Below are 57671 nucleotides of genomic sequence, written 5' to 3' on the forward strand. Positions count from 1 at the left end.
CGACGGAACCGGCAGCGCCCACACCATCGGCGAGGACGTCATCGCCGCCTCCGCCACCCGCCCCGCCGCGGAACCCGCCGTCCCCGTCGGCCCCGGCGACGACCTCGGCATCCGCCACACCGGCGGCACCACCGGCATCCCCAAGGGCATCCTCAGCCTCCACGGCCCCTACCGCAGCGTCTTCGACATCCCCTTCGGCGACGCCCGCCCCGACGGCGAGCAGGCCCGCTTCCTCGCCGCCACCTCCCTCGCCCACCTCGCCGGCCTCCTCAGCGACCTGACCCTCCACCACGGCGGATCCGTCGTCCTCCAGCGCTCCTTCGACCCCGGCGACGTCCTCGCCGCCATCGAACGCGAACGCATCACCGACCTGTGGGTGCTGCCCCCGCTGCTCTACCGGCTGCTCGACCACCCCGCCCTCGCCGACACCGACCTGTCCAGCCTGCGCCGCGTCTCCTACGGCGGCTGCGCCTCCTCCCCGAGCCGCATCCGCGAGGCCCTCAAGGCCTTCGGGCCCGTCCTGGTCAGCGGCTACGGCATGTCCGAGGCCCAGAACATCGCGATCCTGGGCCCGCACGAGCACGACCGCACCGGTCACGGCGGCCAGATCCCGGTGGGCCGCCCCCTGCCCGGCGTCGAGGTGCAGATCCGCGCCGCCGACGGCACCGTGCTGCCCGCCGGCGGGCGGGGCGGGATCCACGTCCGCTCGGCGACGATCATGGCCGGCTACTGGAAGCGCCCCGACCTCACCGCCCGGGTCCTGCGCGACGGCTGGCTCGACACCGGCGACATCGGCTACCTCGATGCCGACGGCTACCTCTACCTGGCCGACCGCCTCAAGGACCTCATCATCGTCGTCGGCGGCCACGTCCACCCCACCGAGGTCGAGGAAGTCCTCCTCACCCACCCCGCCATCGCCCAGTGCGCCGTCTACGGCGTGCGCGACGACCAGCAGGCCGAACACGTCCACGCCGCCGTCGTCCCCGCCCCCGGGCAGCGGCCGACCCTGGAGGACGTGCGCGCCTTCGTCACCGCCCACAAGGGCCGCATCTACGCCCCCGAAGCCCTCCACCTCCTCGACGCCATCCCGCTCACCGCCGTCGGCAAGCCCGACAAGAAGCGCCTGCGCGAGGCCCTCACCCGCTGAAGCCGCCCGCCGAAGCCGCCCGCCGAACCCGATCGAGAGGAAGCCCCGTGCCCGACCAGCCCGCCCACGCCCCGCGCGGCAGAACCGCGGCCGCAGCCGCCGCCGGACTGGTCGCCGGCCTCCTCCTCGCCGGCATACCCCTGCTGCTCACCGGCAGCGGCGGCGACGGCGACGCCCCCGCCACCGCCGCGGCCTTCGGCGGCCTGGGCGAAACCCTGCACGCCCCCGACCGCCTGCCCGGCGGCTTCACCCCGCTCACCGCCGGGGCCGACGCGAAACTCGCCGAGAACGCCGCCGCCGACGAGGCCGGTGGCACCCGCACCCTCTCCCAGGCCTACGGCGGCGCCGCGGCCGCCGTGCGCCAGTACGCCGACGACGGGATGCGCGACTTCCTCGTCCTGGAGGCCGTCCGCGCCGCCAGCCCCAAGCCCTACACCCCCTACGCCGACCCGGCCCCGCTCGGCCAGGCCAAGCCCAACAGCGAGGTCGTCACCATCGGCCAGGTCTCCTGCCTGGTCTTCTACCAGCCCGTCCTGACCGGCGAGCAGGTCACCCCGGACAAGACCAACGTCCAACTGTGCGAACGGACTTCGGCCCACCTGACGGTACGGCTGCGCTTCGCCGGCGCCCAGCAGCTGCAGCACGACACCGACCAGGCCGCACACCTGACCGACCAGGCCTGGTCCACCTTCCCCTGACCCGCCGCCACCCCGGCCCCAGCGCCCTGGGACCTCGCCCCGCACCCGGATCCGGCGTCCGACTTCCCTCGGACATCCGGGCGTTCGGGCGTTCGGCGACCCCTGTGCGGGGCGGCCGGTCCCGACGGCGAGTGGGGCGTCACCTCCCTGCTCCGCACCGACCGCGACGGCGCGCCCTGCGGCCTCCCCGACCGGCGCGCCAGGAGCGACGACGCCGTCTGCGAGCCGGTCCACGGCGAGGACGGGTTCCGGGGCCGGGCACCACCCCGCCTTCCCCCACCCCCGGCGCGACGACGCGAGCGCCGAGGCCTTCGCCGCGCACGGCTACGGCACGCCCGAACGCCCGGTCGGCGTGAACGCCGCCGGGGAGCACCGACCCGACGGGACGCTGCGCCCGGCGCTGGAGGACCTGTGGGCGCGGGCGCGGTGATCGCCGCCCTGCGGGAGCCGGGCTGCGGGCCGCTGTCACCGGAGGCGGCGGTGGCCGGCGCGGCGTTCGCGGGGTGCACGGACGTGGGGGTGCGGACGTGGGGGTGCGGACGTGGGGGGTGCGGGGGAGCGCGTCGGGCCGGGAGCCGGCGGAGGGCGGCTTCGCGCTCAGGGGCGGGTGAAGGCGAGGACGTCCGCCAGGGGCGGGTCGTATCCGTCGGTGGTGTCGACGGTCAGGTGTGGGGCGGGCAGGGAGAGCGGGGTGAAGTCGTCCAGCAGGTTGCCCGGTCCGGGTGGGGCGGCGAGCAGGTCGCGGTCGGCGTGGGCGGCGCGGTGGCGGTCGGTGGCCAGGCGGGCGGCGATCCGCTGGCGGGCCACCGCCGGGTCCACCCGGCAGTGCACGACGCGCAGTTCGGTGTGGGCGGCCAGCGGGGCCAGGCCGGGGCGCCAGAGCCGGTCCTGGTAGGCGGCCTCGGCCACCGCGCTCACCCCGGCGTCCACCAGCACGCCGAGCACGGCGAAGAACGCGTCGTGCACCGCCCGGTCGGGGGCGGGCGTGCGGGTGCCGGCGTGCAGCAGGCCCTGCTTCAGCTCGTCCCGGACGACGGCCGGGCAGCCGATGGCCCGGGCCAGGGCGTGCGCCAGGGTGGTCTTGCCGCTGCCCGGTCCGCCGCTCACCACGATCAGCACCGCTCGTCTCCCGTCCAACGCGCCCGTGGGCCCAGCCTGTTGGCAACTTCGTGCCCGAAACCTCCGGTGTCCCGGGTTCGTTGTGCCCGGTGGACGGACCAGTCGGCCCGGGCGGCGCGCTGCCGCACGGGCCCGTACGGAACGGAGGGGACCAGCATGGCCCAGCCTGGAGACGCGGTGCGCGCCGGCAGCCCGGACTCGGCGCTCGACCGGGTGGCCGACTTCTACGGCGCCTACATCGACGCCGTCTCCGACGGCACCGACGACCTGTCGGAGCGGCTGCGCGCCCACTACCTCACCGAGGACTTCCGCCGGCGGCTGGCGGCCTGGGAGGAGGCCAACCACGCCGATGGCGTGCTGCGCGCCCAGGACGTGCCGACCGCCTGGGAGGTGCGCTACCACGACTCGGGCGCCGGGCACCTGTTCACCACGGTCACGCTGACCTGGGGCACCGGGCCCGACGCCGGCCGCACCCGGCTGGCGGTGCAGAGCGACCTGGGCACCGAGCTGGTCTCCGGCATCGAGGACGCCCCCGCCGCGTAGGACGGGGGGCGGCCGCCGCCCGGGCCGGGTTCAGGCCAGGGCGGCGGCCAGGCGCTGCGGCAGGCTCTCGTACGGCAGGCAGCCGACCACGGGCAGGCGGTGGGCGCGGGCCTGGGCGGCGAGCCAGTGGGAGTAGCGGGCGCTGACGGCGGCGCGGGCCGGCTGGGGGCCGCAGTCCGGCTCGCGGTGGGCGTAGTTGGCGCCGATGCGCTCCGGGTCGCCCTCGTGCAGGAACACCGCGCGCAGGCGCCGGCCGTGCGCGGCGGCCTCGGCGGCGGCGCGGGCGGCGGCCCGGGGGCTGAGGTAGTCGCCCTCGACGACGGCGGGCACCTCCACGCTCAGCCGGTTGCGCACGACGCCGAGCAGGGCCTCGTCCAGGGCGTGGGCGGTGGCGATCTGCAGGTCCAGGACGCGGTCGGCGCCCAGGGTCCGCTCCGGGTCGTGGTGGCCGGCGAAGTGGTGCAGCCCGGGGTGGGTGGCCGCGGTGGTGGCGGCCTGGAGGGCGGCGACGACGTCGTCGAACTCCACCACGAACGCGCCGTGCCGCTCGGCGAGGCGGGCGGCGGCGCGGCTCTTGCCGACGCCGGAGGCGCCGCCGATCAGCAGGACGTCCCAGGAGCGGTGGTCGGTGTGCATACGGTCACACTAGGGGAGGCGGGTAAGCGGTCGCGGGGGCCGGTGGGCTCTGTGGGGTGGGGCGGGCGCCTGGGAGTGGCGCCTGCCGGCCAGGCCCCCGGCGCCGGAAGCCGGTCCACGGTCTGGTCCCGCCCGCCCGCCCGCCCGCCCGTGGTCCGGGTCCGGTACGGGCGGGCGGGGGCCGGCCGGGAGCGGCCGGGAGCGGCCGGGGTCGGGGTCGGGGCCGGTCAGGGCCGGTTGCCGGTGGCGCGGCGCAGGGCCCAGGGGAGGACGAACCACAGGGTGGCGAAGGTCAGGGCGACGACGCCGGTGATCGCGACGGCCACCGCGGCGCCGAGGACGACGTCGAGGACCAGCAGGACGGCGCCGCTCAGGGCGCAGGCCAGGAGCAGCAGGCCGTACTGGGCGATGCGGGCGGAGACGTGGACGATGCGGGCCTTGTCGGGGTGGCGGTAGAGGCCGTGGTGCAGGGCGACGGGGGTGGCCAGGACGGCGGCGGCGATGACGGTCAGCAGCAGGGTGGTGACGTAGATGTCCTGCTGGGGGTCGGAGAGTTCGGCGAAGCGCGGGGTGAAGGCGACGCCGAGCAGGAACGCGAAGACGATCTGCACGCCGGTCTGCAGCACCCGTAGTTCCTGCAGCAGTTCCACCAGGCGCCGGTCGGCCCGCACCTGCGGGTTCTCCCAGCCCGGGGGCGGGGGTGCGGGCTGGGGCCGGTCGGCGGGGCCGGGCGGGGGAGGCGGGGGAGGGGGGCTGCTGCTCATGCGTCACATTGTCCGCGCGCGCCGCCGGCGGCCGGCGGGGGCGCGGAAACCGGCGTCGGCGTCGCGCCGCGCGGCGGGCTCGCTCCCGTGGGCGCGCCGCCCCCGTCCAGGCGCTGCTGCCAGGCGGTGAGCAGGGTCTGCAGGGCGGCGGCCTCGCTCGGCTCCAGGTGGGCGAGCAGGCGGTGCTCGTTGCGGATGTGGGCGGTGAACGCCTCGTCGATCAGGCGCAGTCCGGCCTCGGTGAGGGCGACCACGCGCCCGCGCCGGTCGTCCTCGGCGGGGCGGCGGGTGACCAGGCCGGCCCGCTCCAGGCGGTCGACGCGCTTGGTCATCGCGCCGGTGGTGACCATGGTGTGGGCGGCGAGTTCGCCGGGGGCCCGCTCGTAGGGGGCGCCGGCCCGGCGCAGGGCGGCGAGCACGTCGAACTCGCCCTCGCTCAGGCCGTAGCGCTCGAAGACGAGGGTGAGTTCGGCGGTCAGGCGCGCGGCGAGGCGGTGCAGGCGCCCGATCACGGCCAGCGGGGAGACGTCGAGGTCGGGGCGCTCGCGGCGCCACCGGGCCTGGATCAGCGTGACGTGGTCCGCATCGTCCTGGTGCTCCATGGCCTCATCCTACCCGGATCGCTTCCATGGAAGCTATATTGTCTTCCATGGAAGCCAATGCCCGGTGGGTGCTGCTGACCGCCCTCGCCCCACTCGCCTGGGGCGCCAACTACTGGGTCACCCACGCCTACCTGCCCGCCGACCGCCCCCTGTGGGGCGCCACCCTGCGCGCCCTGCCCGCCGGACTGCTCCTCCTCGCCCTCGCCCGCCGCCGCCCCCACGGCCCCTGGTGGTGGCGCAGCGCCCTGCTCGGACTCCTCAACACCGCCGTCTTCTTCGTCCTGCTCTACCTCGCCTCCCAACTCCTGCCCACCAGCACCGCCGCCACCGTCATGGCCGCCTCCCCGCTGGCCATGCTGCTCACCGCCTGGGCCCTGGCCGGCCAGCACCCGCACCGCGCCCACCTGGCCGGCGCGGTGGTGGGCCTGGCCGGAGTGGCCCTCACCGTGCTCGGCGGCGCCGGCACACCCGGCTGGGCCGCACTGGCCGCCTCGGCCGGCGCCATGCTGGTCTCCTCCGTCGGCTACGTCCTCGCCGCCCGCTGGCGCGAGGGCGCCGATCCGCTGGCCGCCACCGCCTGGCAGCTGACCGCCGGCGGCCTGCTCCTGCTGCCGCCGGCCGCCGTCGCCGAGGGCCCGCCCCCGCCGCTGCACGGCCCCACCCTGCTCGCCTTCGGCTACGTCACCCTGGTGGCCACCGCCCTCGCCTTCGCCTGCTGGTTCGCCGGACTGCGCCACCTGCCGGCCGGCACCGTCGGCCTGCTGGGACTGCTCAACCCGCTGGCCGGGGTGCTGCTGGGCACCGCGCTGGACGGCGACGAACTGGGCGTGCGCCAGGGAGCGGGACTGGCACTGGTGGCCGCCGGGATCCTGCTCGGCCGGCCCCGCACCCGCACCCGGGCCACGGCGCCGGCCGCGCCCGAACCCGCCGGCTTGCCGCAGCGGCACGGCACGTGATCGGATGACGCGCAGCATCGCGTGCCGGTGGCGGACCGCGCCAGGCATGGAGGTGCGCAACCGAAGGGACCGCCCACCGTGGCCTCCCCCGTCGACGGCGGCCGAACCGCCGCCCTCAGTCTCCAACTCTCCCAGGCCCACCACGAACTGCGCCGCCGCCTGGCCAACGTCCGCGCCGGCCTGGGCCGCCGGACCCTGCCCGACGACGCCCTGCTCACCCACTGCCTCGCCTTCTGCACCACCCTGACCAACCATCACCAGGGCGAGGACCAAGGCCTGTTCGCCGCCCTCGTGCGGGAACGCCCCGACCTGGCACCGACCGTCGCCAAACTCGTCGAGGACCACGGCCTCATCACCCGCATCCTCGCCCGGGTCCGCGAACTCGCCGAACAGGCCGTACGAGCCGAACAGGCCGTACGAGCCGAACACGCCGTACGGGCCGCGGCCGGACCCGGCACCGACCTGGCGGCGATCGGCCGCGAACTCGACGGCCTGGCCGCCATCATGGAGTCCCACTTCGGCTACGAGGAACGCGCCATCGGCGCCGCCCTGGACACCGCCCTGGACGCCACCGCGCCCACCCGGGACGGCTGGCGCGACGCGGTGCTGCGCTTCCGGGCGCCGTAAAACCCCTCGCCGCCCGCACCCGCTCTCCCTAGACTCGCCCCGCAGCCGCGCCCCGATCGCGCGGCCGGCCACGACGACGGCAAGGGGAGAGGGGGTGCGGCGGCCATGCCGAAGCACAGTGCCGCCACCCCCTCTCCCGCCTCGCGGTACGAGGTGATCCTGGTGTCCCCGCCCTACCGGTGCCCGCTGCGCGGCCGGCACCGGGGCAGTGCCGCTTCCTGAAGACGCCCGCACGGATCCCGTACGGCCCCCTTCCCGCCACCGACCTGACGATGCATCAGCTCACGGCGACGGCACTGTGCCAATCGCGCGTCCACCCGTAGCACCGCCTCGAAAGGCACCCGGGCCATGCGCACCGACACCACCACCAGCACTGCCGCCGCCACCAGCGCCGCCGCCATCGCCGCCGTCCGCAACCTCGGCATCCTCGCCCACGTCGACGCCGGCAAGACCACCGTCACCGAACGGATCCTCTACCTCACCGGCACCACCCACAAGCGCGGCGAAGTCCACGACGGCACCACCGTCACCGACTTCGACCCCCAGGAACGCGACCGCGGCATCACCATCTTCGCCGCCGCCGTCAGCTGCGCCTGGGACGGACACCGGATCAACCTCATCGACACCCCCGGCCACGTCGACTTCGCCGACGAGGTCGAACGCAGCCTGCGCGTCCTGGACGGCGCCGTCGCCGTGTTCGACGCGGTCGCCGGCGTCGAGCCGCAGAGCGAGTCGGTGTGGCGCCAGGCCGAGCGCCACGGCGTGCCCCGCATCGCGTTCGTCAACAAACTCGACCGCGCCGGCGCCGACCTGGACGCCGCCCTCGCCTCCATCCGCGAACGCCTGCACCCCCACCCGCTCGCCGTCCACCTGCCCATCGGCGCCGAGGACGCCTTCACCGGCGTCGTCGACCTCGTCCACCGGCGCGCCCTGACCTGGGACCACCACGGCACCCTCACCCAGGGCCCGGTCCCCGAGCACCTCGCCGCCGAGGCCGCCGAGCGCCGCCACGCCCTGGACGAAGCGGTGGCCGAACTGAACCCCGAAGCCCTGGAGGAGTACTGCACCCACGGCGCCCTCGACCCCGCCACCCTCACCGCCGCCCTGCGCGAACTCACCCGCACCGGCGAGGCGGTGGTGGTGCTGGCCGGCTCCGCCTACCGCAACCGCGGCATCGAACCCCTGCTGGACGCCGCCGTCGCCTACCTGCCCTCACCCCTGGACACCCCGCCCGTGACCGCCGCCGACCACCACCAGCAGCGCCACGCCGACCCCGAACAGCCCCTGACCGCCCTCGCGTTCAAGGTGACCGCGGCCCCCACCGGCCGCCTCACCTACCTGCGCCTGTACGCCGGCACCCTGCGCAAGGGCGACACCCTGCTCGACGCCGGCACCGGACGCACCGAACGCATCGCCCGCATCCTGCGCGTGCAGGCCGACCGCCACACCGAGACCGACCACGCCCTGGCCGGCGACATCGTCGCCGTCATCGGCCCCAAGAACGCCCGCGTCGGCGCCACCCTGTGCGACCCCGACCACCCGATCCGCCTGGAGGCACCCGTGAGCGCCGAACCCGTCGTCACCGTCGCCGTCGAAGCCCGCCGCACCGAGGACACCGACAAGCTCACCGCCGCCCTGGCCCGCCTCACCGAGGAGGACCCGTCCCTGCGCCTGGCCACCGACCCCGAGACCGGCCAGCGCACCCTGTCCGGCCTGGGCGAACTCCACCTGGAGGTCGCGGTGGAGAAGGTCCGCCGCGACGCCGGGATCCAGGCCGTCGTCGGCCGCCCCCAGGTCGCGCTGCGCGAGGCCCTGGTCGAGGGCCTCACCGGCTTCACCTACCGGCACGCCAAACAGGACGGCGGCGCGGGCCAGTTCGCCCACATCGTCCTCGACCTGGCACCCGCCCCGGACGGCTTCGCGTTCACCTCCACCGTCACCGGCGCACGGGTGCCGCGCGAGTACGTCCAGGCCGTGGAGGCCGGCTGCCGCGACGCCCTCACCGAGGGCCCGCTCGGCGGCCACCCCGTCACCGGCCTCGCCGTCACCCTCACCGACGGCCTCACCCACCCCAAGGACTCCTCCGACCTCGCCTTCCGCACCGCCGCCCGCCTGGGCCTGCGCCAGGCACTGCGCGTAGCCCGGCTCCACCTGCTGGAACCGCTCGCGCAGACGAGCGTCACCGTGCCCCAGGACGCGCTCGGCACCGTCCTGGGCGACCTCGCCGCCCGCCGCGCCACCGTCCAGGGCACCCGCACCGGCCCGGGCGGCACGGCCGAGGTCAGCGCACTGGTGCCACTGGCCGAACTCTTCGGCTACGCGGCCCGCCTGCGCAGCCGCACCCAGGGCCGCGGCACCTTCACCACCCGCCCGGCCGGCTACGCCCCGGCCCCGGCGACGGCCCCGGCGACGGCCCCGGGGACGGCCCCGGGGACGGCGACGGCCTCGACGTCCGGTGTGACGGCCGGCTGAGGCGCGGCCCGGTCCGGCCCTCCCCGCCACGGGGGAGGGCCGGACCCCGCTCCGCCGACCGCCCCGCGCGCCGCGGTGACGGACACCCGGGGCGCACCTGAACCTCGAACTCCCCGACCTGCGCGACCACCTGGGACCGCCCGGGACCCGCAGGCCCGGCCCCGCCGACGACGGCGGGGCCGGTCACAGCACACCGGCCTCCGCCGCCGCCCACGCCGAGGGGTACAGCGGGCGCCAGCCCAGGTCCCGGCGGGCGGCCGCGGTCGACACCTGGCCCTCCCACGGGTCGAACGCCTCCGCGCCCTGGCCCGAACCGCCCGGGTGGGTGCAGCCGTTGAGCAGGTGCAGGTCCCAGGCCGTCAGCGGGGCGTCGTCGCAGACGTTGTAGGTGCGGCCCTCGATGCCCGGGGTCACCACCGTGCGCCACAGCGCCTGCGCCACGTCCGCGTGGTGCACCACCGCCAGCCGCTGGTGGGCCGGCCAGGACGCCGCCCAGTGCAGCGACTGCGCCAGGTGCGGATCTCCCTGCCCGTACACGAACGCCAACCGGGCCACCACCAGCGGCAGTTCACCGCCCAGCTCGCGCAGCCCCGCCTCGGCCTGCGCCTTGGACCGCGCGTACACGCCCCAGGCCGGGTGCGGCGCCGGCTCGTCCCGCTCCACGGCCGGGCGGCCCAGTCCCCGGCCGTACACCAGGTTGGTGCTGGTGTGCACGAACCTGGCCACCCCGGCCTGCGCCGCCTCCCGCCCCAGCGCGACGGCCGCGTCCCGGTTCACCGCCCACGCCTGCTCGTCCGGCACCCCGCGCAGCGCCGCCGCCACGTTCACCACCACCTCGGCGCCCTCCAACGCCCGTGCCCGGTCGGCCGGTTCGCACAGGTCGCCGACCACCACCTCCACCCCGTCCAGGCCCACCTGCCGCGCCTTCGCCGCGTCCCGCACCAGCACCCGCACCGTGCCGCCCTCGGCCCCGGCCCAGCGCACCAGCCGCGGCACCAGCCGCCGCCCCACCGAACCGGTCGCCCCCGTCACCAGGATCCTCGCCATGTCCCCATCCCCTTCCGGGAGTCCCGCTCTCTCCGACACCCACCACCCTGCCCCGGTGGAAGCGGCGGCGGCAGAGACCCGCCGAACCAGGGATCCCCGATCCCCGGCTGGGGCAGCGCGCTCTCACCCCGGGGGCTGCACGACGACCTGCTCGCCCTCTCCCTCCGGCTCCTCGAAGTGGGCCAGGTAGCGGTCCAGCAGCGCCCGGTCCACGGTGACGCAGTCGGCGCCGTCCTCGCCGTTGCGCCGATCCAGGCGGCGCTCCAACGTCACCCGGTCGGCCTTGAGATGGACCAGCTCCCAGCGGCAGCCGTGGCCCTCGACCAGCGCCTTGTAGTCATCGCGGGCGGCGCGGCTCCAGAAGCTGTAGTCCACCACCACATCGCGCCCGGCCCGCATCAGCTCGACCAGCTCCCGCCGCTGCTCGCGGCGGACCTCCTCCTTGAGCCGGTCGTACGCCCCGGCCGCCAGCACCAGGCCGGCGTCACGCCGCCCGAGCCGCTGCCAGACCACCTCGTCGATCGAGAGCCGGACGTAGCCGCGCCGCACCAGCCCCATCGCGTAGGTGGTCTTGCCCGCCCCCGGGGGGCCGCACATCAGCACCACGGTGCCCAATCGCTGTGTCATCGGCCAAGGTTAGGGCCGCCCGCACCCGGCGGTCACCGCTCCCCGGGCCTCGGCGCGCCCCCGTCACCGCTCCCCGCCCGCCCGCGCCGCCGTGCGCCGCGGCGCCTCGCCCGGTTGGCGGGGTCGCGGGGAGCCTGCCGGCCCGGGGGAAAGGCCGGTGCGTCGACGAGGGCCGGCGCCTAGCCTGCGGGGGTGAACCTTTCGCACCTCGGAGTGCCGACCGGGCCGATGACCCGCGTCCACGGCGGCTTCGCCAACCGGATGTACCGGCTCGACACCGACCAAGGATCGTTCGCGGTCAAGGAGTTGAACCTCGCCGACCGCCGCTCGCCCTACCGCGTCGAGGACGTGTTCAGGTTCGAGCGGGCGGCCTTCGCCGCCGGCATCCCGATGCCGGAGCCGATCTCGGCCGGCCACGACACGCTGGTCCACCGATGGGTCGAGGGCGAAGAGGTGCCGGAAGCACCGGTGCCGGAGGCGTACGCGTTCGAGATCGGTGAGATCCTCGCGCGCATCCACGCCCTCGACATCGCGTGGACCCCCGGGCCGAGCGAGGAACCGACGCCACGGGACTGGCCCCAGCTCGCCGCGCGGGCGGCGGCCACCGGACAGCCGTGGGCCGACGAACTCGCCTCCCACGTCGAGACGTTCCTCGCGATCGCCCACCTCGTCGACACCTGCGAACGGCCGGGCCCCCTCGTACTGACCCACCAGGACATCCAGCCGTGGAACCTGCTCGCCCGAGAAGGCCGGCCGGTGCTGCTCGACTGGGAGCTCTCCGGGATGCTCGACCTGTCCGGCGAGCTCGGCTCGACCGCGCTGAGCATTGCCAAGGGGCCGGGCTTCGACACCATCGAGCCAGCCGTCTTCCGCGCGGTCCTCGACGGCTACGCCGCGGGCGGCGCAGCGCTGCCGCCGCCGGGCCCGAGCTGGTTCGTGTTCATGATCGGCGGCTGGCTGGGGCACACGAGGTGGAACATCCTCCGCTGCCTCGCCGGTGTCGAGGCGAGCACCGGCCCCGACCTCGCGCTCTCGCACGAGTCCGCGCGCAACGGCCTGCGCGGACTCCCCGACCTGTTCGGCCGGCTTCCGCACCTCCAGGCGCTCCTGGTGTGACAGCCACCGGCGCGGTGCCGCCCGGCGTGACGCGCCCGCAGCGGACGCACACCTGGATTGTCGTTCAGCCACAGGGCTGCTTCCCGGTGCTGCCGGCGGCGCTGGGCGGACGGTACGCCGCACCAGGGCGGACTTCGCCCGGTACGGCACGATCTTCCGAACGACACAGGCGTCCTCGATTCCGGGCCGGGCCGGGCCGGAATCGGTCATCGGGAAGGCGGTCGGCATCGCCCATCGGAGGCAGCCTCTCTCTGTCGGAAGCGTCCGGCTCGGGCGGCACCGACGACAGGTTGGCCTGATGGCTCCGCAGACACGGACACCCCGGTTGATCACGTGCGGCGGCAAGCATGCCACCAGCTGCCCGCCACCGGTACTACAGGCGACGGGTGGGGCAGACCCCCACGGCCGGATCCGGGGCGAAGGCCGCCTGATGCGGCACTGACCGGCTAGGCGGCGCGCAGGATCAGGTGGCCGCGGCGGAAGCGTTCGCCGTCGCCGGGGACGCGGAGCAGGCGGGCGGTCTCGGTGAAGCCCGCCGCGCCCGCGATCTCGGCCAGGGTGTCGACGGGCCAGCGGTAGGCGGTGGTCACCTTGTGGTCGAAGGGGGCGACCGGCTCGCCCTCGGATTCGAAGAAGGCCAGCAGCGCGTACCCGCCCGGGGCCAGGACCCGGCGGAACTCGGCCAGGTAGGCGGGCAGTTGCTCCGGCGGGGTGTGGATCAGCGAGTACCAGGAGACGACGCCGCCCAGCGTCGCGTCCCCCGCCGCCAGGGCGCCCATCGAGCCGACCTCGAAGCTCAGCTGCGGGTACCGGCGCCGGGCGATGGCGACGAGCGCGGGGGAGAGGTCGATGCCCCAGGTGTCCAGGCCCGCCGCGTGCAGGGCCGCGCTCAGGTAGCCCGGCCCGCAGCCCAGGTCCGCCACCCGGGCGGGGCCGGCGGCGCCCACCAGGTCGGCGAAGGCGGTGACGAACGAGCGGTCCAGCGGCAGCTGGGCCAGGCCGTCCTTGACGAGGTCGGCGTAGCGCACGGCCAGGGCGTCGTACGCGTCGGCGGTGGCGGTCAGGTATGACGAGGTATCGGGCACGGGCCACGACCCTGGACCACGACCCTGGACCACGACCCTGGACCACGACCCTGGACCACGACCCTGGACCACGACCCTGGACCACGACCCTGGACCACGACCCGCCGACAACGGACTGCGGCCGCGGTACGAACCGGGGCCGCGCAGCCCGAGCGGTCCGCACCCACGGCACACCCCCGTGAGCCGGTGAACGGGTTGCGGGGATCCGGGACGGGGTGTCGGATCCCGGCTGTGACGATGGTGCTGGCAACGCCGACGGCGGGCGGGTTGCGCGAGGCCATGGGCGCGCTGCGGCGGTGGCAGCACGACGCGGCGCCGATGCGACTGCACCCGGGGGACCTCGGCGGGAACCGCCGGCTCGGAACGGCCGAGACGGCCGCGGTGGCCGCGGTGGCCGCGGTGGCCGCGGTGGTCCGGACCTGGAGCCCGGCGTCGCCACCTACAGGGGGACCGGGTTCGAGACTAGGCCGCAGATCGGCGACCGGACCCGCACGGCCTGAGGCGGCACGGCCCGCTCCCCCGTCGACGGGGACGGCCCGGACCCGAAGGGCCGCCGCAGCAGGCCCCGGACCACGACCCCCGGACCACGACCCCCGGACCGGTAATCCCTGGCTACCGCCCCCCGTTCCACGCCATGCTGGGCACCATGATCGACCGTGAGGCCCTCGCCGACTTCCTCAGCCGCGCCCGCGCCCGCCTGACGCCCGCCGACGTCGGACTCGCGCCCGGGACCCGGCGCCGCACCCCCGGGCTGCGCCGGGAGGAGGTGGCGCAGCTGGCGGGACTGTCGGTGGACTACTACGCCCGGCTGGAGCAGCGGCGCGGGCCCCAGCCCTCGCCGCAGCTGCTGACAGCGCTGGGGCGGGCACTGCGACTCAGCGAGGACGAGCGGGACCACCTGTTCCACCTGGCCGGGCACGAGCCGCCGCGCCGCCACGGCCCGCTCGCCCATGTGCGCCCCGGGCTGCTGCTGATCCTGGACCGCCTGCACGACACGCCCGCCCAGGTGGTCTCCGATCTGGGGGACGTGCTGGCGCAGAACGCGATGGCCACCGCCGTGTTCGGGGACGCCACCGCCCCCGCGCCGGGGCGGCGCAACCTGCTGCTGCGCTGGTTCACCGACCCGGCGAGCCGCGCGCTGTTCCCGCCCGAGGACCACGAGGCGCTGGCCCGCGCCCACGTGGCGGGCCTGCGCGCCGCCCACGCGGCCCGCCCCGGCGACCGGCGCGCCACCGAGCTGCTGGCCGAACTCCTCGCCACCGGGGAGGATTTCACGACGCACTGGGAGCGGCACGAGGTGGCGCTGCGGCGCAGCGGCCGCAAGCGGGTGCTGCACCCGGTGGTGGGGGAGCTGGAGTTGGAGTGCGAGGTGCTGGCCGCGGGCGGGCAGGACCAGCTGCTGCTGGTGCACAGCGCCGCCCCCGGCAGCGAGGCCGCCTCCCGCCTGGCGCTGCTGCGCGTGGTCGGCGCCGGCGCCCTGGACTCCTCGGCGTGACCTCGGTGTGACGCGACGGCTGCGGCGCGTCAGGGCCCGCTGCCCGTACGCTGGGCGGGCCGCGGGCGGCACAGAACGCCACCAAAGCGACGAAGCTGCGCACCTGTACAGCGACACAGCGACACAGCGGCACAGCAGTACGGCGACACAGCGGCACATCGACGGATCGACAAGAAACGGGCAGGCACGGGCATGCAGTTCGACGACCAGGGCGACCTCGACACCTCACAGGTGGACGACCGGCGCGGAATCCCGGGCGGGAAGGTCGCCATCGGGGGCGGGGCGGTGGGCCTGCTCGCGGTGCTGTTCGCGGTCGTCCTGGGCGTCGACCCCCAGCTGCTGGGCCTGTCCGGCGGCGGTGGCGGCACGTCCTCCTCCGGGGTACGCACCGACGGCGAGGTGCAGCAGGCCTGCAAGAAGGGCGCGGACGCCAACAAGCGCCAGGACTGCCGGATCACCGCCGTCACCAACAGCCTCCAGGAGTTCTGGAGCGCCGAACTGCCGCGCCGCACCAAGGTGGCGTACAAGCCGGCCCAGACCGTGCTGTTCACCGACCGGGTCTCCACCGCCTGCGGCCCGGCGACCTCGGCGGTGGGCCCGTTCTACTGCCCCGGCGACCAGAAGGCCTACTTCGACCTCGGCTTCTTCAGTGAACTGTCGACCCGGTTCGGCGCCAAGGGCGGCCCGTTCGCGGAGTCCTACGTCGTCGCCCACGAGTACGGCCACCACCTCCAGACCCTGCTGGGCACCATGCAGAAGGTCGGCGGCGACCGCCAGGGCGCCACCAGCGCCTCGGTGCGCCTGGAGCTGCAGGCCGACTGCTACGCCGGGGTGTGGGCCCACCACGCCACCACCACCCCGCAGGCCTCCACCGGCCGTCCGCTGATCGCCGCGCTCACCGACCAGGACATCGCCCAGGGCCTGGACGCGGCCGCCGCCGTCGGCGACGACCGGATCCAGAAGCAGGCCACCGGGAAGATCAACCCGGAGGCGTGGACGCACGGCTCCGCCGACCAGCGCAAGGCCTGGTTCACCACCGGCTACCGCAGCGGCGACCTCGCCCAGTGCGACACCTTCTCCGGGAAGATCTAGCCCTCCCGGCCGTCCGGCCGACCCCTTGCACGCCCGGGCCGCCGGCCGCGGTCCGTGGGCCCCGCTCCGCTCAGGAGATCGACCGCGCCAACGAAGCCGTCGACCAGGAGGCCGACGGGCGGCAGGCAGACAGGTTCCGCCCTGCCGACCCGTGGAGGACGGGGCGGCAGGGCGGAACGGTCGACGCCCCGGTTTCAGACATCGCCGAACTCGCCGGAGCGGACGGCGGCCACGAACGACGACCAGGCCTCGGCCGGGAAGGCCAGGGCGGGGCCTCGGGGGTCCTTGGAGTCACGGACGGGAACGACGTCCGGCACGCTGGTGGACACCTCGACGCACTGTCCGCCGACTGCTGTGGCTGCTCGTGCGCCAGGCGAGGGCCACCTCGACGCAGTCGCCGCCGTTGCTGGAGCAGGAGGACTTGACCCGGGCAGCGCCCACATCCCGTTGTCGGTACGGCGTTGGAGCAGGACGCGGCCCACGCCGTCGACCACGACGACGGACGCGGCCGGGACGAGTGAGTTCGCCTCGGGCGCGTCCGGGTCGCCGATGTAGTCACGCCGGGCCGTGGTCAGCCTCCGGTTCAGATGCTGCCGAACTGGCCGCCGCGAACGGCGCCGAGGAACGACTGCCAGGCCTCGGCGGGGAAGACGAGGGCCGGTCCCTGGGGGTCCTTGGAGTCACGTACGGGGACGAGGCCGGGGAATCCGGGGGCCACCTCGATGCAATCGCCGCCGTTGCCGCCGCTGTAGCTGCTCTTGCGCCAGACAGTCGCGTCGAGCTCGATCCTCGTCATCCTTGAACCCCTTCAGCGCATCAGCGATCAGCGCGAGCGAGTCGGCCACTGGTAGTGCCGCCCCGTGAGCCAGATCATAGCTTCGCCGATGGGCCGCCACGATCGCCGGATCATCATTGCCGTGCCCTCGATCGAGACTCTCGGAGTAGACACAGGTCCGACCGTCAGGCATCTCCAACATCACCATGGACTTGTCGATGATGGCCTGTCGACACGTGAACGGCGCGACCTGAATGATCACGTTGGGGAGTCGCGCGACAGCCAGCAGGTGTTGCATCTGGCGTCGCATGACTCCTGGTCCACCGAAGACTGTCCGAATGGCGCTTTCGTCCAGAATCACCTGCAGAAGCGGGCCATCAGGGTCCAGGAACCGTTTCTGCCTCGCCAACCGAGCGATCGTTCGCTCCTCGATCACCTTTGGCTTTCCGGCTGCATCACTGACCGCGAACACGGCCTCCGCATACGTACGGCACTGCAATAGCCCATGGATCACCGCCAGTTGGAAGATCCTTGCAGCCACTGCCTCGGCTTCCATGTCGACGTGGGTCCGGAACCAATCCGGGTGTTCAAGTCCGGCGTTCCAGTCAACCCTTCCCCAGATTCGCTTCAGCGCACCGCCCGTGCCGAGCAGCTCATCAGCCTTCTCCACCAGTTCCGGTGGCATGCGGCGCTGACCGGTCTCGTACCGGGTGATGTTCGTCCGGCTGCAGTGCAGCTCCTTGCCCAGCCCCTCCTGCGTGAAGCCGGCCAGCTCCCGGTAGAACCGCAGCTCCTCGCCGAACAACTCCGCCGAACTGGCCGTCAACTCCCGCTTGATCCGCCGATGTGCCACAGCCGGCCCCCTTACGCACCACGTGCCCCTGGCACCAGGTTTCGGCCATCACCGTACCTTCGCAGCCTCGATCATTGACACCAGAACGCAATCATTCGCACGCACAGCGTGATTGCGCACTACCCTCGCGCTCCCTCATCCGCCCCCCGAGGAACTTCGCCATGCTCGTTTCCCGCCGCCCCCACCCCCGCATGTTCGCCGCCCGTCTCGACTCGCGGCCCGAATCCACGCCCCTGGCCCGGCACTTGCTCCGGGCCTACCTCGCCGCCCTGCCCGCCGGCGACCGCTACCGCGATGTCGCCGAACTGCTCCTCGGGGAGCTCTTCGCGAACGCCGTCCAGCACGCGGGCGCTCCCGACGACCGGCTGATCGAGGTGCGGTTCGCCGTCATCGACGACCGTCTTCGTCTCGAGGTCCACGATGCCGGGGCCGGGCGGCCCTGCGTCCGCCGTTCCCGGCCGGACGAGGAGTGCGGGCGCGGGTTGTTCCTCGTCGACGAACTGGCTGAGCGCTGGGGTTGCTGTCCGCGCGCGGGTGGGATCGGCAAGTTCGTCTGGGCGCTGACCGCTCCCGCCCTCACCCTCCCCACCGTCTGAAAGCGCGCCTCCGATGCTGCCTGCCCTGCCCGACCTCGCCCGGCGCGCCCTCGACCGTGGCCACACCCCTGCCCAGGCCTACGCCCTGCTCGCCCGCGGCTCGGGCCGCCCCCTGCCGGCCGCCCGGGCGGTCTGCCTCGCGCTGTCCATCCCCCTCGCCGAGGCCACCATCCGGCTCAACGACTGCTTCGACGCGCTCCTGGCCGACCCCCGCCCCGGCTCCGAGGCCGACACCGGCGAACTCCTCGAAGCCCTCGGCGTGTTCGACGTCCCCAAGACGCCGACCGCCACGGACCTGTCCGTCATCGAGCACTTCCTCACCGCGATCGACGCCCTCGGCGGCATCCGCGCGGGCCACCGGCACGGCCTGGGCCGCTGGTTCACCACCGGCAACCTCACCGCCGCCTACCTCTCCCTCGCCGCCGCCCGTCCCCTGCCCACCACCGGCGACCCGGCCCGGTACTGGTCCGCCCTGGTCGAGGCGGGCGAACTCCTCGCCGCCGCGCCCGCCCCCGACCCCCGCATCACGTACGCCCTCGCCGTGTGCCGTGCCCGCGTGCCCCGCGCCTGAAGGCCCACGCGCGCGCAGGAAGTCGACGGGGGCGACTTCCTGCGCGCGCGTGGGCCTTGCCGGGGCCGCCCCGGCGGGCGGTCAGGGGGTGGCGGTGAGGGCGGGCCAGAGGGTGTCGGCGGTGACGGTGCCCGCCAGGCGGGTGGCCCAGTGGGTCTCGTCGCCGTCCTCGTCGCGCCAGGACCACAGGCGGCTGGTGGCCAGGTGCAGCGGGCTCAGCGTGGTGATGCCGATGGCGCCGTGCAACTGGTGGGCGATGCGGGCGATCTCGGCGGCCGAGGCGGAGGCCTGGGTCTTGGCGGCGGCGACGGCGAACCGGGCGGCGGCGCCGCCGGCGTCCAGCGGCGCGGCGGCGGCCTGGACGGTGGCGGTGACCAGGGCGGCCTCCTCGATCAGCTTCGCCTGCTCCTGCTTGACGGCCTGGAAGCGGCTGAGCGGGCGGCCGAACTGGGTGCGGGCGCCGGTGTGGGCGACAGTCAGTTCGACGCAGCACCCGGCGGCTCCGGCGATCAGGGCGGCGCGGGCCAGGGCCGCCCGCAGCCCGGCCTCCTCCAGCAGCTCGCGGGGGATCCGGCGCACCCGCTCGGCGGGGATCTCGACCCCGGCGAGGTGCAGGTCGTCGCGCGGCTCCCCGGCCAGGTTGGCACCGGGGGCAAGGACGGCCCGGCCCGGATCGAGGGTGAACAGGACCGGGCCGAAGGGTGCGAGGGCCGCCACCACCACCGCTTCGGCCTCCCTGCCCCATGGCACCCGGCGCAGGGTGCCGGTGACCAGCAGCGCGTCGTCCTGCCCGGCGCTGCCCGCCGAGCCGACCGCGCCGGCCGAGGGGTGGGCGTGGCGGATCGTCAGCTCGGGGGCGACGGCGTGGCTGAGCGGGCCGTCCGGGACGGGCAGCCCGGCCCGGCGCAGCAGCGGGCGGGCGACCAGGGCGGTCTCGGCGAACGGGGCCGGGACGGCCAGGCGGCCGGCCTCCCGGGCCGCGGCGAGGAGTTCGGAGGTGGGCGCCCCGGGGCCGGGCAGCGGCACGGCGTCCGGGACGGTGGCGTTGGTGACCACGGCGATGGCGTCCGGGTCGGCGAAGAACGCGGTGGTGTCGTACGCGTCGGCGGTCACGACGGGGGTGGTGGTGTCGATCGTGTGGGTGTTCATCGGTGCTGCTCCAGTCCACGAGTGATGATGCCGCGAAGGATTTCGTTGGTGCCGCCGCGCAGGGTGTAGCCGGGGCTGTGCAGCAGGGCGAAGGCGAGCAGTTCGGCGTGGCTGCCGGGGGTGGCGTGCGGGTCGGCCGGGGTCGGCAGGACGGCGCGCACGGTGTCGACCAGGGTGGTCTCCAGGCGGGTGCCGAGGTCCTTGACCAGGGCGGCCTGGGTGTCGGGCGAGGCCCCGGCGTCCAGCGCGGCGGCCACGCCGAGGGAGAGCCGGCGGATGCCGTGCAGGCGGGCGGTCAGCAGGCCGACCTGGGCCAGCTGCCCGGCGGTGGCGGTGCGCCGGGAGAGCTCGCGCAGCAGGGACACCAGCAGGGGGAAGGTGGACAGGTAGCGCTCCGGCCCGCTGCGTTCGAAGGCCAGTTCGCCGGTGACCTGCTTCCAGCCGTCGCCCCGGCGCCCCAGGAGCATGCCGTCGGGGACGTGGACGTCCTCCAGGTGGAAGGCGTTGAAGCGGTGTTCGCCGCTCATCAGGTGGATCGGCTCGATCCGCACCCCCGGGGCCCGCAGGTCGACGATGAACTGGCTCAGGCCCTCGTGCCGGTCCTCGGCGTCGTCGGTGCGGGCCAGCACGATGGCGTAGTCGTTGGCGTGGGCGCCACCGGTCCACATCTTGGTGCCGCTCAGCCGCCAGCCGTCGGCGACGCGTTCGGCCCGGGTCCGGACCGAGGCCAGGTCGGAGCCGCTGCTCTTCTCGCTCATGCCGATGGAGAAGAAGCACTCGCCGGCCGCGATCCGGGGCAGGAAGAAGCGGCGCTGCTCCTCGGTGCCGTGCTGGAGCACGGACGGGCCGGCCTGCCGGTCGGAGACCCAGTGCGCGCTCACCGGGGCGCCGGCGGCGAGGAGTTCCTCGATCACCACGTAGCGCTCCAGGAAGCCGCGCCCGGCACCGCCGTACTCGGCGGGAAGGGCCATGCCGACCCAGCCGCGGGCGGCCAGGCGGCGGGTGAAGTCCGGATCCCAGCCGGCCAGCCAGGAGTCGGGGCGGCCCAGTACGGTGCCGCGCCCGCGCTCCTCGTCGAGGAAGGCGCGCACCTCGGTGCGCAGCCGGCGGGCCGATGCGGGCAGGGCGGTGTCGGGGAATCCGAGCGGGGACGGTGTTGCCGTGGTCATGGGTGGCTCCCAAAGCGGTTGGTGGGAATCTGGGGCGGAATCGTCCGGTCAGGGCAGCAGGGCCGGGGCGTCCGGTCAGGGCAGCAGGGCCGGGGCGTTGTCCGGTGAGTGCAGCAGGGCCGGGTCGAAGCCGGCCTCCCGCAGGACCTCGTCGGTGTGCTGGCCGATGGCCGGGCAGGGCCGCAGCGGCGGTTCGGGGTCGGCCGAGTAGCGCACCGGGCGGCCGATCACCCGGTAGCGGCCCTCGGTGGGGTGGTCGGCCTCGCGCAGCAGGCCGCCCTCGCGGGCGTAGGCGGTGGTGGCGGCGGACTCCAGGTCGAGCACCGGGGCGGCGGCGATGCCCGCGCGGTCGCAGAACTCCTGCCAGCGGGCGCTGGTGTGGCGCGGTGTCAGCTGCGCCATCACCCGGTAGAAGTCGTCGGCGTTGCGGGCCCGGTCGGGGCCGGTGGCCAGGCGCGGGTCGTCGGCCAGTTCGGGGCGGCCGGCGAAGGCGGTGAAGTCCCGCCAGTTGCGGTCGCTCTGCGGCAGGATGCACATCCAGCCGTCGGCGGTGCGCTGGGCGCGGCGCTGCGGGCTGAGCGAGCGGGGCGAGCCGAAGGCGCCGTCGGGCTCCAGGGCGGCCGCGCCCAGGTGTTCCACCAGGTTGAAGGCCAGCATGGTGTCGACCATCGGCACCTCGATGTGCTGACCGGTGCCGCCGTGCTCCCGGTAGTGCAGCGCGGCCAGCACCGACTGGGCGATCTGCATGCCGCAGATCTTGTCGGCCAGCACGGTGGGGACGTAGTGCGGCTGCCCGGACACCTGGTGGTTGAGCCAGACCAGGCCGCTGGCGGCCTGGACGATGTCGTCGTAGGCGGCCTGGGTGCCGTGGTCGCTGTCGCTGCGGAAGCCCTGGGCGTTGGCGTAGACCAGGCCGGGGTTGGCGGGTGCGACGGCGGCGTAGTCCAGGCGGAGCCGGGACAGGGCCTGCGGGCGCAGGTTGGTGATGAAGACGTCCGCGGTGGACAGCAGGGCGAGCAGTGCCTCACGGCCGTGCGGGGCCTTGAGGTCGATGGCGACGCTGCGCTTGTTGCGGTTCAGGTTGAGCGCCGCGCCGCCCATGCCCGGGTGGCGCAGCGGCGGGTAGTGGCGCGTCATGTCACCGGCGGGCGGCTCGACCTTGATGACGTCGGCGCCCAGGTCGCCGAGCTGTTGGGCGGCGTACGGGGCCATGATCACACTCGCCAGTTCGACGACGCGCACCCCGGCGAGGAGTCCTCGCCCGGACGGGCCGATGGGCTGAGTGGTCATCAGATGCCTCCTGGGGTCGGGGGGATGGGGAGGGGCGGGCGGCCGGTGCCGCGCCGTCTCGTTCCGCAATCCAGGAAACCCGGCGGAATTCGGCTCCGTCCAATACGAGTTGGGCACCGGATCGATAGGGCGCAGGATATTCACGCGGCGCGGGCTGGGCTCATATGGGCGGGGATATCGGTGCTCCGGGAAACGGGTATTGGACGCTGCCGGGCCGGTTCGGCTGTGCTGGTGGAGGCCGCCCGGACGGGCCGGCCGCCGCGCAGGACGCGGCTTGTCTCCGGGAGGAGAGTCGGACGATGGCAGAGGGACGGGAACACCCGGCCGGCGCGGCGTACGGGGCCCTGGCGGGCCTGTACCGCGAGTTGGGGATCACGGCGGCACACGCCGGCGGCGACGTGGTGATCGAGGGGGCCGACCCGGTGACGCCCTCGGTGCACCGGATCGGCGACGCCGCGGCGGCAGCGCTGGCCGCGCTCGGCACCGAGGTCGCGGCGCTGTTCCGGGAGCGCGGCGGCGCGGCGCAGGACGTGAGCGTCTCGGTGCCGGCGGCGGTGCGCCAGCTGATGGCGGTGTTCCACACCAGGATGCGGGGGGTGCCGGTCGAGCGGCTGCAGGAGGACCCCAACCTGCTCGGCAACAACGACTTCTACCGGGCCGCCGACGGCAGGTTCGTCTACGTTCTGTTCTCCTATCCGCAGTTGCGGGACATCGCCTGCGACGTCCTGGACTGCCCGCCGGACCGGGCGCGGATCGCCGCCGCCGTCGCCCAGTGGCAGGCGCTGGACCTGGAGGAGGCGATCTGCTCCCGGGGCGGCACCGCGATCGCGGTGCGCACCCGGGAGGAGTGGCTGAGCCACCCGCAGGGGCGGCTGCTTCAGGACGGGCCGCTGATCCGGATCGAGAAGGTCGGCGAGAGCGCCCCGGAGCCCTTCACGGCGCTGCCGGCGCCTTTCCCGGCGCGCCCGGCGTCGGCGGCGGACCTGCCGCTGGCCGGGGTGCGGGTGCTGGACAACACCCATGTGATCGCCGGCCCGATCGCCGCGCGCCTCACCGCCGAACTGGGCGCCGACGTGCTGCACGTGTCCACGCCCGGCCACCCGGACCCGGTCGGGATGATCGTCGAGACCGGGATCGGCAAGCGGGCCGCGTTCTGCGACCTGCTCGACCCGGCCCAGGCCGACGCCTTCCGCTCCGTGCTGGCCGGCACCGACCTCTACGTCTGCAACTACCTGGGCCTGGACGCCAAGGGCTTCGGCCCGCGGGAACTGGTCGAGCAGCGGCCCGGACTGGTCGTGCTGGACTTCCTCGGCTGGGGCAGCGAGGGACCGTGGGCCGGACGCGGCGGCTTCGACCAACTGGCCTCCGCCGCGACGGGCTTCGCCGCCGCCGAGGGTTCCTTCGACGCGCCCCGGCTGCCGCCGACCTACCTGCTGAACGACTACCTCGCAGCGGTGCTGGGCACCGCCGGCGCCCTGGAGGCCCTGCGCCGCCGGGCCCGGGAGGGCGGCAGCTGGCGGGTGCACGTCGACCTGGCGAAGGTCTGCATGTGGGTGCGGGACCTCGGTCTGCTCCCGCGCGCGGACGTGGTCGAACTGCCCGCCCCCGACCCCGCCCAGGACCCGGCCGAACTGGCCACCGTGCACGGGCCGTTCGGAGAGGTGTGCTACCTGCCGACCCAGGTGCGCTACTCCTCGCTGGCGCCGCGCCTGTCCCGCACCGCGGAACCGCTGGGGGCCTCCCCGCTCAGCTGGTGAGCGCCGCGCCGCCCGTGTCGGCGGAGCCCGTGTCGGTGCCGGCCGTGTCGGTGCCGGCCGTGTCGGCGGAGCCCGTGTCGGTGCCGGCCGTGTCGGCGGAGCCCGTGTCGGTGCCGGCCGTGTCGGTGCCGTCCCGCTCCTGGGGGCGCGACGGCCTTGGGCCCTCGATCTCGGGGCGGTGGCGCTCCAGCAGGTCCAGCAGGGACGCGACGGCCGGGTCGGCGTCCGGCCGGCTCAGCGCCGCGACCGTCGTCACCAGCCGCTCGCCGCCCTCGATCGCCACGAAACGGATCCTCGGGTGGCCGAGCGTGGCGAGCCGCTCCGGGACGAAGCACACGCACACCCCGGCCGCGGTGTAGCCGAGCATGCCGGTCAGGTCCTCGGCCTGGGCGCGGACGCGCAGTTCGAAGCCGGCCTCCCGGCAGGCGTCCTCGATCAGCGCGCGGATGCGGGGCATGGCCGGCTGCGCGGCGGTCACGAACTCCTCCTCGCGCAGCCGCACCAGCGGCACCGAGCCGGCCCCGGCGAGCGGATGGCCGGACGGGACCGCCAGCACGGTGTGTTCCTGCGCCGCCTCCCGCACCCGAAGGCCCGCGAGGTCCGGGACCGGCAGCCGCACCAGGGCCAGGTCCATCGCCCCCTGCCGGACCTGCTCGGCCAGTTCGGCCGACGCCCGCTGCCGGACCTCCAGCCGCAGGCCCGGCAGCTCCCGGGCGGCCACCGCCAGCAGTTGGGGCAGGTGCCAGTGCCCCAGACTGCTCACGTAGCCGACCCGCACCGTCCCCTCCGCGCCCCGCGATATCCGGCGGGCCCGGGCCACGGCCGCCTCCTGCGCCTCCAGCAGCCGCCTGGCGTCGGCGGCGAAGGCCACCCCGGCCGCCGTCAGCCGCACGCCCCTGCCGGTGCGTTCCAGCAGCAGCACCCCCAGGCCGCGCTCCAGGCGCTGGATCGCCTGGCTGAGCGGCGGCTGACTCATCGACAGCCGACGGGCGGCGTGGCCGAAGTGCTGCTCCTCGGCGAGCACCACGAACTGTTCCAGCAGGCGCGGGGTCAATTCCATGATCGTCCACCCTAGACCCTGTCCGGCCCGGACGAGGGCCCCTGTCCGGCCCGGACGAGGCCCCCGGTCGTGCCCGTGGGCGGCCAGTGGATCACTGACCGCCCACGACCGTCGCCGGCCCCCGGCTACCTGCGCCCGGCGCCGGCCCGGGTGCGGCGGGTGACGGAGTCCAGGACGACGGCGGCCAGCAGCACCGCGCCGGTGATCATGTACTGGATGGCCTGGGCGGCGTGCACCATGTCCAGGCCGGTGGTGATGGACTGGATGACCAGGATGCCCAGCAGCGCGGACCAGGCGTTGCCGCGCCCGCCGAAGAGGCTGGTGCCGCCGATGACGGCGGCGGCGATGGCCATCATCAGCACGTTGCCGCCGCCCAGTTGCTTGTCCGCCGAGCCCTGCTGGGAGGCGTAGAACAGGCCGCCGAGGCCGGCCAGTAGCGCGGAGAGCAGGAACACCGACACCCGTACCCGGGCGACGTTGACGCCGGCGCGCCGGGCGGCCTCCACGCTGCCGCCGACCGCGAAGACCTGCCGCCCGTAGCGGGTGCGGCGCAGCACGAAGTCGGTGGCGACGACGGCGCCGAGCAGCACGACCAGGGACAGCGGCAGCCCGCGGTCCTGGTTGAGGGCGTACGCGGCGGCCAGGCCCAGCACGGCCAGGGCGCCGGTGCGCAGGGCGGTGTCGGCGAGCGGCCGGGTGGCCAGGCCGGCGGCGGAGCGGCGGCGGGCGGTGCTCAGCTGGGCCAGCAGGTAGAGGGCGGGGGCGAGGATCGCCAGGCCCCAGGCGTAGGCGATGTCGCCGTCGCCGAGGAAGGTGGAGTCCAGGCCGGCGATGATGCCGTCGTGGCGGTTGTTGACGGTGCCGCCGTCGCCCAGGACCCATTCCTGCAGGCCGCTCCAGGCGAGCATGCCGGCCAGGGTGACGACGAAGGCGGGCACCCCGATGCGGGCGAACAGCAGGCCGTGCAGCACGCCCATCACGCAGGCCGCGCCCAGGGCCGCCACGATGGCCAGCCACTCCGGCCAGCCCTGGCGCACCGCGAGCACCGCGGCGATCGCCGAGGTGGCGCCGGCCACCGAGCCGAGCGAGAGGTCGATCTCGCCGAGGATGAGGACGAAGACGACGCCCACCGCGATCAGGCCGGGGCCGGCGATGAAGCGGGTGATGTTGGTGAGGTTGTCGGCCTGGAGGAAGTGGTGGGTGACGGACTGGAAGACGATCGCGATGACGACGAGCCCGACGACCACGGGCAGCGCGCCCAGTTCGCCGGAGGCCAGCCGGCGCCGGGCGGCGTCGGCGCGCCCGGCCCAGGTCGCGGCGGGCACGTGCAGACGGGGGTCGGTGGCGGGGGTGCTCATGCGGCGTCCTCCTCCTCGGCGCGGCGGGCCCGGCGGCGGGCGTGGGCGTTGTCGTCGGCGCCGGTGATGGCGGCGACGATCTGTTCCTGGGTGGTGCCGGCGACGGGGAACAGTCCGTTGTTGCGGCCCAGGCGCAGCACCGCGACGGTGTCGGCCACGGCCCGCACGTCGGCCATGTTGTGGCTGACCAGGATGACGCCGAGGCCGCGTTCGCGCAGGCGCTCCACCAGGTCCAGGACCTGGGCGGTCTGTTCGACGCCCAGGGCCGCGGTGGGCTCGTCCAGCAGCACCACGGACGGCTCGCCGACCAGGGCGCGGGCGATGGCCACCACCTGGCGCTGGCCGCCGGACAGGGCGGCGACGGGGGCGCGCACGTCCGGGATGCGGATGGCCAGGGTGTCGAGCAGCTCGCGGGCATGCTGCTCCATGGCGACTTCGTCGAGCAGGGTGCGGCGGTGTTTCTCGCGGCCGAGGAAGAGGTTGGCGATGACGTCGAGGTTGTCGCACAGGGCGAGGTCCTGGTAGACGGTGGCGATGCCGAGCGCGGTGGCGTCCTGTGGGCGGGCCAGCCGTACGGGCTTGTCGTGCCAGGTGATGGTGCCGTCGTCGACGGGGTGGACGCCGGCGATGGTCTTGACGAGAGTGGACTTGCCGGCGCCGTTGTCGCCGACGAGGGCGAGGACCTCGCCCGGGTGGACGGCGAGGTCGACGTCGGTGAGGGCCTGGACGGCGCCGAAGCGCTTGGAGACCGAGCGCAGCTGGAGGACGGGCGCGCCTGTCACGTGAACCACCTTGATCCTTGGGTGACTTGACGGGCTACTTGAGGCCGGCGGCGGTGCAGGCGGCGGCGTAGTCGGCGGTGCAGATGTCCGAGACCTTGTAGAGGCCGTCGGCGACCACGGTCTGGGCGATGTTCGCCTTGGTGACGACCTTGGCGTCCAGCAGCTTGGCGGGGATGCTCTTGTCGGTGGCGCTGTCCACGGTGGTGGTGGCCACGGACTTGACGTCCTTGCCCTGGAGGAGGTCGACGGCCAGTTCGGCGGCGTTGTCGGCGAGCGGCTTGTAGGCCTTGTAGATGGTGTAGGCCTGGTCGCCGTTGACGACGCGCTGGACGGCGTCCAGGCCGGCGTCCTGACCGCCGACGGGCACCTTGATGCCGGAGCCCTGGAGCTGGGTGATGATGGCGCCGGCCATGCCGTCGTTGGCGGAGTAGACGCCCTGGAAGCCGTTCTTGCCGAGTTCGGTGACGGCGGCGGCGACCTTCTGCCCGGCGACGGTGGGGTCCCACTGCCCGGACTGCTCGTAGACGACCTTCTTGATCTTGCCGTCGAGGACCTTGTGGGCGCCGGTCTTGAACTGGGCGGCGTTGGGGTCGGCCTCGTCCCCGTTGATCATGACGATGTTGGCGTCGGGCGCCTGCGGCCCGAGCGCGTCCAGCAGGGCCTGGCCCTGGAGCTCGCCGACCTTCTCGTTGTCGAAGGAGACGTAGGCGGAGACCGGGCCGGTGGCCAGCCGGTCGTAGGCGACGACCTTGACGCCCTTGGCGGCGGCCTCCTGCACCCAGTCCTGGGTGGACTTGGCGTTGTAGGCGTCCAGGATGATCACCTTGACGCCCTGGGTGAGGAGGGTGTCGAACTGCTGCTTCTGCTTGGCGGCGCTGCCCTCGGCGTTGTTGTAGAGCACCTTGCAACTCGCGCACAGGGACTTGACCTTGGCCTCGATGAAGGGCCGGTCGAAGGACTCGTAGCGTACGGAGGAGGCGTTCTCGGGCAGCAGCAGGCCTATGGAGGTGGTGTCGCCGGAGGCGGCGGAGTCCTTCTTGTCGCCGCCGGCCTTTCCGCAGGCGGCGGTCATGGAAAGGGCCAGTGCGAGGCCGGTGGTCGATACGAGGGCGCGACGCAGTAGGGCGTTCATCTGTTGCCTCTCCCTGGGGACGCCGCGACGGTGCGGCGGGGGGTGGGGGGAGTTAAACCTGGCCGCGTACATGGCGTCAAGAAGTAAAACCAGACTCCGGGCCTTCCGCTGCTATTCGTTATCTTCGTGAACGCTTTCCGCCCTGGCGGCGTGTTCACTTGCCAAACTAGGCACACTATGGTAAAGCCCCGGTGCCGCCCGGGTGGGGCGGTGCCGGGGCGGGCTTCGTGCCGGGCCGGGCGCCGTGAGGCTGGGGGTGGAGGAGGGGCGGGTGAGGGGCGGGAGAGGGGTGGGGCGCCCGCCGTTCCCCCGATGCGGCGGGCGCCCCGGATCGTGCCGACTACCCGTCAGGGGCGGTCGAGGGTGATGGAGTTGATCGGTCCCAGGTCGTAGAAGACGCCGTTCTGGGCCGCGATGTCGTACACGCAGTCCCCGCCGCCGTAGCTCTTGCACAGGTGGGCGTGGGCGCCGCCGGTCTGGTTGTTCAGCACCCAGTGGTTGCCGTACTGGCCGCTCAGGTTGTGGGCGCCGTAGGACCAGTACACCGCGCTCGGCGAGGAGGCGGGGTTCTGGTCCTGCGGGTAGACGCACACGGCGCCGGACGGGCAGCCCGCCCAGGACCCGTCGGCGGCACCGGCCGTGCCGATGCCCGCGGTGGTCAGCGCGGCCGCCGCGATCCCGACGGCGGCCAGGGCACGGGTGATCCTTCGCATGGGGTTCTCCCTCGCTGGTGGAAGGCCCCCACGTGGGGTCGGGGCCAGTGCTCGCCAGCCTAGGAACGCGCGGGCCGCAGCGGTCCCTGACATCCGACAGGGGCGCGCCGCCGCGCCCCGGGCGCCGGGATGCGGTACACGCCGCGCCGCGAACGGCGCGGCGGCCCGACCGGGGCGGCGGAGCGGGCGGCCCGACGGCTCCGCCGGCCGGACGCGCGACCCCGGACGGGGCGTCAGCGGGTGGCGATTCCAGGGGTCAGGCGCAGGCGCTCCGGGCGGGCCGGGGCGCGCAGGCGCTCGGCCGGCACCTGGTCGCGGCGGGCCTGCCAGGCGAGCAGCCGGGCCCGGTCCTGCTCGTCCCCGGCCTCGTCCGGGGCGGCGTCCGGGGCGCTCTCGCGCAGCAGCACCCGGGCCGGGCGCTCCTCGCCGCCGGGCAGCACGTCCAGCACCAGGAAGTGGGTGCCGGGCGGGAAGACCACCTCGGGATCCCCGCCCTCGGCGATCACCGACGTGCGGCGCCCGGTCGCGGACCACACCAGGAACTCCACGTCCGTCCCCGGCGCCACCTCCGCCTCGGACGTCCCCACCACCGGCGCGGGCTCCACCAGCAGCACACCGCGCGCGTACTGGCGCAGCACCTCCTCATCCGCCTCGGCGCCCAGCAGCACCGCGCCCCGGTGGTTGGGCAGCCGGCGCAGCCCGGACCCCAGACAGGCCAGGTACGGGGCCAACGGCCCCTGACCGGCGCCGGGTTGACGGGCCGCCTGGACCAACTCGGCGCGGGACACCGGGATCCCGGTGTCGGCGTGGTGCAGGTAGACCGCCGCGAGGTCGTCCTTCAGATCGTCACGGGCCTGCGCGCGCAGCGCGGGCATCCGCAGCGCGGCCTGCTCGGCGCGGCCGGCGTAGCGGTGGAAGTACCCGCCCAGCAGGGCCCGGAACGCGGCCCGCTCGGCGGCCGTGGACACCCGCCCGGGAGCGGCGGCCACGGCGGAGGGCACGAGGAGCCGGGGTGCGGCGGGTGCGGCGTGCTCGGGCGCGGGCTCGACCGGGGTGGGCTCGGGCACCGGGGCGGGCTCGGGCTCGGGTTCGGGGGCCGGGGCCGGGGCCGGGGCCGGGGTGTCGGGGGCGTTGCTGCTCTCGGTCGGGGCCGCCGGTGCCGTCGCGGGCGCGACCGGAAAGGCCTGCGCGGTGGGGGAGTCGGGGCCGTCGGGGGTGCCGTTGCTCTCGATCGCGATCGTCGGTGCGGTGGCGGGGGCGGGCGGCTGCTCCGGGTCCGGGGCCTCGGGCGCCTCGGGGGTGGCCTGCGGGGCCTGCGGGGCCTGCGGGGCGGGGATCTCGGGGGCGGCGGCCGGGGTTCCGGTCATGGGGGGACGGCGCAGGGCCGGGGCGCCGGGCAGGAGCAGGCGTGGGGCCGGGGTGCCCGGGTCGGTGAGGGCGGCCAGCAGGTCGTCCAGGATGTCGAGCACCTCGGCGGGCGCCGTCCGGTCGGCCGAGCCCGCGATGAGGGTGGGCCGGTCCGGGTCGGGGTCGAGCAGTCGGGGGCCGCGGTCGCGCGGCGGCTCCTCGGGGCGCAGCCACAGTCCGGCGGGGACGGCCTCCAGGCGCCAGCCCGCGACGGGTGCCTGGTGCAGCGCGGGGCCGCAGGCCGCGAAGCCGGCGGGCAGGGGGCGCCAGGCGGAGGCGATCACGCGGCCGAGTTCGGGGCAGGCGGTCAGTTCGGTCAGCCACGGTTCCCAGCCCGGGGCTGCGTCAGTGCCCGGGACGTGCGAGGACCAGCCGTTCGCGGTGTGCGTCGGCAGGCCGACGGCCGCCCGGACGTCGTGGCCCAGCCCGGCCGCCAACTCGGCGACCAGGGCGACGAGTTCCGCGACGGTGACCCAGGGCGCGCCGATCAGCAGGTCGGCCGGGGAGGTTCCGGGCCGGATCAGCCGGGCGGCGACCGCGGCGGCGGCGACCTCGTCGGCCGGGGGCAGCGGGGCGTCCGGGCGCCCGACCACCAGGACCGGGGTGCCGGGTGCCGCCGCGGCCCGCAGCAGCGGGGCCGGGGTGGCGCCCGGGGCGGTGGGCGCGCCGTGGAACCAGAAGCCGTGCGGCAGCACGGTCAGCCGGGGATCGGCCGGGTCAGCGGGCGCGGGCGGGGGCGCGGGCGCGGGTGGGGCAGCGGGCACCGGAACGGGCGCCGGCGAGGTAACGGGCCGGCCGGACCCGGCTTCTGACGCTTCCTCGGACACCGTCGGTACGGGGCGTGCCGCCGCCGGGACCGGCTCGCCCGCCGGGACCGTCGGGGTCGCCGGGACCGGCTCGCCCGCCGTGGCGGACACGGCGGACCCGGCGGGCACGGCGGACCCGGCGGGCACCTCGGGCGCGGCAGCGGCCACGACCGGCACGCCCGCGGTCGCGGGCACGTTCGCGGGAGCCGCCTGCACCGCCTTCGCCCTTCCCACCCCCGCCCCCGTACCAGCCTTTGCCCCCGCGCCCGTCCCCGGCAGCGGCCACACCGCGCCGAGCCGGCGGGTGCGCCCGTCCGGGGTGAACAGCCACCAGGAGGACGGTTCGGTGTCGGTGGCCCCGCTGGTCAGCAGCGTCCCGTCCGGGCGCAGGGTGACCTGCCCGTCCGGGGCCACGATGCTGGTGGCGGCCAGTTCGGCGATCCGCTGGGCGGGCCGGCGCCCGGACTCCGGTGCGGCCGCGAGGCCGGTGGCGGCCAGGACCAGGGTGGCGGCGTTGCGCTCGGCGGCGGTGCGGGCCAGTTCGTCGAGCCGGCCGAGCAGGACGGGCTGGGCGTCGGCGGCCGCGGCCAGCACGGTGACGGTGCCGACCACGGGCGCGAGCGCGGCCAGCGCGTCGGTGAGCGCGGCGGGCAGCGCCGCCGGGTCCGGGCCGTGCGGGGAGCCCGGCGCGATGACGAAGTGCGGGCCGACCTCGTGCAGTTGTGCCGCGGGCACCGGAGCGGTGTCGGCCCCGGCGGCGCTGTCGGCGCGGCGGCGGGTCAGCCAGCGCCGTGCCCCGGTGGCCTCCTGGACGGTGCTCATCGGCCCGAACCCCCTTCCCCTTCAGCGCTGTTGCCGCCCCCACCGCTGCCGTCCGCCTCGTCCACCAGTGCGGTCTGCACCTGCACCGTACGGCGCCGGGTGACGTGCAGGGCCCGCCCCGGGGGGAACACCCGCGGCTTGGTGTTGCCGAACAGGAAGCCCTCGCTGGGCGGGCAGGACAGCAGCACCGCCGGGGTGTTGACCTCCTCCAGCTTGCGCAGCAGCTGGTCGGAGGAGGCCCGCCCGACGCCGTTGGCGCTGCGCGCCACGATCAGGTGCAGGCCCAGTTCGGCGCCCTGCGCCAGGTAGTCCAGCAGCGGCGCGAACGGGTGGGCGGCCATGCCGCCGGGGGAGCCGGCGACCAGCTCGTAGTCGTCGACCAGGATGAACAGCTCGGGCCCCTCCCACCAGTCGCGCAGCCGCAGCCGCTCCGGCGGGATGTCCGGTCCGGGCAGCCGGTTGGCCATCGCCCGCGCCGCGCCGTCGACGATCTGGCGCAGCACGTCCACGGCGACCGCGTGCCCGAGCCGGTACTCCTGCGGCACCGCGCCCTGCAGCACCCGCCGGTAGTCCACCAGCATGATCCGCGCCTGGTCGGGCCGGTAGGCGGAGGTGATGCCCGCCGCGACCAGCTTCAGCAGGTTGGTCTTGCCCGCCTCGCTGTCACCGACCACCACCAGGTGCGGCGTCTCCTCGAAGTCGTGCCACAGCGGGGCCATCGAGACGTCCTGCAGGCCCAGCGGCACCCGCAGCCGGCCCTCGGGGGCGGGCAGCGCCGCCGCGGGCAGGTGCAGCGGCAGCATCCGCACCTCGGGGGCGCGCGGGCCCTGCCAGTGCTCGGCGACGGCGTCGACCAGGTCCGCGACGCCCTCGCCCAGGTCCTCGGTGCCGCCGTTGCCGTCCAGCCGGGGCAGCGCGGTCAGGAAGTGCAGCTCCTCACCGGTCAGGCCGCGGCCGGGGATCTTGGGCACCGTCGCCGCGATCCGCATCCCGATCGCGGAGTCCACCGGGTCGCCCAGCCGCAGCTCGAAGCGGGTGCCCAGCAGGTCGCGCAGCGCGCCGGTGACCTCGCCCCAGCGGGTGGTGCCCACGACCAGGTGGATGCCGTAGTTGAGACCGCGCTGGGCGATCAGGGTCAGCGCCGGCGCCAGGTCCGCGAACTCCTGGCGCACGGTGTTCCAGCCGTCGACGACCAGGAACACGTCACCGTGGCTCTCCCCGGGCAGCGCCCCCTCGGCCAGCGCCCGCCGGAACGCCGCCACCGAGTCGATGCCCAGCTCGGCGAAGCTCTGCTCGCGCCGGGCCAGGATGGCGTTGACCTCCGCGACCGTGCGCACCACCCGCTCCGGGTCGTGCCGCCCGGTCACCCCGCCCACGTGCGGCAGCCCGCGCAGCGAGGAGAGCGTGCCGCCGCCGAAGTCCAGGCAGTAGAACTGCACCTCGCGCGGGGTGTGGGTGAGCGCCAGGGACGCCACCAGGGTCCGCAGCAGGGTGGACTTGCCGCTCTGCGGCCCGCCCGCGACACCCACGTGACCGCCCGCCCCCGACAGGTCGGCGCTCAGCAGGTCGCGCATCTGCTGGAACGGACGGTCCACCACGCCCACCGGCACCCGCAGGGTGCCCCGGGCGGGATCGTCCTCGGTGGTCAGCCCGTACCCGGCCACCGGCGCCAGCGGCGGCAGCAGCTGGTCCAGGGTCGGCGGCACGCCCAGCGGCGGCAGCCACACCTGGTGGGCGGGCGGCCCGGCGTCGACGAGCCGCTCGGCCGCGATGGCCAGCAGGCTGCGGCTCTCCGCCACCTCCTCGGCCTCCGGCTCCGCCGCCACCGCGACGGGCTGACGCGGCGCCACGTACCCGGTGCCGTACACCGCGACCTGCCCCGCCGCCGCCTGCCGGCGCACCGCCGCCGGACGCGGCGCCCGGTAGGCCCCGGAGACGTACGCCGCCTTGAACCGGGTCAGCGTCGCGATGTCGCTGCGCAGGAACCCGTTGCCCGGCTGCGACGGCAGGTGGTACGCGTCCGGGACCCCCAGCACGCCCCGGCTCTCCATCGCCGAGAACGTCCGCAGCCCGATCCGGTACGACAGGTGCGACTCCAGGGCGTGCATCCGCCCCTCGTCCAGGCGCTGCGAGGCCAGCAGCAGGTGCACCCCCAGCGACCGCCCCAACCGGCCGATCATGATGAACAGGTCCATGAAGTCCCGGTGCGCGGCCAGCAGTTCGGAGAACTCGTCGACCACCACGAACAGCGTCGGCAGCGGCTCCAGCACCGCCCCGCCGGCCCGGGCCGCCTCGTAGTCCAGCAGCGAGCTGTAGTTGCCCGCCGAACGCAGCAGCTCCTGACGGCGCACCAGCTCCCCGTGCAGCGCGTCGCGCATCCGGTCCACCAGCGCCGCCTCGTCGGCCAGGTTGGTGATCACCGCCGAGGTGTGCGGAAGCCGGTCCAGGCCCAGGAACGTCGCCCCGCCCTTGAAGTCCACCAGCACGAAGTTCAGCACCTCGGAGGAGTGGGTCAGCGCCAACGCCATCACCAGCGTCCGCAGCAGCTCCGACTTGCCCGAGCCGGTCGCCCCGATCAGCATCCCGTGCGGCCCCATGCCGCCCTGCGCCGACTCCTTGATGTCCAGCTCCACCGGCGTGCCGTCCCCCGCGATCCCCAGCGGCACCCGCAGCCGGTCGCCGGCGCCGCGCCCGGCCCAGCCGTCCGCCACGTCGTGCCGGTGCAGATCACGGATGCCCAGCAGCGACACCAGGTCGAAGTCCCCGGCCAGCGGCTCCCCGGCCTCCGACTGGTCCCCGATCCGGTACGGCGCCAGCAGCCCGGCCAGCCGCCGCGCCGCCGGCAGCGACAGCGCGTCCGCCCGCCCCAGCTCCGTCACCTCGTCCCGGTGATTGCGGTCCGCGCCGACCATCGCCAGCCGGCCCTCCTCGATCCGCAGCCTCAGCCGGTGGCGCAGCGGCTTCCACTCCAGCGCCCCGCCCAGGTCCAGCAGCACCGCGTTGCGCCACCCCGCCAGCGCCGCCCGGCTGCCCGCACCCACCGGCACACCGTCCAGCACGACCACCGTGAACGGCTCGTCCCGGCCCGGCTGCGCGTCCGGCTCCCACGGCCCGCGCCCCGCGAACTCCGCCCCCAGCACCTGCTCCAGCTCCGCCACCGACCCCGCCACCAGCCGCACCGGCCCCAGCGCGTCGGTGTCCACCGGGTGCAGCGCGTGCGGCAGCCACTTCGCCCACTCCCACAGCCCCCGCCTCTCCGCGTCGCACACCACCGCGATCCGCAGCTCGTCCGGCGCCTGGAACAGCGCCAGCTGCGCCAGCATCGCCCGCGCCAGCGCCCGCGCCGCCTCCCCGTCGCCCCCGCCGTCCCCGTCGCCCTCGCGCACCAGCACCTGGGCGTACCCGCGCACGTACACCGCGATCGGCTGGTCCGCGACCGTGCCGTAGGCGTGGATGAAACGGCGCAACGCGTGCGCGCACAACGGCTCCAGGTCCTCCACCGGCTTGGTCGCCAGCGGCGCCAACCGCACCGCCAGGCGCTGGTGCCCCACCCCCACCCGCACGTCGCCGAAGTCCGGGTGCGCACTGCGCCGCTCCCACAGCCGCGAGGTGCGCACCAGCGAGGCCAGCGCCCCCGGCGCCGGATGCCGCCAGGCCAGCGCCTCCTGCTGGCGCACGATGTGCCCGCGCACCTGACGGCGCATCTGCGCCAGGTAGCGCAGGTAGTCCCGCCGCTCGGCCCGCAACTCCCGCTTGCGGTCGCTGGAGCCGCGGATCAGCGAGGTCACCAGCATGCCCACCGCGGACAGGCCCATCATGCCCATCGCCACGTACGTCATGATCCCGCCGCCGTCACCGGGGCGCAGGAACACGAACACCATCGACAGCGAGCTCAACGCCATCGGCGCCATCGAGATCATGCTCGACATGCCGCTCTGCGACTCCGGCAGGACCGGCGGCTCCTGCAACTGGATCTCGCCGTCGGGCATCGCCGGCCCGGGGCGCCGCGGCGGACGGTCGACCAGCACCACACTCAACGAAAGCGCTCCTCGCACCAGGGGACGGCCGCGAAGAGCCCCGCCGTCCGGGGCGCCGTCCTTCAGGACGACGGGCCGCGGCGGGCACCGGGTTCAACCGTTCCCGCCGCAGGTTGAACCACGAACCCGCCGCCGCCCGTGCCCCAAGAGGGGAACCGCCCCCGCAGGCGGCGCGGCCACCACCGCACGGACACGAGGAGAACCTTGAACGGGAGCGCCAACGGGACCGCAGCCACCGGACTGTGCCGACTGAGGTTCCACGCACCCGACGCGGTGTTCGAACTCGTCATCCCCGCCGACATACCCCTCGCCGACCTGTTGCCCGCCGTCCTCGACCACGCCGGCGACGACCTCGACGAACAGGGCGCCGAACACGACGGCTGGATCCTCCAACGCCTCGGCCAGGCCCCCCTCGACGAGGAGCTCGGCGCCGACGCCCTGGGCCTGCGCGACGGCGAGGACCTCCACCTGCGCCCCCGCCGCGACCCCCTGCCCGAAGTCCACTACGACGACCTCCCCGACGGCCTCGCCACCGGCATGCGCGAACGCCCCGACACCTGGCGCCCCGCCTTCACCCACCACACCACCCTCGCCCTGGCCGTCACCACCCTCGCCGGCGGCCTCGCCGTCCTGCTCCTGCCCGGCCCGCCCCACCTGCGCGCCGGCGCCGCCGCCGTCACCGCACTGTTCCTGCTCCTGGGCGCCCTCAGCGCCTCCCGCGCCGTCGGCGACGCCGGCGCCGGCACCGCCCTGGGCGCCACCGCCGTGCCCTACCTCGCCCTGGCCGGCGCCCTCCTCACCACCGCCACCGGCCCCTCCGCCACCGGGGCCCGCCTGCTCGCCGGCGGCTGCGCCGGCGCCGGAGCCGCCGTCCTGGCCCTGGCCGCCGTCGGCTGCTCCGCCCCGCTCTTCCTCGGCCTGCTCCTGCTCGCCCTGCACACCACCGCCGCCGGCGCCCTGCTGCTCGCCGGACTCACCCCGCCCGCCACCGCCGCCGCCCTGGCCGTCGCCCCCGTCGCCACCGCCGCCTTCCTGCCCGGCCTGTGCTTCCGCCTGTCCGGCCTGCGCCTGCCCGCCCTGCCCCGCAACGCCGAGGAACTCCAGGAAGGCATCGAAGCCGTCCCCGCCACCACCGTCCGCACCCGCAGCACCGTCGCCGACGGCTTCCTGACGGCCTTCCACCTCGCCCTCGCCCCCGTCCTCGCCCTGTGCCTGACCACCCTCACCGCCCAGGACGGCTGGGCCCCCACCGCCCTGACCTGCGTCCTGTCCCTGCTGCTCCTGCTGCACGCCCGCGGCATCGGCTCCACCCCCCAGCGCCTGGCCGTCCTCCTCCCCGGCGCCCTGGGCCCCGCCCTGCTCACCGCCCACCTCGCCCTCGACCTGGACCCCGCCGCCCGCATCGGGCTGCTCGCCGCCCTGCTCTCCACCGCCGCCCTGCTGGCCGCCGCCTCCTGGACCGTCCCCGGCCGCCGCCTGCTGCCCTACTGGGGCCGCGCCGCCGACCTGCTGCACACCCTCGCCGCCGTCAGCGTCCTGCCGCTCGCCCTCGCCGCGGCCGGCACCCTCCACGCGCTGCGCGCCCTCGCGGGCTGACCCGCACCCGCCCCACCCGCCGCACGCCGGTACCCGCCGCACACCCCGAGCCCCGCCACCGAGGAGAACCACCACCATGCAGTCGAAGCGCGACCAGGTGCAGGCCCACCTGTTCGTGATGGGCCGCCTCGCCACCGGCATGCTCCGCGGCGAGCCCGACGCCCCCGACGCCCCCACCGGGCGCACCTCCCGCGGCATCGCCACCGGCCTGGTCATCGCCGCCCTCGCCTGCCTGATCGCCGCCGTCTACGGCGTCGTGGTCCCCGGCGGCGCCACCGGCTGGAAGAAACCCGGCACCCTCGTCCTGGTCAAGGAGAACGGCGCCCGCTACCTCTACCTCGACGGCGCCCTCCACCCCCTGCTCAACGAGACCACCGCCCGCCTGCTCGCCGGCGACCAGCTCACCGTCGACCAGGTCAGCGTCCGTTCCCTGGCCGACACCCCCCGCGGCACCCCCCTGGGCATCCTCGGCGCCCCCGACGGCCTGCCCGACGCCGACCGCCTCGCCACCGCCCCCTGGCTCGCCTGCGCCACCACCGCCCCCGGCCCCGCCGGCACCCGCCAACCCCGACTCGCCCTCGCCATCGACCCCACCACCCACGGCACCGCCCTCACCGACGACCAGGCCCTCCTGGTCGCCGCCCCCGACGGCACCGAACACCTCCTGTGGCACGGCCGCCGCCTGCGCCTGGACACCCGCACCGGCGCCCGCCAGGCCCTCGGCCAGGCCGCCGTCACCGCCCGGCCCGTCACCCAGGCCTTCCTCGACGCCCTGCCCGCCGGCCCCGACCTCGCCGCCCCCGACATCGACCAGCGCGGCACCCCCGGCCCCGACCTCGCCACCCGCCCCACCCGCATCGGACAGCTCTTCACCGGCCCCGGCGGCGACCCCTACCTGCTCACCCCCGCCGGACTCACCCCGCTCGACCCGATGACCCTGCACCTGCTGCTGGCCGACTCCCGAACCCAGCAGAGCGCCTACCAGGGCGCCGCCGCCACCCCCGCCGCGATCGGCGCCGCCGACCTCGCCGCCCACAGCGCGCCCCCCGCCACCGCCCCGGCCACCACCGCGCTGCCCACCACCGTGCCCGAACTCCTCACCGCCTCCCAGGGCCGCGACGTCTGCGCCGAACTGCGCCCCGGCAGCCCCGGGCCCACCACCACCCTCGCCCTCGTCGACGACACCGCCGTCCAGGGCCCCGCCCCCACCGCCCAGCCCGGCATCGAGGCCGCCTGCACCCCCGCCGACACCATCGCGGTACGCCCCGGCGGCGGCGCCCTGGTGCGCGCCCTGTCCACCGCCGGCACCGGCGCCACCCTCTACCTGGTCACCGACAACGGGGCGAAGTACCCGCTCGCCTCACCCGCCGTCGCCAAACAGCTCGGCTACGGCGCCGTCGCCCCCGCGGGCGTGCCCGCCGCGCTGCTGGCCCTGCTGCCCACCGGCCCCAGCCTCGACCCGGCCGCCCTCACCGGCGCCACCCCCGCCAGCACGCCGCCGGGACCGCCGTGCCCGCGCTGAACCCGTACTTCCCGGGTTGAACCCGTACTTCCCGCAGGACCGTTGACCTGAAATGAACCCGGTGCGGCGAACGCCCCGGGCCCGATGGACAGGAGCCCCCGAATGACCACCCCCAGCCTGCAGACGGACGACGCCTCCGTCCAGCGCATCCTCGCCAGCCTGGAGCACCACCTCGGCATCATGAAGCGCGCCGCCACACAGGTCACCGACGTCAACGAAGAGGTCCAGACGTACTTCCACGCCGCCTGCAGCACCCAGTACCAGCAGAAGATCAACGACTGGCTGGGCCGGTACCAGCAGCTCCAGGGGGCCTACGACACCTTCCACGGCGCGTTCGGTGCCGGCCACCGCAAGATCAACAGCGCCCACGAGGAGGCCCTGGGCCTCACCGGCCAGTGGGGCGGGGGCTCCGGGATCTCCGACGACATCCGCTACACCCTCAACCCCTGAACCCCCGTAGACATCCGTAGACATCCGTAGACATCCGGACCACCCCACCGAGGAGGACCACCGATGGGCACCATCAAGCTCCACCACGCCAACATCGACGAGGCGGCCGACGCCCTGGAACAGGCCGGCCAGGCCCTGCACAGCGCCATGACCGACTTCGAGACGGCCGTCCAGACCGCCCAGAACGAACTCCAGGGCGACCTCGCCACCGCCGCCAAGACCTTCCAGACCACCCTCACCACCCAGAACAAGGAGATGAACACCGACATCGTCCAGGGCGCCGGCATCCTGCGTGAGATGCACGGCCTGCTCCGCGCCGCCGACGCGGGCGGCGCGGCGGGCATCGGCTGATGACCACGCCGTCCACGGTGCCCGCCACTCTCAGCGTCAACCACGACGACCTGAAGGACTTCGCGTACAAGGTCCTGGCGGCCTGCCTGACCCGACTGGAGAACGACCCCGGTTTCAAGGCCATGATGGCCTTCGCGGGCAAGAGCGGGGTCGGCAAGGACGCCCTCTTCACCGAGCTGCTGACCGGGCAGTTCGAGAGCGGGATCCACCTGCACGACCTGTTCGCCTCCAACCTGGCCGGCAGCGTGCTGCAGGACTTCACGAAGTTCCACCAGCAGCTGGCCAAGGCCCAGGACGACATCTGGTCGTTCCTGCAGCAGATGGACGCGGCGCACGAGGACGCCCTGACGGCCGCCCAGATGATGCAGATCCTCCAGGACGTCATCGGCGCCGGCGGCGGCGGTGGCGGTGGCGGCGGTGGCGGTGGCGGCGGTGGTGGCGGCGGCGGGGCCGGTCCGTAGCGCCCGCCCGCCGCCGGCCCGCCGAACCCCGCACCCCCGACCCCACTGGAGAACCCCGTGACCACCCAGCCCCCCTCCCAGGCGACCATGCCCTGGGAGGACATCCTCGCCGCCTTCAACTCCAAGAAGACGCCGGTGGACATCGTCAAGCGGGCGGACGTCGCGGGCCCCAAGGCCGCCCCGTGGCTGACCGGGAAGCTCACCAACGAGTCGGGGTACTTCGACAACAGCCAGAAGAGCGATAACCCGAACAACCAGAAGACGGGCGCCGACGGGAAGCCGGCCGACGTCTGGTGGGTGATGAACTTCATCAACGGGTACGACGCGCACCACTTCCTGATCTCGATCCACATCGACTACTCGAAGTGGGGCAACGACCCCACCGGCCCGCTGTCCAAGTTCAACTGGCAGGGCGAGGACATCCTGCTGCCGATCCTGCCCGACGCGGACGCGCTGACGGGGAACAACGTCAGCACCAAGGGCAACGACGTCATCCACCCGCAGAGCCTGCTGGCCGCCTCCACCGCGATCGACGACACCAAGAAGTGGCTGGCCGCCCAGAGCAAGGACGCCCATGAGTGGGCCACCAAGATCAATGCGCCGGACAGCAGCTGGGAGGGCGACGCGGCCGGCGAGTTCAAGATGCTCCTGGAGCGCTTCGCCTACGAACTCGACGACCTGAACAACCAGTTGACCGCGACGGACTACGCGTCGATGCTGAAGACGGCGGCCCACCAGATCGGGGTCACCATCGACGCGCTGCACACCGCGCGCAAGAACTGGTACGCGGTCGGCTTCCCGTACCAGTGCATCCTGGAGGTCCTGACGGAGGTCATGGCCAAGAGCCCGCCGACCTGGACCGGGAGCAAGGACGGCTGGAGCTACACCACCGAGCTCGGCGACCCGCGCACCGACGCCTTCTACACCGCGCTCGACGCCCGGGCCAAGGCCCGGTGGCTGGAGAAGGTGTCCACCATGCTCGACGTGCCCGGCAACGCCACGATGACCGACCTCGGGACCTCCTACCAGCCGCTGATCGGAAAGCTGTACTTCGGGCTGGTGCCGGTCAACCTCACGCTCCCGCCCAAGGATGCGCCGGACCCCAAGGACGTCCCGAACCCCAAGGACGTCCCGAACCCCAAGGACGTGCCCAACCCGCAGGACGGCGGCGCCGGGGGCGGGGCCGGGGGCGGGGCCGGGGGCGGGGCCGGCGGCAAGCACCAGAACCTCGGCCTCGGCGGCCCCCCGCCGCCGCCGGTCATCGGCGGCAGCGGCACCGGCGGCACCGGGGGCGGGATCGGCGGCGGGGGCACCGGCGGCGCCGGCACACCGATCCGCGACAAGGACGGCAAGGTCCTCCTCGGCAAGGACGGCAAGCCGATCCTGCTGCCGCCCGGCGGCTACATCGGCGACGGCGGCAAGGTCTACGACGCCAACGGCAAGGAGGTGCTCGGCAAGGACGGCAAGCCGATCGTCGTCCCCCCGGGCGCGAACGTGCCGGCCGGCACCGGCGGAGGCGTCAACGGCGCCAACGCCAAGGTGCCCAAGGGCTCGACCGTGCGCGAGGACGGCACGGTGGTCGACGCCGCGGGCAAGCCCGTGCTGGACGCCAACGGCAACCCGTACGTCCTGGAGAAGGGCGGCTCGATCGCCCAGGACGGCACCCTGCTGGGCGCCGACGGCAAGCCGATCCCCGACTACCTCCAGCGCTCCCGCGACCTGCAGAGCGCCTGGAACTCGATGGGCAGCGGCGGCAGCGGGGGGACCGGCGGCACCGGGGGCCTCGGCGGACTCGGCGGCTTCCCGCACGGGTCCTCCGGCGACACCACGCCCTGGACGGTCGACCTCGGCTCCGGCTCCGGCACCGGCAGCTCCTTCACCCCCCTGCCCGGGCTCTTCGGCGGCCTCGGCTCCGGCGGCGGAGCCGCGGCGTACACCGGCTCCGGCGGCGCCTCCGGCCCCCGTATCCTCGGCTCCGGCGCCGGCCTGGGCCCCCGCGTCGAGGACAACTTCGCCCAGGGGCCCGGCGGGAAGTCCGGCCCCGCGGCGGGCGCGGCCGCCGCCGAGAGCGCCGCCGCGGAGAAGGCCGCGGCCCAGAAGGCCGCCGCAATGGCCGCCGAGGAGCAGGCCGCCATGCGCGGCCAGTCGGTGTCCACCAGCGGCGGGATGCCGATGGTGCCGCCGATGGGCGGCGGTATGGGCGCCGGCGGCCAGGGCGAGAAGGCCCGCCAGCGCACCACCTGGCTGGCCGAGGACGAAGAGGTGTGGGGCACCGACACCGGCGCGGTCAGCGGCGTGATCGGCCGCTGATCCCACGCAAGGAAGCAGACCGGAACAGGAGAGGCATGTCGTACGCGTTCGAGGACCAACTGAACCAGGCCCTGGCCGACTTGGCGGACCAGCAGGCCAAACTGGCCGAGTCCACCCGCAGGATGCAGGCGATGACCGCCGAGGCCACCAGCAAGGACCGGATGGTCACCGCGAAGGTCGGCCCGCAGGGCGAACTGCTCGCGCTGAACTTCCACACCACCGCCTACCAGTCCATGGCCCCCGCCGAGTTGAGCGCCCTGCTGAAGGACGTCCTCAACGAGGCCAAGGCCCGGATGGGCGAGCGGATCACCGCCGAGATGCGCGGCTTCGAGGGCGTCGGCCAGAGCCTGCGGATGAACTTCACCGGCGAGCGCGGCGACGAGGACCCGTTCGCGTCCGGCGTCGGCCTGGACCTGGAGACGCTGCTCGCCCCGCTCACCGCGATGCGCCCCGGCGCCGGCCGGGCCGCCAAGTCCGTCAGGCAGGAGGAGTTCAATGGGTGACACGCTGCGCCTGGACGCCGACGCCAGGAAGGCGTTCAGCAACTTCGAGGAGGTGTCCGCCCTGGTCGAGAAGATCTCCAAGGAGATGGAGGACATCCACACCAAGAACGTCAAGGCCGGCGGTGGCGACGACATCGGCAAGCAGTACCACGACAAGATCGACAAGCCGGCCGAGGACCTGTACGGGCTGACGACGAGCATCAAGGCCAAGATCGACGCGATGGCCAAGCACGGCCAGGACACGGTCACCCTCTTCCATGCCGCCGACCAGCACGGCGTGGACCTGGCGACGTAGCACCCGCCCGCCCGGGTCCGCCCGCCCCCCCGTCGCACCACCAGCCCTTCCCTGCCGTCAGCTCCGTCCCCGGAGGCCCCGCGCCGTGTCCCACTCCTCGATCCACGTCTCCCCGGGCCTGGCGCAGTTCTTCCACATCATCAGCGGCATGCCCTGGCCGGAGTCCGACGAGGGGCTGCTGCGCGACGTCCGGGACGACTACCTCGCCCTGGCCGACGACCTGCCGAAGCTGGCCGGCTACATCCAGGACGCGGTGAAGAACTGCGACCAGCGGATCGAGGGCAAGACCGCCGACGCCTTCCGCAAGGAGTGGAGCAAGTTCGTCGGCACGGACAGCCAGCCCGGACCCCTCGACCAGACCCACGACCTCTGCACCCAGCTGGCCGACCTGGCCAACAAGGTCGCCCTCAGCGTCGAGTACACCAAATGGATGGCCATCGGCCAGCTCGTCCAGCTGCTCCTGGAGATCGCCATCGCCATCGCCTGGTCGGTCTTCACCGGCGGCGCCTCCCTCATCGAGCTGGAGTGGCAGAAGATCCTCACCCGGCAGTTCCTGCTCCAACTGGTGAAGAAACTCGTCCAGTTGATCGTGATGCACACCTTCGGCGGCATCATCGGCGGCCTGCTGCTGGACGCGATCATCCAGGGCATCCAGTTCAACCGCGGCGACCGCCACGAGTGGGACACCGACCTCACCAAGCAGGCCGCGATCTTCGGCGCGATCAGCGGCGCGATCGGCGGCCCGCTCAGCATCCTGGGCGAGGGCCTGGGCAAGCTGCTCGGCGCCGGGCTGAGCAAGCTGTTCATGAAGACCGTGCTCGACGACGTCATCAAGGGACTGACCGGGGGACTGGGCAAGGAGATCGGGGAGGGCGCCGCGGGCGACCTCGTCAAGGGCGGGCTCAAGGACCTCACCAAGGGCGCCGCGGGCGACCTCGCCAAGGGCGCGCTCGGGGACCTCGGCAAGGGCGCCGCGGGCGGCGGCCTCAAGGGCCTGGAGAAGGAGGCCGGCCAGGACGTCGGCCGGCTGCTCGGCAACGAGGCCGCCGAACGCTTCGCCGGCGGCATCTCCAAGCTCCTGAAGGACAACGCCGGCTACCTGGCCAAGGGCTTCAAGAGCGGACGCCGCACGGGCGCCGCGATGGGCGAGAAGTTCGTGCGCCAGCTCGGCGACCTCTTCGTGGCCGAGCTCGGCACCGAGATCGGCGAGAAGTTCGCCCGGGAGATGGGCGAGCAGATCGGCCGGCAGTTCGCCGAGCACTCGCTCAAGACGGTGGCCAAGCAGGCCAGTCGGGAAGCACTCACCGAGGCCCTGGAGAACCTCGCCAAGAAGGACAGCAAGCTGGTCGCGCTCACCCCCGAACTCAAGATGCTGGTCGACAAGATGCCCGAACTCGCGGGCGGCATCAACACGATGAACAAGTGGTTCCACGTCGGGCAGATGCTGGGCGGCCAGTTGGAGTCGGGCGTCAACCAGTACCTCACCGAGGGCATCTACAACACCATCTACAACGGTGAGTGGCAGGCCAACGGGATGAGCTTCGTCGGCGGCTTCATGATGTCCGGGATGCACCACATGATCATGGGCCTCGCCTCGCCGCTGACCGCCCGGTACGCGGACTTCGTCCGCAGCCTGGACAGCTCCCGGATCGAGGAGAACGGCGAGTACTACAGCACCTTCCACCCGCTGAACTTCCTCGCGGTGATCAGCACCATGGGCGGCCACCCGGTGCCGTTCCCGGTGCGCCGGCCCGGGCACATCAGCGAGATCCTCGGGGAGACGCTGTCCCCCGAAGGCGTCCTCGCCAGCCCCGAGGGCAAGAGCGGCTTCAACTCCTCCGTCGACGGGGGAATGGACCCGAAGGCCCCCTACCGTCAGGTCAGGACCCAGTCCGAGGAGGGCGGGGCCGCCGCCCCCAAGACGTCGACGTCCGCGACTCCGACGAAGGGGAAGACCGAGAGCACCGGGCCCGGCGACAACGCCCCGAGCGGTTCCAAGGACGCGAACGACGACGGGAAGCCGGCGAAGGGCGGGCAGCGCGGCGCCACCGCGACGTCCTCCGCGGACGCCGGCGGCCAGGGCGGCACCGGGAAGCCGACCCCGCAGCCCAGGCCGCGTCCGGAGCACCGCACCACCGTCGTCGAGGAAGGCTCCGAACCGCCCCTGCACCTGCCCTCGACCGGGACCGAGGGAGGCACGGGCGGGCACACGAAGTCGCCGTCGCAGCCGCAGCCGCACGCGAACGACGGCGTCCGGAACGAGGCCGCCACGCAGCCGACGGTCCGCACCAGTTCCGACGGCGGCACCGCACCGGCCCACCCCGACCCGAACCGCCCGGACCCGCAGAACCCCGACCCGAACCGCCCGGACCCGCAGAACCCCGACCCGAACCGCCCCGACCCGCAGAACCCCGACCCGAACCGCCCGGACCCGCAGAACCCCGACCCGAACCGCCCGGACCCGCAGAACCCCGACCCGAACCGCCCCGACCCGCAGAACCCGCTGCCGCCCGCCACCCCGCCGCGTGACCCGAAGCCGGACGTGCCCGGCGGCCGGCACACCCCCGACACGGCCCCGATCCACTCCACCACCGCCTCCGGCCGCCCCTACCACCGCGTCGAGTCGCCCGAGCACATCGAGGCGCCCGCCGCCGACGAGCGGCACGCGGCCTGGCAGGACCGGCAGCGCTCCCTCGCCGAGGACCACGACACCCGGCTCGCCGAGGCCGAGGAACGGGAGGCGACCCGACGCGCCGTCGAGGACCGCCTCACGCAGGGCGTCGACCGCCTGCCCCGGGAGCTGCGCCCCCTCGTGACACCGGACACGCCGGTGTGGCACCGGGCCGCGGAGTCCATGCGCGAGGACATCGAGGCGCGCCCGCACGAGCGGGAGGAGATCCTCGACTCCGCCGCGGACCGCCTGGAACTGGCCGGCGGCCGCGAGCTCGCGCTCACCTTCGCCATGACCCGCTTCGACCGGCTGCTGGCCGACCGCGGCCTCGGGCCCGAGCACGCCGGTGACCACACCAAGAGGGAGATCCGCCGGGAGGCCACCGAGCGCTTCCGGGCCGACGCCGAACAGGACGTCGCCCAACTGTTCACCGCCCGTACCGACTTCACCCCCGAGCGCAACGCCATGGCCGCCCGGGCGCTGGAGCGCCGCCTGCGCGAGGCCGCCGGGGACCTGGACCTGCGCCAGGCGCGTGCCGAGGCGCTCGGGCGGGTCGACCAGGTGGTGGACGACGCCTACGCCCAGTGGTCGGCGCAGAAGTTCTCCGAAAAGGACCGCGCGCTGCTGGAGGCGGCCGGCGTGCCGCAGGACGTCCGCCCGTCAGCGGAGGACCGCGACCTGGCCGCCGAGGCCCTGCGGGAGCGGATCGAGGACCTGTACGGCGACGACGACTCCGTCCGGCTGTTCGAGGAGAAGGACGGACAGGACGGGCACGGCAGGAAGGACGAGGAGAGCGGCGAGGACGGCGAGGAGCTCGTCCCCGTCGACCCGACGCGCCTGGGCCGGGAACGGCTGGAGACGGACTTCCAGGAGGCGCTGGACGGCCACCAGCTGGAACTGGCCCACGACTTCGCCGTCCAGGCCGTCCGCGAGGCCGTACGCAAGCGCTCCGTCGCCGCCGTGGACGACGCGGCCGCGGCCTGGAAGGACACCGCCGCCGACCAGTTCGGCGACGAGGCGCTGCGCGAACTCGGCCTGGCCGACGGCCCGTCCCCGCGCGCGGTCGCCGCCGCCCGCGCCGACCTCGCCCGCCGCACCGACCGCCTGGTCGCCGAGCACACCGCCGCCGACCGCGACCCCGCCCGGCTCAAGGAGGAGCTGGACCGGCTCACCTCCCCGGCCGGGGTCAACCGCCTGCTGGCCCTGCACGGCGCCCGTGAGGAGGCGCTGCGCGTCGCCGAGGACACCGCCCGCGCCGAGGTCCCGCACGACCTGGGCGGCCCGGACGCCCCCGAGAACGCGAGCACCTCGGCCGTCTCCGTCGAGATGGCCCTGGGACCGGTGCGCGGCAGCCGCACCGACCACTCCGAAACGCCGCCCACCGCCGCCGCCCGGCGGGTGCGCGAGGGCTACACCGAGCGGATCCGCGCCACCTTCGAGGAGACCTTCCGCTCCCTGCTGCGCGACCCGGACGCCGACCACCGCACCGGCCTGACCGAGCAGTTGGAGATCTGGCGGCGCAAGCGCGACCGGCTGACCACGGGCCTGGAAGAGCACGTGGCCTTCGAACGCGACGTGCTGCCCGCCCGCGAGCACGCCGCCGCCGGCTACGACCGCCTCGCCGAGGGCCGCGAGGTGCCGGAGGCGGAGGCCCGCAAGCTGAAGACCGAGTACGGCGGCGACTTCTTCGACGCCTACCGGGAGCACTGGGCGCCCAAGGACCTGGACGGCGAACGCTGGCGCGGCCACGAGGCGGCCAACGAGAACGTCTTCGGCCGCCGCCCCACCGACGAGCAGCCCGAAGCCGAGCCCGAGCCCACACCCGAGCCCACACCCGAGCCCGAGGAGAAGCCGGCCCCCACCCCCGACACCCCGTCGGGCCCGCTCACCCGCACCACCGGCCCGGTCCCGGACACCGTGCCGGACACCGCCGCCCAGACGCCCCCCGCCGTACCGCCCGCAGCCGTACCGCCCGCCGACCCGCGTCCGCTGCTGCCCGCCTCCGCCTGGGCCGACATCCGCACCCTCGCACCGCCCGCCCGGATGGACACCGTGCGCTTCGACCCCCGGGTGCGCGGCCAGGGCGGCCGGGGCGACATCGCCGGCCCCGGGGTGCGCGAGCAGTACGAGAAACGCCAGCGCAGCCTCGGCGGCCTGCACGGCGCCGACACCAAAATCAGCTACGACGTACGGCGCTTTGAGGCCCAACCAGGCCACTGGGTCACCGAGTTCACCCTGAACCTGCACCTCCAGGGGCCGGACGGCCGCCCGCTGCCCGCCGACGCCGCCGCCCGCATGCTCGACCGGACCCGGGCGGTGGTCTCCGACCGCTTCAACGAGCGCTTCCGCCTGCCCGGCGGCGACCAGGTCCACCTGCGGGTCGAGAGCGTCCAGGACGCCGCCGACGCCCACCAGAGCATCACCGTCCTGCCCGGCAACGGGCGCAGCGACCAGCTCCACTGGTACGACCAGAGCCCGCCCGGCGTGCTGCTGCACGAGGCGCTGCACTTCCTCGGCCTCCCGGACGAGTACGTCGAGCCGGCGAGGAAGCCGGGCGACGCCTTCGCACTGCGCCGCCGCGACCTCTGGGCGGGCGAGAACGGCGTGATGGGCACCTCGGCCCACCGCGACGACTTCACCGTGCTGTCCCGCCACCTCCAGCGCATCCAGGACGTCCTGCACTCGGGCCCGGTCCTGCGCGACCTGGCCCACGGCCAGTACCGCTCCCACCAGGAGACGACGGCCGACGCCCCGCTGACGGACCAGCACCGCCAGAGCGAGAGCGTGGTCGAGAGCGAGGGCCCCGGCCCGCTGCTCCCGCCGAACGGCGCGACCCACACCGCCGAGAACCCCCGCAACACGCCGCCGAGCGCGCCGCCCCCGGTGCACGAGTCGCGCGTGAACGTCCTGTTCGACAGCCGACTGCACCACGTCGTCGAGGTGCCGGGCGACGGTGACCGCCTGCTGCCCGCCGTCCTCGCCGGCGCCCGCCGGCTGGCGACCTGGGAGCACGGCGAACTCACCGTCGAGAAGCTGCGGGAGCTGGCGCCGGAGTGGGACACCGCGTCCTACCAGGACGCGCCGCGCGTCCTCGCCGAGGGCCTCGGCATCCACCTCGTGGTCCACGAGGGAAACATCCCTACCGAGTTCAACTCCGGCGTCAACGGCCGCAAGGTGCACGTCTACCGCGACCCCCGGCCCGGCGAGGGCCAGGTGGCGCACTACTCGGAGCTGCGCCCCGACGAGCGGAGGCCGGTGGCGGTGGAGACCGGCGCCACCGTCGACCCGAAGGTGGCGAAGGAGCTGGAAGGGCGCGTCCAGCCGGACATGGTCGTGGTCACCCTGGAGCCCGGGCAGCCGGTCTTCCGGGTGACCGACGCCTGGACGCTGCGCGGGTACCTGCTCCAGGGCAAGATCGGCGCGGTCAAGAACAAGGAAGGCTGGTCCCAGCTGGGGCCGGGGCTCTACACGGGCGACGACTTCGACCACGCGGCCAACTACAGCCACTCCCTCTCCGGCCTGCCGGTGGTCATGGAACTCGTCCTCGGCCGCAAGGCCACGGGGCTGAAGGTGAAGAACATCACCGAGGACTGGCCGGCCAAGGAGGTCCCGGAGACGCTGAAGAAGTACGACTTCCTCACCGACGGGACGCAGTTCAAGTTCCACCCCGGCTTCTACGAGGGCCTCATCCGGGACGGAGCGCAGTCGGCCGACAAGCCCAGCGGCCTGCGGGTCGCCGGCTTGAAGGTGAAGGAGGGGGACTCGGTCTGGAACCACTACCGGACCGAGGACTTCGTCCCGGAGTTCGAGGGCTACCTGGTCGAGGCGCACAAGGAGAAGGCGCAGCAGCACCCGCGCAGCCAGGACCTCGCGGGCTCCGAGCACACGCCCGACCCGGCCCCGACGAGCGAGGCCCTGGAAGCCGCCCCGCACGCCGCGCCCGAGGACCTCCGGCACATCCAGTACCTGGAACACGCCCAGGCCTTCGAGCGGCGGCTCGCCACCCACCTGCTCGGCCGCGAGGACGTCCAGCGCGAGGTCAAGAAGGCCGTGGACCTGGCCTGGCGGATGACCACCGGGGACAAGGACAAGGCCAAGTTCGGGTCCAGGAGCACGGGCACCACCGGCATGGTCGGCACCGACCGGCACATGCTGCAGGAGGTCGTCGACGGCGGCAACCTGCGCGAGCGCATGGCGCTGCTCTACAACGGCTACACCTCCAACCACTTCGCCAAGCTCGTACGGAAGCGGGAACTGCCGCGCCCGGAGCAGCTGAAGCAGGAACGGGCGGACCGCCACGACATCGGCAAGGAGGTCGTCAACCCGCTGACCGCGGAGATCAAGAAGGTCTACGGGGAACTGCTGAACCCGCCCGCCGAGCACGGACGAACGGAGCCCTTCGAATCGTTCCGCACCGACGAGCCGTACGGGCCCGTCATCGAGCGGATCCGGGGCGACTACGTCGAGCTCCAGGGCGGACACATCCCGGACTGGGACCGAAAGCGGGTGGTCGAGGCCGCGCAGAAGGCCGCGGAGCGCCAGGCCAAGAGCATCCTCGAAACCGACCGCCACCCCTTCGAGGTGAACCCGCCGCTTGGCCGCGGCGAGTGGTACAGCGCCGTGGAGAAGGACGGCCGGCTGGGCTGGCAGCCCGGCGCCAAGTCCTTCTACTACAAGCTCGACTCCAAGCTCCACCAGGACGCCCACGACAGCGGCGGGCTGGTCGTCAGCGGCACCTCCGGCACGGCCTTCGGGATGCTCCAGGCCGTCAAGGAGCTCGCCAGGACGGAGCAGGGGAAGCAGACGCTCAACGAGATCGGCGGCGGCCCGGTCGACTTCGAGCTGCTGAGGCTGGGGCTGCTCGGCTGGATGTTGGAGGCGGGCGACCACACCTTCCACGAGATCCTGTCCGGCTCCCGGATGTTCTCCGAGAGCCTCACCCCCGAGGAGCGCGCGGACCCCGACCTCGCCCACACGGACCTCACCTACCGCGACACCTACTCCCGCTACCGCTTCCTCTCCCCGCTGACCGAGGAGCAGTTGCGCAGCGAGGTCGCGCCGGACGGGCTCTTCCCGGACGAGCACCTGGTGGGCGAATGGTCCGCCGACGACCCGGAGGTCACCGGCCTCACCCCCGAGGACCAGGACCACCAGGACCACCAGGGCGAGCACGACACCGACGGCGGCAGCGGCCTGCGGGACTCCGCCGCCTCGCCGCCGCTGCCCGCTGACCCGGTCGCGGTGGACCTGGCCCGGCGTCATCTGGACGCCGCGGCGAAGTATCCGGAGCTGCGCAATTTCATGGGGTGGATCAAGGGCGGCGGGTATACGAGCAAGCGGGACGAAGAGGGCATGCTCGCGATCAGGGACGGGGACCGGTACGAGTCCCTGCTCGGCGACGTGCAGAGGTTCCTCGACCACGCGCAGGCGTTGCAGTCGGCCGGGGTGCAGCCGGTGGGGGAGTTCCTGCGGCTGTACCGGGCGGTGCGGATGGATTCCGAGGCCCGGGGCCGGGAGGGGTTCACCGAGCTGCTGCCCGCCTCTACTTCCTTCAGTCGGGAGTTCGTCCAGGACTGGATGTCGAACGGGGGTGGGGCCGACAACTACGCGTTGTTCGAGATCCGGGTGCCGTTGTCCCATCCGATGCTGGCGCTGTCGTTCCCGCCGGGCCATGCCAGGGCGCAGGGCGATCCGGCGCCGGTGAACGAGAAGCAGTCCGAGGTGACGCTGGGCCCCAGCCGTCTGACGGTGACCGGGCGGGAGGAGGACGGGGGTTTCCACGTCATCCGGGTGGATGCCGAGCCCATGACGGTGGCCGACATCCGCACCGAGGTCGACAACTGGACCAGTCCCATGTCGATGCCGGTCGCGTTCGAGAAGTTCACCCGGTTCTACAGTGAGGGCTCGCTGCGGGCCGCCTACTCCGGCGTTCTGGAGCCCCACCACCGCATCACGGAGACGTGGTCGCCCGACGGACTCCAGAAGACCGTCCGGATCGAGCACCCCCGCGATCCGCGCGACCAGTTCACCGAGGTGACGGTCCGTCAAGAAGGCGATTCCGTCTCGCTCCGCTGGCGCTTCCGCGACGAAACGGTCTACGAGGAGGGAACGCACGAAGGGGATCCGCTGGTCTACGGTGCCCAGAACATCGGCACCGTGAGTGTGAGTCTGCGCTCGCAGAAGCTGAACGAGAACACCAGCTTCGAGTCGATCGACCTCCCCTTCAACTGGTACGACCTTGACCAGGCGCAAGCGGAGGAGGCGGCGGGTCAGCCCCTGGCGGAATCGAACGCCGACGACCTGCGGCAGCCGGCCGCCTCGCCGCCGCTCCCGGAGCACGAGACGCAGGCACCGGAAGCCGGGCCCCTGGTGCCGACGCCGCTCCCGGACCCGCCGGCCGTCGACCGCACCGGCGACCTGCGCACGGCACTGGTCCACCACGAGACCTCCGGCGCCTACCGGCTGGACGACCCGGGCGCCGACCCGCGGGTCCGGCAGCGGATGGCCGCGGCACTGGACCGCTTCCCGGTCGACGGGCGCTTCCTCACCGTGGCGATGCACACCGGCTCCGACGGCGTGCCGCTCTGGAAGGGCAGCCGCCTCACCGAGAGCGAAGCCGCCGACCTGCTCGTCTCGCTGTACGAACGAAAGGTGTGGGACGGGGTCAAGCCCGTTCAGCTGGTGGCCTGTTCGGCGGCCCGCGACGGCGCCCGGTCGTTCGCCGCGGGCACGCTGCGGCACCTGCGCCTGCGCCTGCCCGGCCGGGACCTGGAGGTCTACGCCCCCAGGAGCCTGGCCTGGTTCGCGCCCCCGGTCGCGGGACCGTTCCGCAGCGACCCGCACGGTGCCGGCGCGCTGGTGGTCGGCAAGCAGCTCGCCTTCGACGGCTCCGGCCGTCCCGTCCTGGTGGACGGCGGCAACTGGGCGAGCCTGACGGTCCGGCGGGACGCGGCCCCCGACGCCCCGATCACGGTCCGCGACCTCGGCGCCCACCTGCCGGTGGACGCGAGCCTGCCGCCGCGCTCGGCGCCGGCGCCCGAGGGCTACACCGTCGTCCCGGGCGGGGCTTCCCCGGGCGGGGCACTTCCGCGCGAGCGGGAGCTGGCGCCGCAGGACGACGCGGTGGCGTTCTCCGGGCGCCGCAGGCGCAACGACGGGACCGACGACGAGGGTTCGAGTCCGGATCCGGGCGTGGGCCCGAGCTCGGTGAAGCGCGTCCGGCCGAACGACCCCGCTTCGTCCGACGAGGAGATGGCGTCGGCCGAGGACACCGGCAGCGAGCACTCCGAGTCGGACGGCGACAGTGACAGCGGCAGCGAGTCCGAGACGGAGGACTACCGCGGCTACCTGGGCAAGGTGAGGACCCGTTCCGACGAACTCAGGGAGCAATGGCGGCGCGCCGACGAGAACGACGACGAGGACGAGATCACCCGGATCAACGCCGAGCAGGAGGTGCTGACGGCCATCCAGAACGTCGGAGTGGTCCGCTCGGTGCGGGCGGCCGACGCACTGCTGGGGCTGCTGCAGAGCGCATCGCTCGCACGGCCCCTGGAACTGCGCGTCCGGCAGGCCGAATTGCGACAGCAGCCCACCGGGCAGCCCTCCGCCGAGCAGTTCCGGCAGCTCCACGCCACGGTGATGAGCCGCTACCGACCCGACGACCCGGACCGCGTCGACGGCTGCGAATTCCGGGCCCACGCGCTGTCCGAGCTCATCAACCTGGCGGCCCCGGCGACCGGCCGGCAGCACCTCGCCAAGATCTGGGCCCATCCCGAGGGCAACGGGTACCTCCACCAGCGACACAAGTGGAATCACCACGTCGCGGTGCTGGTCGAGACGGCGGCCGGGGAACGGGTGATCGACCCGCTGCTCTTCCCCGACCGGGAAGCCACCGTGCAGGAGTGGCGTGACATGCTCGCCGCGCCCGGACAGGGGACGCCGCTGACGCACACGGCGCCGTGGGAGTTCTTCGGCGGCCCGGACCGGAACGGCCGTCTGGCCGGCGATTCTGCCGTCCTGATCGACGACGCGACCAGGGCGCAGATCGACGCGCGCAAGCACCCGGACCTGACCCCGATCGAGGGCGCGTTCACCTTCGGTACCGACGAGACCGCGGTGGACCTGGCCCGGCGTCATCTGGACGCCGCGGCGGAGGATCCGGAGCTGCACCATTTCATGGGGTGGATCAAGGGCGGCGGGTATACGAGCAAGCGGGACGAAGAGGGCATGCTCGCGATCAGGGACGGGGACCGGTACGAGTCCCTGCTCGGCGACGTGCAGAGGTTCCTCGACCACGCGCAGGCGTTGCAGTCGGCCGGGGTGCAGCCGGTGGGGGAGTTCCTGCGGCTGTACCGGGCGGTGCGGATGGATTCCGAGGCCCGGGGCCGGGAGGGGTTCACCGAGCTGCTGCCCGCCTCTACTTCCTTCAGTCGGGAGTTCGTCCAGGACTGGATGTCGAACGGGGGCGGGGCCGACAACTACGCGTTGTTCGAGATCCGGGTGCCGTTGTCCCATCCGATGCTGGCGCTGTCGTTCCCGCCGGGCCATACCAGGGCGCAGGGCGATCCGGCGCCGGTGAACGAGAAGCAGTCCGAGGTGACGCTGGGCCCCAGCCGTCTGACGGTGACCGGGCGGGAGGAGGACGGGGGTTTCCACGTCATCCGGGTGGATGCCGAGCCCATGACGGTGGCCGACATCCGCACCGAGGTCGACAACTGGACCAGTCCCATGTCGATGCCGGTCGCGTTCGAGAAGTTCACCCGGTTCTACAGTGAGGGCTCGCTGCGGGCCGCCTACTCCGGCGTTCTGGAGCCCCACCACCGCATCACGGAGACGTGGTCATCGGACGGACTCCAGAAGACCGTCCGGATCGAGCACCCCCGCGATCCGCGTGACCAGTTCACCGAGGTGACGGTCCGTCAAGAAGGCGATTCTGTCTCGCTCCGCTGGCGCTTCCGCGACGAAACGGTCTACGAGGAGGGAACGCACGAAGGGGATCCGCTGGTCTACGGTGCCCAGAACATCGGCACCGTGAGTGTGAGTCTGCGCTCGCAGAAGCTGAACGAGAACACCAGCTTCGAGTCGATCGACCTCCCCTACGACTGGTACGACCTCGACCAGGCGCAAGCGGAGGAGGCGGCGGGTCAGCCCCTGGCGGAATCGAACGCCGACGACCTGCGGCAGCCGGCCGCCTCGCCGCCGCTCCCGGACTCCGCCGCCTCGCCGCCGCCCCCCGCTGACCCGGTCGCGGTGGACCTGGCCCGGCGTCATCTGGACGCCGCGGCGGAGGATCCGGAGCTGCACCATTTCATGGGGTGGATCAAGGGCGGCGGGTTCACGAGCAAGCGCGACGACGAGGGCATGCTCAAGGTCCGGGAGGGGGAGCGCTACGACTCCCTGCTCGGCCAGGTACAGAGGTTCCTCGACCACGCGCAGGCGTTGCAGTCGGCCGGGGCGCAGCCGGCGGGGGAGTCCCTGCGGCTGTACCGGGCGGTGCGGATGGATTCCGAGGCCCGGGGCCGGGAGGGGTTCACCGAGCTGCTGCCCGCCTCCACCTCCTTCAGTCGGGAGTTCGTCCAGGACTGGATGTCGAACGGGGGCGGGGCCGACAACTACGCGTTGTTCGAGATCCGGGTGCCGTTGTCCCATCCGATGCTGGCGCTGTCGTTCCCGCCGGGCCATGCCAGGGCGCAGGGCGATCCGGCGCCGGTGAACGAGAGCCAGTCCGAGGTGACGCTGGGCCCCAGCCGTCTGACGGTGACCGGGCGGGAGGAGGACGGGGGTTTCCACGTCATCCGGGTGGACGCCGAGCCCATGACGGTGGCCGACATCCACGCCGAGGTCGACAACTGGACCAGCGGCACGTCGATGCCGGTCGCCTTCCGGCAGTTCGCCCGGTTCTTCAGCGACGACTCGATGCGGGCCGCCTACCCCTACAGCCTCGGGCCGGACCACCGCATCACGGAGTCGTGGTCATCGGACGGCCTCCGGAAGACCGTCCGGATCGAGCACCGCAAGGAGGAACTGAGGGGACAGTTCACCGAAGTGACGATAAGTCACGACGGCGATTCCGTCTCGATCCGCTGGCACTCCAGCGACGATGCGCCGGTCGACGGAGGCGAGCCGTACGAGCGGGAGCCGATGGTCTACGACGCCGCGAACATCGGCGGCGTGAGCGGAAGCCTGCGCGGGCAGACGCTGGCCGAGCACCCCAGCTTCGAGATCCTGGACCTGCCCGCCGACTGGTACGCCCACGATCCCGCGCCCCGGGCGGAGGACGTCGGCCAGCCGCTGTCGGCCTTCGGCGCCACCGCCGCGGGCTGGCGGATCGGCCCGGGCGACGTGCCGCCGGCGGAACGCGACGCCCTGCGGCAGTTCCCCGAACAGCCCGGGGTGTTCGTCGTGCCCGTGCACACCGACGAGGCCACCGGCCTGCCGGTCGGACCCGAAGGCACGCTGTCGGCCTACCAGACGGCGGGCGTCCTGGCCGACCTGCGCCGCTCCGGAGTCTGGAACGGCACCGACACGCTGCAGTTCGTGGCGTGCAACCTGGGGAGCGGCCCGGGCCACGACTTCCTCGTCGAAGTGATGCGCCAGCTCGAGGAGTTGGGCCTGGGGACCAATGCGCTGGCCGGGACCGGGCCGGTGTACTTCGCCCCGCGCGAGGGCGGCCCCGGGCACCTGGTGGTCGCCTCCGCCCTCGGGTTCACCGAGGACGGCCACCCGGTCATGGTCGGCGGCGACCACTGGCGGGAGTTCCGGGCGGTCCGGGACGACTCCGGTGCCGTCCAGGTCCAGGTCGAGGACCGCCGGGCCCACCGGGCGCCGGACGGCTCCTTCCACGACCACCCCGAGGGCTACGGACTGGTCGACTCGGTGGACCCGGCCCGCCACAACGACCAAGCGGTGCGCTTCGCCCAGCCGACCGAGGAACAGACCGCCGCCGGGACGCAGATGTCACTACGGCACCTGACCACCGCCGCGCCCGGCAGTGACCTGCGCACGTTCATGGGACGGATCCGCGCCGGAGCCTTCACCAACCTGCGCAACCCGGCGGGCCGGCTGATCCACCGGGAGGGCACGGCCACCTACACCACGATGATGGGCAACCTGGAGAGGTTCTTCGCCCACGCGCAGGACCTCCTGCCCCCGGCGGGGCAGCCGCACGCCGAGGCAACCCTGCTGCTGTACCGCGCGGTGCGGATGTCGG

Annotated in this window: 41 protein-coding genes and 1 pseudogene (1 of these 42 running past the window's edge); 21 read left to right on the forward strand and 21 right to left on the reverse strand. The window is 74.2% G+C overall.

The window, feature by feature from the left end; genetic code table 11:
* The coding region (locus ACFWIS_RS08415; protein WP_380523792.1) for an AMP-binding protein at window positions 1-1147 on the forward strand (1147 nt) is incomplete at its 5' end.
* A gap of 47 nt (window positions 1148-1194) precedes the next feature.
* On the forward strand, window positions 1195-1845 hold the full coding sequence (locus ACFWIS_RS08420; protein ID WP_380462402.1) for a hypothetical protein: 651 nt from the start codon (window positions 1195-1197) through the stop codon (window positions 1843-1845).
* A gap of 597 nt (window positions 1846-2442) precedes the next feature.
* Here ACFWIS_RS08420 and ACFWIS_RS08425 read toward each other — a convergent pair.
* Window positions 2443-2964, reverse strand: a complete 522-nt coding sequence (locus tag ACFWIS_RS08425; RefSeq protein ID WP_380462403.1) for an AAA family ATPase — start codon at window positions 2962-2964, stop codon at window positions 2443-2445.
* A 156-nt stretch (window positions 2965-3120) separates the two neighbouring features.
* On the opposite strand from ACFWIS_RS08425, the gene ACFWIS_RS08430 reads away from it, so the two are divergent.
* Complete coding sequence (locus ACFWIS_RS08430; RefSeq protein WP_380462404.1) at window positions 3121-3507, forward strand: hypothetical protein; 387 nt, start codon at window positions 3121-3123, stop codon at window positions 3505-3507.
* A gap of 30 nt (window positions 3508-3537) precedes the next feature.
* Here ACFWIS_RS08430 and ACFWIS_RS08435 read toward each other — a convergent pair whose 3' ends face one another.
* From ACFWIS_RS08435 to ACFWIS_RS08445, 3 genes are all read right to left on the reverse strand, one after another.
* The gene (locus ACFWIS_RS08435; RefSeq protein WP_380462405.1) at window positions 3538-4143 is read right to left on the reverse strand and encodes an AAA family ATPase; all 606 of its coding nucleotides are present in this window, start codon (window positions 4141-4143) and stop codon (window positions 3538-3540) included.
* A 227-nt stretch (window positions 4144-4370) separates the two neighbouring features.
* Window positions 4371-4907, reverse strand: a complete 537-nt coding sequence (locus ACFWIS_RS08440) for a DUF6328 family protein (protein ID WP_380462406.1) — start codon at window positions 4905-4907, stop codon at window positions 4371-4373.
* Window positions 4904-5509, reverse strand: coding sequence for a MarR family winged helix-turn-helix transcriptional regulator (locus ACFWIS_RS08445; RefSeq protein WP_380462407.1), 606 nt, complete (start codon window positions 5507-5509; stop codon window positions 4904-4906). The genes ACFWIS_RS08440 and ACFWIS_RS08445 overlap by 4 nt, the downstream gene beginning before the upstream one ends.
* Window positions 5510-5556: 47 nt before the next feature.
* Here ACFWIS_RS08445 and ACFWIS_RS08450 point away from each other — a divergent pair, with 47 nt between their 5' ends.
* From ACFWIS_RS08450 to fusA, 3 genes are all read left to right on the forward strand, one after another.
* A complete protein-coding gene (locus ACFWIS_RS08450) occupies window positions 5557-6465 on the forward strand; it encodes a DMT family transporter (protein ID WP_380462408.1) in 909 nt (302 codons plus the stop codon).
* 78 nt (window positions 6466-6543) lie between these two features.
* The gene (locus ACFWIS_RS08455) at window positions 6544-7092 is read left to right on the forward strand and encodes a hemerythrin domain-containing protein (RefSeq protein ID WP_380462409.1); all 549 of its coding nucleotides are present in this window, start codon (window positions 6544-6546) and stop codon (window positions 7090-7092) included.
* A 348-nt stretch (window positions 7093-7440) separates the two neighbouring features.
* A complete protein-coding gene (fusA, locus tag ACFWIS_RS08460; RefSeq protein WP_380462410.1) occupies window positions 7441-9564 on the forward strand; it encodes an elongation factor G in 2124 nt (707 codons plus the stop codon).
* 183 nt (window positions 9565-9747) lie between these two features.
* On the opposite strand, the gene ACFWIS_RS08465 is transcribed toward fusA, so the two are convergent.
* Both ACFWIS_RS08465 and ACFWIS_RS08470 read right to left on the reverse strand, forming a co-directional pair.
* On the reverse strand, window positions 9748-10611 hold the full coding sequence (locus ACFWIS_RS08465; protein WP_380462411.1) for an NAD-dependent epimerase/dehydratase family protein: 864 nt from the start codon (window positions 10609-10611) through the stop codon (window positions 9748-9750).
* Window positions 10612-10734: 123 nt separating this feature from the next.
* Window positions 10735-11238 carry an AAA family ATPase gene (locus ACFWIS_RS08470; RefSeq protein WP_380462412.1) on the reverse strand — a complete coding sequence of 168 codons (504 nt, stop codon included), beginning with the start codon at window positions 11236-11238 and terminating at the stop codon, window positions 10735-10737.
* A 192-nt stretch (window positions 11239-11430) separates the two neighbouring features.
* Between ACFWIS_RS08470 and ACFWIS_RS08475 the strand changes: the two genes are divergently transcribed.
* Window positions 11431-12354, forward strand: coding sequence for a phosphotransferase family protein (locus ACFWIS_RS08475; protein WP_380462413.1), 924 nt, complete (start codon window positions 11431-11433; stop codon window positions 12352-12354).
* Between the two features lie 446 nt (window positions 12355-12800).
* Here ACFWIS_RS08475 and ACFWIS_RS08480 read toward each other — a convergent pair whose 3' ends face one another.
* Window positions 12801-13439 (reverse strand): class I SAM-dependent methyltransferase, encoded by a 639-nt coding sequence (locus ACFWIS_RS08480; protein ID WP_380462414.1) that lies wholly within the window; start codon window positions 13437-13439, stop codon window positions 12801-12803.
* A gap of 649 nt (window positions 13440-14088) precedes the next feature.
* On the opposite strand from ACFWIS_RS08480, the gene ACFWIS_RS08485 reads away from it, so the two are divergent.
* Window positions 14089-14934 (forward strand): helix-turn-helix transcriptional regulator, encoded by an 846-nt coding sequence (locus ACFWIS_RS08485; RefSeq protein ID WP_380462421.1) that lies wholly within the window; start codon window positions 14089-14091, stop codon window positions 14932-14934.
* Window positions 14935-15126: 192 nt separating this feature from the next.
* A complete protein-coding gene (locus ACFWIS_RS08490) occupies window positions 15127-16026 on the forward strand; it encodes a neutral zinc metallopeptidase (RefSeq protein WP_380462415.1) in 900 nt (299 codons plus the stop codon).
* A 194-nt stretch (window positions 16027-16220) separates the two neighbouring features.
* On the opposite strand, the gene ACFWIS_RS08495 is transcribed toward ACFWIS_RS08490, so the two are convergent.
* The 4 genes and pseudogenes from ACFWIS_RS08495 to ACFWIS_RS08510 all read right to left on the reverse strand — a co-directional run bounded on the left by ACFWIS_RS08495 (window position 16221) and on the right by ACFWIS_RS08510 (window position 17654).
* On the reverse strand, window positions 16221-16355 hold the full coding sequence (locus ACFWIS_RS08495; RefSeq protein WP_380462416.1) for a DUF397 domain-containing protein: 135 nt from the start codon (window positions 16353-16355) through the stop codon (window positions 16221-16223).
* Between the two features lie 96 nt (window positions 16356-16451).
* A pseudogene (locus ACFWIS_RS08500) lies at window positions 16452-16601 on the reverse strand (NUDIX hydrolase); the annotation flags it as partial.
* An 8-nt stretch (window positions 16602-16609) separates the two neighbouring features.
* A complete protein-coding gene (locus tag ACFWIS_RS08505; RefSeq protein ID WP_380462417.1) occupies window positions 16610-16744 on the reverse strand; it encodes a DUF397 domain-containing protein in 135 nt (44 codons plus the stop codon).
* A complete protein-coding gene (locus ACFWIS_RS08510) occupies window positions 16707-17654 on the reverse strand; it encodes a helix-turn-helix domain-containing protein (RefSeq protein ID WP_380462418.1) in 948 nt (315 codons plus the stop codon). Before ACFWIS_RS08510 ends, ACFWIS_RS08505 begins: the two co-directional genes overlap by 38 nt.
* Before the next feature lie 161 nt (window positions 17655-17815).
* On the opposite strand from ACFWIS_RS08510, the gene ACFWIS_RS08515 reads away from it, so the two are divergent.
* Together ACFWIS_RS08515 and ACFWIS_RS08520 are read left to right on the forward strand one after the other, a co-directional pair.
* A complete protein-coding gene (locus tag ACFWIS_RS08515; RefSeq protein ID WP_380462419.1) occupies window positions 17816-18250 on the forward strand; it encodes an ATP-binding protein in 435 nt (144 codons plus the stop codon).
* A gap of 13 nt (window positions 18251-18263) precedes the next feature.
* Entirely contained in the window at window positions 18264-18821 is a 558-nt protein-coding gene (locus ACFWIS_RS08520) for a hypothetical protein (RefSeq protein WP_380462420.1), read from the forward strand.
* 81 nt (window positions 18822-18902) lie between these two features.
* Here ACFWIS_RS08520 and ACFWIS_RS08525 read toward each other — a convergent pair whose 3' ends face one another.
* The 3 genes from ACFWIS_RS08525 to ACFWIS_RS08535 all read right to left on the reverse strand — a co-directional run bounded on the left by ACFWIS_RS08525 (window position 18903) and on the right by ACFWIS_RS08535 (window position 22429).
* Entirely contained in the window at window positions 18903-19970 is a 1068-nt protein-coding gene (locus ACFWIS_RS08525; protein ID WP_380454185.1) for an acyl-CoA dehydrogenase family protein, read from the reverse strand.
* The gene (locus tag ACFWIS_RS08530) at window positions 19967-21139 is read right to left on the reverse strand and encodes an acyl-CoA dehydrogenase family protein (protein WP_380454183.1); all 1173 of its coding nucleotides are present in this window, start codon (window positions 21137-21139) and stop codon (window positions 19967-19969) included. The genes ACFWIS_RS08525 and ACFWIS_RS08530 overlap by 4 nt, the downstream gene beginning before the upstream one ends.
* A gap of 75 nt (window positions 21140-21214) precedes the next feature.
* The gene (locus ACFWIS_RS08535) at window positions 21215-22429 is read right to left on the reverse strand and encodes a CaiB/BaiF CoA transferase family protein (protein ID WP_380454181.1); all 1215 of its coding nucleotides are present in this window, start codon (window positions 22427-22429) and stop codon (window positions 21215-21217) included.
* A gap of 299 nt (window positions 22430-22728) precedes the next feature.
* On the opposite strand from ACFWIS_RS08535, the gene ACFWIS_RS08540 reads away from it, so the two are divergent.
* Window positions 22729-24186 carry a CoA transferase gene (locus ACFWIS_RS08540; RefSeq protein WP_380454179.1) on the forward strand — a complete coding sequence of 486 codons (1458 nt, stop codon included), beginning with the start codon at window positions 22729-22731 and terminating at the stop codon, window positions 24184-24186.
* Here the strand turns inward: ACFWIS_RS08540 and ACFWIS_RS08545 are convergent.
* From ACFWIS_RS08545 to eccCa, 7 genes are all read right to left on the reverse strand, one after another.
* Window positions 24176-25246 (reverse strand): LysR family transcriptional regulator, encoded by a 1071-nt coding sequence (locus tag ACFWIS_RS08545; RefSeq protein WP_380454177.1) that lies wholly within the window; start codon window positions 25244-25246, stop codon window positions 24176-24178. The two genes, ACFWIS_RS08540 and ACFWIS_RS08545, sit on opposite strands and share 11 nt — an antisense overlap.
* 125 nt (window positions 25247-25371) lie before the next feature.
* Window positions 25372-26604, reverse strand: a complete 1233-nt coding sequence (locus ACFWIS_RS08550) for a sugar ABC transporter permease (protein WP_380454175.1) — start codon at window positions 26602-26604, stop codon at window positions 25372-25374.
* Complete coding sequence (locus ACFWIS_RS08555; protein WP_380454173.1) at window positions 26601-27386, reverse strand: ATP-binding cassette domain-containing protein; 786 nt, start codon at window positions 27384-27386, stop codon at window positions 26601-26603. The genes ACFWIS_RS08550 and ACFWIS_RS08555 overlap by 4 nt, the downstream gene beginning before the upstream one ends.
* A 34-nt stretch (window positions 27387-27420) precedes the next feature.
* Window positions 27421-28518 carry a sugar ABC transporter substrate-binding protein gene (locus ACFWIS_RS08560; protein ID WP_380454171.1) on the reverse strand — a complete coding sequence of 366 codons (1098 nt, stop codon included), beginning with the start codon at window positions 28516-28518 and terminating at the stop codon, window positions 27421-27423.
* A gap of 347 nt (window positions 28519-28865) precedes the next feature.
* On the reverse strand, window positions 28866-29231 hold the full coding sequence (locus ACFWIS_RS08565) for a hypothetical protein (protein WP_380454169.1): 366 nt from the start codon (window positions 29229-29231) through the stop codon (window positions 28866-28868).
* Between the two features lie 233 nt (window positions 29232-29464).
* Window positions 29465-32266 carry a hypothetical protein gene (locus ACFWIS_RS08570; RefSeq protein ID WP_380454167.1) on the reverse strand — a complete coding sequence of 934 codons (2802 nt, stop codon included), beginning with the start codon at window positions 32264-32266 and terminating at the stop codon, window positions 29465-29467.
* Window positions 32263-36255 carry a type VII secretion protein EccCa gene (eccCa, locus tag ACFWIS_RS08575; protein ID WP_380454191.1) on the reverse strand — a complete coding sequence of 1331 codons (3993 nt, stop codon included), beginning with the start codon at window positions 36253-36255 and terminating at the stop codon, window positions 32263-32265. Before eccCa ends, ACFWIS_RS08570 begins: the two co-directional genes overlap by 4 nt.
* A 252-nt stretch (window positions 36256-36507) precedes the next feature.
* Between eccCa and eccD the strand changes: the two genes are divergently transcribed.
* From eccD to ACFWIS_RS08620, 9 genes are all read left to right on the forward strand, one after another.
* Window positions 36508-37899, forward strand: a complete 1392-nt coding sequence (gene eccD, locus ACFWIS_RS08580) for a type VII secretion integral membrane protein EccD (protein ID WP_380454165.1) — start codon at window positions 36508-36510, stop codon at window positions 37897-37899.
* A gap of 76 nt (window positions 37900-37975) precedes the next feature.
* Complete coding sequence (gene eccB, locus ACFWIS_RS08585) at window positions 37976-39421, forward strand: type VII secretion protein EccB (protein WP_380454163.1); 1446 nt, start codon at window positions 37976-37978, stop codon at window positions 39419-39421.
* A 102-nt stretch (window positions 39422-39523) separates the two neighbouring features.
* Window positions 39524-39871 carry a hypothetical protein gene (locus ACFWIS_RS08590; protein ID WP_380454161.1) on the forward strand — a complete coding sequence of 116 codons (348 nt, stop codon included), beginning with the start codon at window positions 39524-39526 and terminating at the stop codon, window positions 39869-39871.
* Window positions 39872-39934: 63 nt separating this feature from the next.
* On the forward strand, window positions 39935-40222 hold the full coding sequence (locus ACFWIS_RS08595) for a hypothetical protein (protein ID WP_380454159.1): 288 nt from the start codon (window positions 39935-39937) through the stop codon (window positions 40220-40222).
* Window positions 40222-40683: a hypothetical protein gene (locus ACFWIS_RS08600; RefSeq protein WP_380454158.1), complete on the forward strand. Its 462-nt coding sequence runs from the start codon at window positions 40222-40224 to the stop codon at window positions 40681-40683. The genes ACFWIS_RS08595 and ACFWIS_RS08600 overlap by 1 nt, the downstream gene beginning before the upstream one ends.
* A 57-nt stretch (window positions 40684-40740) precedes the next feature.
* Window positions 40741-42993: a hypothetical protein gene (locus ACFWIS_RS08605; protein WP_380454156.1), complete on the forward strand. Its 2253-nt coding sequence runs from the start codon at window positions 40741-40743 to the stop codon at window positions 42991-42993.
* A 35-nt stretch (window positions 42994-43028) separates the two neighbouring features.
* Window positions 43029-43496 (forward strand): YbaB/EbfC family nucleoid-associated protein, encoded by a 468-nt coding sequence (locus ACFWIS_RS08610; RefSeq protein WP_380454154.1) that lies wholly within the window; start codon window positions 43029-43031, stop codon window positions 43494-43496.
* Entirely contained in the window at window positions 43489-43791 is a 303-nt protein-coding gene (locus tag ACFWIS_RS08615; protein WP_380454152.1) for a hypothetical protein, read from the forward strand. Before ACFWIS_RS08610 ends, ACFWIS_RS08615 begins: the two co-directional genes overlap by 8 nt.
* Before the next feature lie 85 nt (window positions 43792-43876).
* Window positions 43877-57671: the 5' portion of a protein-glutamine glutaminase family protein gene (locus tag ACFWIS_RS08620; RefSeq protein ID WP_380454150.1), read on the forward strand. 2627 nt of this gene lie beyond the right edge of the window; 13795 of the gene's 16422 nt are visible here — the first part of the coding sequence; its start codon is at window positions 43877-43879; its stop codon lies beyond the right edge, outside the window.

It is taken from the genome of Kitasatospora sp. NPDC127060, assembly GCF_042724935.1.
In the GTDB taxonomy this organism is placed as follows: Bacteria; Actinomycetota; Actinomycetes; order Streptomycetales; family Streptomycetaceae; genus Kitasatospora.

Coding starts and splice junctions, on each gene's coding strand:
- ACFWIS_RS08430 (WP_380462404.1), top strand. CDS start 3,121: ATGGCCCAGCCTGGAGACGCGGTGCGCGCCGGCAGCCCGGACTCGGCG.
- ACFWIS_RS08435 (WP_380462405.1), bottom strand. CDS start 4,143: ATGCACACCGACCACCGCTCCTGGGACGTCCTGCTGATCGGCGGCGCC.
- ACFWIS_RS08440 (WP_380462406.1), bottom strand. CDS start 4,907: ATGAGCAGCAGCCCCCCTCCCCCGCCTCCCCCGCCCGGCCCCGCCGAC.
- ACFWIS_RS08445 (WP_380462407.1), bottom strand. CDS start 5,509: ATGGAGCACCAGGACGATGCGGACCACGTCACGCTGATCCAGGCCCGG.
- ACFWIS_RS08450 (WP_380462408.1), top strand. CDS start 5,557: ATGGAAGCCAATGCCCGGTGGGTGCTGCTGACCGCCCTCGCCCCACTC.
- fusA (WP_380462410.1), top strand. CDS start 7,441: ATGCGCACCGACACCACCACCAGCACTGCCGCCGCCACCAGCGCCGCC.
- ACFWIS_RS08465 (WP_380462411.1), bottom strand. CDS start 10,611: ATGGCGAGGATCCTGGTGACGGGGGCGACCGGTTCGGTGGGGCGGCGG.
- ACFWIS_RS08470 (WP_380462412.1), bottom strand. CDS start 11,238: ATGACACAGCGATTGGGCACCGTGGTGCTGATGTGCGGCCCCCCGGGG.
- ACFWIS_RS08490 (WP_380462415.1), top strand. CDS start 15,127: ATGCAGTTCGACGACCAGGGCGACCTCGACACCTCACAGGTGGACGAC.
- ACFWIS_RS08515 (WP_380462419.1), top strand. CDS start 17,816: ATGCTCGTTTCCCGCCGCCCCCACCCCCGCATGTTCGCCGCCCGTCTC.
- ACFWIS_RS08520 (WP_380462420.1), top strand. CDS start 18,264: ATGCTGCCTGCCCTGCCCGACCTCGCCCGGCGCGCCCTCGACCGTGGC.
- ACFWIS_RS08525 (WP_380454185.1), bottom strand. CDS start 19,970: ATGAACACCCACACGATCGACACCACCACCCCCGTCGTGACCGCCGAC.
- ACFWIS_RS08530 (WP_380454183.1), bottom strand. CDS start 21,139: ATGACCACGGCAACACCGTCCCCGCTCGGATTCCCCGACACCGCCCTG.
- ACFWIS_RS08535 (WP_380454181.1), bottom strand. CDS start 22,429: ATGACCACTCAGCCCATCGGCCCGTCCGGGCGAGGACTCCTCGCCGGG.
- ACFWIS_RS08540 (WP_380454179.1), top strand. CDS start 22,729: ATGGCAGAGGGACGGGAACACCCGGCCGGCGCGGCGTACGGGGCCCTG.
- ACFWIS_RS08545 (WP_380454177.1), bottom strand. CDS start 25,246: ATGGAATTGACCCCGCGCCTGCTGGAACAGTTCGTGGTGCTCGCCGAG.
- ACFWIS_RS08550 (WP_380454175.1), bottom strand. CDS start 26,604: ATGAGCACCCCCGCCACCGACCCCCGTCTGCACGTGCCCGCCGCGACC.
- ACFWIS_RS08560 (WP_380454171.1), bottom strand. CDS start 28,518: ATGAACGCCCTACTGCGTCGCGCCCTCGTATCGACCACCGGCCTCGCA.
- ACFWIS_RS08565 (WP_380454169.1), bottom strand. CDS start 29,231: ATGCGAAGGATCACCCGTGCCCTGGCCGCCGTCGGGATCGCGGCGGCC.
- ACFWIS_RS08570 (WP_380454167.1), bottom strand. CDS start 32,266: ATGAGCACCGTCCAGGAGGCCACCGGGGCACGGCGCTGGCTGACCCGC.
- eccCa (WP_380454191.1), bottom strand. CDS start 36,255: ATGCCCGACGGCGAGATCCAGTTGCAGGAGCCGCCGGTCCTGCCGGAG.
- eccB (WP_380454163.1), top strand. CDS start 37,976: ATGCAGTCGAAGCGCGACCAGGTGCAGGCCCACCTGTTCGTGATGGGC.
- ACFWIS_RS08590 (WP_380454161.1), top strand. CDS start 39,524: ATGACCACCCCCAGCCTGCAGACGGACGACGCCTCCGTCCAGCGCATC.
- ACFWIS_RS08595 (WP_380454159.1), top strand. CDS start 39,935: ATGGGCACCATCAAGCTCCACCACGCCAACATCGACGAGGCGGCCGAC.
- ACFWIS_RS08600 (WP_380454158.1), top strand. CDS start 40,222: ATGACCACGCCGTCCACGGTGCCCGCCACTCTCAGCGTCAACCACGAC.
- ACFWIS_RS08610 (WP_380454154.1), top strand. CDS start 43,029: ATGTCGTACGCGTTCGAGGACCAACTGAACCAGGCCCTGGCCGACTTG.
- ACFWIS_RS08615 (WP_380454152.1), top strand. CDS start 43,489: ATGGGTGACACGCTGCGCCTGGACGCCGACGCCAGGAAGGCGTTCAGC.